General features: G+C 72.0%; 46 protein-coding genes, 3 tRNA genes, 1 pseudogene and 1 riboswitch (1 of these 51 running past the window's edge). Of the genes and pseudogenes, 31 read left to right on the top strand and 19 right to left on the bottom strand.

From position 1 onward, the window contains the following. Window positions 1-6, top strand: partial view of a glycoside hydrolase family 18 protein gene (locus D455_RS0117905; RefSeq protein WP_017572083.1) — the 3' portion only. The gene continues 1,314 nt to the left of window position 1, outside the view; only the last 6 of its 1,320 coding nucleotides appear in the window; its start codon lies beyond the left edge, outside the window; it ends in the stop codon at window positions 4-6. Window positions 7-120: 114 nt separating this feature from the next. Next, window positions 121-3,069 (top strand): FAD-binding and (Fe-S)-binding domain-containing protein, encoded by a 2,949-nt coding sequence (locus D455_RS0117900; protein ID WP_017572082.1) that lies wholly within the window; start codon window positions 121-123, stop codon window positions 3,067-3,069. 125 nt (window positions 3,070-3,194) lie between these two features. On the opposite strand, the gene D455_RS0117895 is transcribed toward D455_RS0117900, so the two are convergent. Next, a complete protein-coding gene (locus tag D455_RS0117895; protein WP_017572081.1) occupies window positions 3,195-3,716 on the bottom strand; it encodes a hypothetical protein in 522 nt (173 codons plus the stop codon). Further along, a complete protein-coding gene (locus D455_RS0117890) occupies window positions 3,716-4,057 on the bottom strand; it encodes a hypothetical protein (RefSeq protein ID WP_017572080.1) in 342 nt (113 codons plus the stop codon). The genes D455_RS0117895 and D455_RS0117890 overlap by 1 nt, the downstream gene beginning before the upstream one ends. Window positions 4,058-4,213: 156 nt before the next feature. Here D455_RS0117890 and D455_RS0117885 point away from each other — a divergent pair. Further along, window positions 4,214-4,286: transfer RNA gene (locus tag D455_RS0117885), tRNA-Asn, on the top strand. 161 nt (window positions 4,287-4,447) lie between these two features. Further along, window positions 4,448-4,520, top strand: a tRNA-Asn gene (locus D455_RS0117880). 326 nt (window positions 4,521-4,846) lie between these two features. Here the strand turns inward: D455_RS0117880 and D455_RS0117875 are convergent. Next, window positions 4,847-5,734 carry an SAM-dependent methyltransferase gene (locus D455_RS0117875; RefSeq protein WP_017572079.1) on the bottom strand — a complete coding sequence of 296 codons (888 nt, stop codon included), beginning with the start codon at window positions 5,732-5,734 and terminating at the stop codon, window positions 4,847-4,849. A gap of 506 nt (window positions 5,735-6,240) precedes the next feature. On the opposite strand from D455_RS0117875, the gene D455_RS0117870 reads away from it, so the two are divergent. Continuing rightward, window positions 6,241-6,945, top strand: coding sequence for a RibD family protein (locus D455_RS0117870; protein ID WP_017572078.1), 705 nt, complete (start codon window positions 6,241-6,243; stop codon window positions 6,943-6,945). Then, on the top strand, window positions 6,942-7,412 hold the full coding sequence (locus tag D455_RS0117865; protein ID WP_017572077.1) for a deaminase: 471 nt from the start codon (window positions 6,942-6,944) through the stop codon (window positions 7,410-7,412). Before D455_RS0117870 ends, D455_RS0117865 begins: the two co-directional genes overlap by 4 nt. A 220-nt stretch (window positions 7,413-7,632) precedes the next feature. On the opposite strand, the gene D455_RS0117860 is transcribed toward D455_RS0117865, so the two are convergent. Then, on the bottom strand, window positions 7,633-10,125 hold the full coding sequence (locus D455_RS0117860; RefSeq protein ID WP_017572076.1) for a DEAD/DEAH box helicase: 2,493 nt from the start codon (window positions 10,123-10,125) through the stop codon (window positions 7,633-7,635). A gap of 144 nt (window positions 10,126-10,269) precedes the next feature. Beyond that, the gene (locus D455_RS0117855; RefSeq protein ID WP_017572075.1) at window positions 10,270-11,259 is read right to left on the bottom strand and encodes a malate dehydrogenase; all 990 of its coding nucleotides are present in this window, start codon (window positions 11,257-11,259) and stop codon (window positions 10,270-10,272) included. Window positions 11,260-11,525: 266 nt separating this feature from the next. Here D455_RS0117855 and D455_RS0117850 point away from each other — a divergent pair. Together D455_RS0117850 and D455_RS0117845 are read left to right on the top strand one after the other, a co-directional pair. Then, a tRNA-Ile gene (locus tag D455_RS0117850) sits at window positions 11,526-11,599 on the top strand. Window positions 11,600-12,210: 611 nt separating this feature from the next. Beyond that, window positions 12,211-14,160, top strand: a complete 1,950-nt coding sequence (locus D455_RS0117845) for a GDSL-type esterase/lipase family protein (RefSeq protein WP_152487092.1) — start codon at window positions 12,211-12,213, stop codon at window positions 14,158-14,160. 298 nt (window positions 14,161-14,458) lie between these two features. On the opposite strand, the gene D455_RS0117840 is transcribed toward D455_RS0117845, so the two are convergent. Together D455_RS0117840 and D455_RS0117835 are read right to left on the bottom strand one after the other, a co-directional pair. Continuing rightward, entirely contained in the window at window positions 14,459-15,079 is a 621-nt protein-coding gene (locus D455_RS0117840) for a TetR/AcrR family transcriptional regulator (protein ID WP_017572073.1), read from the bottom strand. Between the two features lie 244 nt (window positions 15,080-15,323). Continuing rightward, on the bottom strand, window positions 15,324-16,043 hold the full coding sequence (locus D455_RS0117835; protein ID WP_017572072.1) for a glycerophosphodiester phosphodiesterase: 720 nt from the start codon (window positions 16,041-16,043) through the stop codon (window positions 15,324-15,326). Between the two features lie 235 nt (window positions 16,044-16,278). Between D455_RS0117835 and D455_RS0117830 the strand changes: the two genes are divergently transcribed. After that, entirely contained in the window at window positions 16,279-17,049 is a 771-nt protein-coding gene (locus D455_RS0117830) for a DeoR/GlpR family DNA-binding transcription regulator (RefSeq protein ID WP_017572071.1), read from the top strand. Between the two features lie 177 nt (window positions 17,050-17,226). On the opposite strand, the gene D455_RS0117825 is transcribed toward D455_RS0117830, so the two are convergent. Continuing rightward, the gene (locus D455_RS0117825) at window positions 17,227-17,694 is read right to left on the bottom strand and encodes a VOC family protein (protein WP_017572070.1); all 468 of its coding nucleotides are present in this window, start codon (window positions 17,692-17,694) and stop codon (window positions 17,227-17,229) included. Window positions 17,695-17,763: 69 nt separating this feature from the next. After that, entirely contained in the window at window positions 17,764-19,044 is a 1,281-nt protein-coding gene (locus tag D455_RS0117820; protein ID WP_026122733.1) for an MFS transporter, read from the bottom strand. Between the two features lie 251 nt (window positions 19,045-19,295). Between D455_RS0117820 and D455_RS0117815 the strand changes: the two genes are divergently transcribed. The 3 genes from D455_RS0117815 to D455_RS0117805 are packed head-to-tail and all read left to right on the top strand — an operon-like array spanning window position 19,296 to window position 22,356. Further along, on the top strand, window positions 19,296-20,909 hold the full coding sequence (locus D455_RS0117815; RefSeq protein WP_017572068.1) for a sensor histidine kinase: 1,614 nt from the start codon (window positions 19,296-19,298) through the stop codon (window positions 20,907-20,909). A 41-nt stretch (window positions 20,910-20,950) separates the two neighbouring features. Further along, on the top strand, window positions 20,951-21,613 hold the full coding sequence (locus D455_RS0117810) for a response regulator (RefSeq protein WP_017572067.1): 663 nt from the start codon (window positions 20,951-20,953) through the stop codon (window positions 21,611-21,613). A 44-nt stretch (window positions 21,614-21,657) separates the two neighbouring features. Next, entirely contained in the window at window positions 21,658-22,356 is a 699-nt protein-coding gene (locus D455_RS0117805) for an HD domain-containing protein (protein WP_017572066.1), read from the top strand. A 24-nt stretch (window positions 22,357-22,380) separates the two neighbouring features. Here D455_RS0117805 and D455_RS0117800 read toward each other — a convergent pair whose 3' ends face one another. Further along, the gene (locus D455_RS0117800; protein ID WP_017572065.1) at window positions 22,381-22,662 is read right to left on the bottom strand and encodes a DUF4031 domain-containing protein; all 282 of its coding nucleotides are present in this window, start codon (window positions 22,660-22,662) and stop codon (window positions 22,381-22,383) included. A gap of 167 nt (window positions 22,663-22,829) precedes the next feature. Further along, window positions 22,830-23,612 carry an SDR family NAD(P)-dependent oxidoreductase gene (locus D455_RS0117795; protein ID WP_017572064.1) on the bottom strand — a complete coding sequence of 261 codons (783 nt, stop codon included), beginning with the start codon at window positions 23,610-23,612 and terminating at the stop codon, window positions 22,830-22,832. Between the two features lie 86 nt (window positions 23,613-23,698). Here D455_RS0117795 and D455_RS0117790 point away from each other — a divergent pair, with 86 nt between their 5' ends. Next, a complete protein-coding gene (locus tag D455_RS0117790; RefSeq protein WP_026122732.1) occupies window positions 23,699-24,550 on the top strand; it encodes a helix-turn-helix transcriptional regulator in 852 nt (283 codons plus the stop codon). Window positions 24,551-24,712: 162 nt separating this feature from the next. Here the strand turns inward: D455_RS0117790 and D455_RS0117785 are convergent, their stop codons facing one another. Next, the gene (locus tag D455_RS0117785; RefSeq protein ID WP_026122731.1) at window positions 24,713-25,186 is read right to left on the bottom strand and encodes an Lrp/AsnC family transcriptional regulator; all 474 of its coding nucleotides are present in this window, start codon (window positions 25,184-25,186) and stop codon (window positions 24,713-24,715) included. Between the two features lie 205 nt (window positions 25,187-25,391). On the opposite strand from D455_RS0117785, the gene D455_RS0117780 reads away from it, so the two are divergent. From D455_RS0117780 to D455_RS0117770, 3 genes are all read left to right on the top strand, one after another. Continuing rightward, entirely contained in the window at window positions 25,392-26,279 is an 888-nt protein-coding gene (locus D455_RS0117780; RefSeq protein WP_017572061.1) for a tryptophan 2,3-dioxygenase, read from the top strand. Window positions 26,280-26,311: 32 nt separating this feature from the next. Continuing rightward, window positions 26,312-27,550 (top strand): kynureninase, encoded by a 1,239-nt coding sequence (gene kynU / locus D455_RS0117775; RefSeq protein WP_026122729.1) that lies wholly within the window; start codon window positions 26,312-26,314, stop codon window positions 27,548-27,550. 550 nt (window positions 27,551-28,100) lie between these two features. Next, window positions 28,101-29,009: a hypothetical protein gene (locus tag D455_RS0117770; protein WP_017572059.1), complete on the top strand. Its 909-nt coding sequence runs from the start codon at window positions 28,101-28,103 to the stop codon at window positions 29,007-29,009. 61 nt (window positions 29,010-29,070) lie between these two features. Here D455_RS0117770 and D455_RS0117765 read toward each other — a convergent pair whose 3' ends face one another. Then, the gene (locus D455_RS0117765; RefSeq protein WP_017572058.1) at window positions 29,071-29,340 is read right to left on the bottom strand and encodes a hypothetical protein; all 270 of its coding nucleotides are present in this window, start codon (window positions 29,338-29,340) and stop codon (window positions 29,071-29,073) included. Between the two features lie 806 nt (window positions 29,341-30,146). Here D455_RS0117765 and D455_RS0117755 point away from each other — a divergent pair. After that, window positions 30,147-30,584 (top strand): Lrp/AsnC family transcriptional regulator, encoded by a 438-nt coding sequence (locus D455_RS0117755; protein WP_017572056.1) that lies wholly within the window; start codon window positions 30,147-30,149, stop codon window positions 30,582-30,584. A gap of 65 nt (window positions 30,585-30,649) precedes the next feature. Continuing rightward, the gene (locus D455_RS0117750) at window positions 30,650-31,438 is read left to right on the top strand and encodes a PhzF family phenazine biosynthesis protein (RefSeq protein WP_026122728.1); all 789 of its coding nucleotides are present in this window, start codon (window positions 30,650-30,652) and stop codon (window positions 31,436-31,438) included. A gap of 162 nt (window positions 31,439-31,600) precedes the next feature. Here the strand turns inward: D455_RS0117750 and D455_RS0117745 are convergent, their stop codons facing one another. Further along, window positions 31,601-32,200 (bottom strand): TetR/AcrR family transcriptional regulator, encoded by a 600-nt coding sequence (locus D455_RS0117745; protein ID WP_017572054.1) that lies wholly within the window; start codon window positions 32,198-32,200, stop codon window positions 31,601-31,603. A 178-nt stretch (window positions 32,201-32,378) separates the two neighbouring features. Between D455_RS0117745 and D455_RS0117740 the strand changes: the two genes are divergently transcribed. From D455_RS0117740 to D455_RS0117720, 5 genes are all read left to right on the top strand, one after another. Continuing rightward, entirely contained in the window at window positions 32,379-33,362 is a 984-nt protein-coding gene (locus tag D455_RS0117740; protein WP_017572053.1) for an alpha/beta hydrolase family protein, read from the top strand. 72 nt (window positions 33,363-33,434) lie between these two features. After that, complete coding sequence (locus tag D455_RS34575; protein WP_169552646.1) at window positions 33,435-33,596, top strand: hypothetical protein; 162 nt, start codon at window positions 33,435-33,437, stop codon at window positions 33,594-33,596. Between the two features lie 505 nt (window positions 33,597-34,101). Then, window positions 34,102-35,877, top strand: coding sequence for an ABC-ATPase domain-containing protein (locus D455_RS0117730; RefSeq protein WP_017572051.1), 1,776 nt, complete (start codon window positions 34,102-34,104; stop codon window positions 35,875-35,877). Between the two features lie 323 nt (window positions 35,878-36,200). Further along, on the top strand, window positions 36,201-37,127 hold the full coding sequence (locus tag D455_RS0117725) for a proteasome assembly chaperone family protein (RefSeq protein ID WP_017572050.1): 927 nt from the start codon (window positions 36,201-36,203) through the stop codon (window positions 37,125-37,127). Continuing rightward, the gene (locus D455_RS0117720) at window positions 37,124-38,275 is read left to right on the top strand and encodes a quinone-dependent dihydroorotate dehydrogenase (RefSeq protein WP_017572049.1); all 1,152 of its coding nucleotides are present in this window, start codon (window positions 37,124-37,126) and stop codon (window positions 38,273-38,275) included. Before D455_RS0117725 ends, D455_RS0117720 begins: the two co-directional genes overlap by 4 nt. A gap of 94 nt (window positions 38,276-38,369) precedes the next feature. Here D455_RS0117720 and D455_RS0117715 read toward each other — a convergent pair whose 3' ends face one another. Both D455_RS0117715 and D455_RS0117710 read right to left on the bottom strand, forming a co-directional pair. Further along, on the bottom strand, window positions 38,370-39,938 hold the full coding sequence (locus D455_RS0117715; RefSeq protein ID WP_026122727.1) for a polysaccharide deacetylase family protein: 1,569 nt from the start codon (window positions 39,936-39,938) through the stop codon (window positions 38,370-38,372). A gap of 197 nt (window positions 39,939-40,135) precedes the next feature. Beyond that, a complete protein-coding gene (locus D455_RS0117710; RefSeq protein WP_040684956.1) occupies window positions 40,136-41,722 on the bottom strand; it encodes a polysaccharide deacetylase family protein in 1,587 nt (528 codons plus the stop codon). A 273-nt stretch (window positions 41,723-41,995) separates the two neighbouring features. Beyond that, a riboswitch (cobalamin riboswitch) is annotated at window positions 41,996-42,156 on the top strand. A gap of 160 nt (window positions 42,157-42,316) precedes the next feature. Here D455_RS0117710 and metE point away from each other — a divergent pair. Further along, window positions 42,317-44,623, top strand: a complete 2,307-nt coding sequence (gene metE / locus D455_RS0117705) for a 5-methyltetrahydropteroyltriglutamate--homocysteine S-methyltransferase (RefSeq protein WP_017572046.1) — start codon at window positions 42,317-42,319, stop codon at window positions 44,621-44,623. A 50-nt stretch (window positions 44,624-44,673) separates the two neighbouring features. Here the strand turns inward: metE and D455_RS0117700 are convergent, their stop codons facing one another. Beyond that, window positions 44,674-45,705 carry a hypothetical protein gene (locus D455_RS0117700; protein WP_026122726.1) on the bottom strand — a complete coding sequence of 344 codons (1,032 nt, stop codon included), beginning with the start codon at window positions 45,703-45,705 and terminating at the stop codon, window positions 44,674-44,676. A gap of 654 nt (window positions 45,706-46,359) precedes the next feature. Further along, on the bottom strand, window positions 46,360-47,433 hold the full coding sequence (locus tag D455_RS0117695; protein WP_017572044.1) for a coiled-coil domain-containing protein: 1,074 nt from the start codon (window positions 47,431-47,433) through the stop codon (window positions 46,360-46,362). Between the two features lie 416 nt (window positions 47,434-47,849). Here D455_RS0117695 and D455_RS0117690 point away from each other — a divergent pair, with 416 nt between their 5' ends. From D455_RS0117690 to D455_RS0117665, 6 genes are all read left to right on the top strand, one after another. Then, window positions 47,850-48,806 carry a methionine ABC transporter ATP-binding protein gene (locus tag D455_RS0117690; RefSeq protein WP_017572043.1) on the top strand — a complete coding sequence of 319 codons (957 nt, stop codon included), beginning with the start codon at window positions 47,850-47,852 and terminating at the stop codon, window positions 48,804-48,806. After that, window positions 48,803-49,525: a methionine ABC transporter permease gene (locus tag D455_RS0117685; RefSeq protein WP_017572042.1), complete on the top strand. Its 723-nt coding sequence runs from the start codon at window positions 48,803-48,805 to the stop codon at window positions 49,523-49,525. Before D455_RS0117690 ends, D455_RS0117685 begins: the two co-directional genes overlap by 4 nt. Window positions 49,526-49,731: 206 nt before the next feature. Then, the gene (locus D455_RS0117680; protein ID WP_017572041.1) at window positions 49,732-51,129 is read left to right on the top strand and encodes a GH1 family beta-glucosidase; all 1,398 of its coding nucleotides are present in this window, start codon (window positions 49,732-49,734) and stop codon (window positions 51,127-51,129) included. Window positions 51,130-51,306: 177 nt separating this feature from the next. Beyond that, the gene (locus D455_RS0117675; protein WP_017572040.1) at window positions 51,307-52,341 is read left to right on the top strand and encodes a LacI family DNA-binding transcriptional regulator; all 1,035 of its coding nucleotides are present in this window, start codon (window positions 51,307-51,309) and stop codon (window positions 52,339-52,341) included. An 84-nt stretch (window positions 52,342-52,425) separates the two neighbouring features. Further along, a complete protein-coding gene (locus D455_RS0117670; protein WP_017572039.1) occupies window positions 52,426-52,644 on the top strand; it encodes a hypothetical protein in 219 nt (72 codons plus the stop codon). 57 nt (window positions 52,645-52,701) lie between these two features. Then, a complete protein-coding gene (locus D455_RS0117665; protein ID WP_026122725.1) occupies window positions 52,702-53,322 on the top strand; it encodes a hypothetical protein in 621 nt (206 codons plus the stop codon). Between the two features lie 250 nt (window positions 53,323-53,572). On the opposite strand, the pseudogene D455_RS30855 reads toward D455_RS0117665, so the two are convergent. After that, window positions 53,573-54,627: pseudogene (locus D455_RS30855) on the bottom strand (M15 family metallopeptidase). 783 nt (window positions 54,628-55,410) lie between these two features. On the opposite strand from D455_RS30855, the gene D455_RS0117655 reads away from it, so the two are divergent. Continuing rightward, window positions 55,411-57,671: sensor histidine kinase (locus tag D455_RS0117655; RefSeq protein ID WP_017572036.1), on the top strand; the 2,261-nt coding region annotated here is incomplete at its 3' end.

Below are 57,671 nucleotides of genomic sequence, written 5' to 3'. Positions count from 1 at the left end.
GGCTGACCGCGCGCGTGCGGGGCGGCGGAACCCGGCTACCGCGCGGGTGGGCGAGGTCCGCCGAAACCGGCCGCGCGGCACGCTTGCGGCGCCACGGCCGCAGCCGCCACGCTGTGCAGCATGGCCGACCCGCACAGCAGCACCGCAGACCGAACCGACGTAGCCGCCCTGCGCCGCGACCTGGAGAGCCGTGTCCGGGGCACGGTCGCCTTCGACGCGGGGACACTCGCCCTCTACACCTCCGACGCCTCCAACTACCGCCGTGTGCCGCTCGCCGTGGTCGTCCCCGAGACCGTCGAGGACTGCGTGGCGGCGGTCCGCGCCTGCGCCGAGCACGGCGTGGCGATCGTCCCCCGGGGCGGCGGCACCTCCATCGCGGGCAACTCCATCGGCACCGGCGTGGTCATCGACACCTCACGCCACCTGCGCGCCATCGAGAGCATCGACCCCGCGGCGCGCACCGCCACCGTGCAACCCGGCGTCATCCTCGACGACCTGCGCGCGGCGGCCGCCGAACACGGGCTCACCTTCGCCCCCGACCCCTCCACCCACAGCCGCTGCACCGTGGGCGGCATGGTCGGTAACAACGCCTGCGGGTCCCACTCGGTCGCCTGGGGCACCACCGCCGACAACATCGTCTCCCTCGACCTGCTGCTCAGCGACGGCACCCGGCTCACCGTCGGCTCCCACGACAGCGACGAGGAGGTTCGCGCACTGGCCCGGCGCCCCGGACGCGAGGGCGAGATCCACGCGGCCCTCGCCCGCCTCGTGGACGCCCACCGCGCCGAGCTGCGCACCGCCATGCCCGACTTCCGCCGCCGCGTGTCCGGGTACTCCCTCGACCGGCTGCTTCCGGAGAAGGGACGCAACGTCGCCGCCGCCCTCGTGGGCACCGAGGGCACCTGCGCGTTCGTCCTCGGCGCCACCGTGCGCCTGGTCGAGTCGCCGCCCGCACGCGCCCTGGCCGTCCTCGGCTACCCCGACGCCCCCGCGGCCGCCGACTCCGTCCCCGACCTCCTCGGCCACCAGCCGCTCACCGTGGAGGGCATCAACCACCGCATGGTCGCCGCCCTGGACCAGTTCGGCTCCGGGGCCCGCGTGCCGCTGCCCGAGGGCGGCGCCTGGCTCCTGGTGGAGATCGCCGGGCAGGACCCCGCCGACGCCGCCGACGCGGCCGAGCGCATGCTCGCGGAGCTCACCGGTTCCTCCCGCCCCCGGGACGCGCTCGTCGTCTCCGACCCGGCCCACCAGAAGGCGCTCTGGCGCATCCGGGAGGAGGGCGCCGGGCTCACCCAGCGCACGCCCACCGGAGCCGAGGCCTGGTCGGGCTGGGAGGACGCCGCCGTGCCGCCCGAGAACCTGGGCGGTTACCTGCGCGACTTCGAGCGGCTCATGGACCGCCACGGCCGCTTCGGCGTGGTCTACGGCCACTTCGGGGACGGCTGCCTGCACGTGCGCATCGACTTCGAGCTCACCTCCGAGCGGGGCCGCCGCGAGTACCGGGAGTTCATGGAGGAGGCCGCCGCCCTCGTGGTCGAACACGGCGGTTCCCTGTCGGGCGAGCACGGCGACGGCCAGGCGCGCTCCGAACTCCTGGCCCGCATGTACCCGGAGGGCCTCATCCGCGCCTTCGGTGAGTTCAAGCGGATCTGGGACCCCGAGAACCTCATGAACCCCGGCATCATCGTCGACCCGCTCCCGCTCGACGCCGACGTCCGCGTGGCCGCCCTCCCGTCCGTGGCCCCCGACGGCCCGCCCGCCGCCCCCCACGGAGCCCGGGCGCTGCCGCTGCTGTCGGAGGCCACGCTGGCCTACCGGGAGGACGACGGCGACCTCGCCAAGGCGCTGCGCCGCTGTTCGGGGGTCGGCAAGTGCCGGCGCCAGGACGGACCCGGCGTCATGTGCCCCAGCTACCAGGTCACCCAGGAGGAGAAGCACTCCACCCGCGGACGCGCCCACCTGCTGTTCGAGATGGCCAACGGGGAGGTCATCACCGACGGCTGGCGCTCGGAGGAGGTGCGCGAGAGCCTGGACCTGTGCCTGTCCTGCAAGGGCTGTCTGAGCGACTGCCCGGTCAACGTGGACATGGCCAGCTACAAGTCCGAGTTCCTGCACCAGCACTACCGGGGCAGGGTGCGCCCGGCCGCCCACTACTCGATGGGCTGGCTGCCGCTCTGGGCGCGCCTGGCCTCGCTCGCCCCGGCCGAGGCCAACCGCGCGACCCGGATTCCGGGGGTGTCGCGCCTGGCCAAGAAGGTCGCGGGGGTGGCCGCCCAGCGCGACCTGCCGTCGTTCGCCCGAACCACCTTCACCCGGGCGTTCCGGCGGCGTGCCGCGCGCGGCGGGGCCCGCGTCGACGGGCCGAGGGTGGTGCTGTGGCCGGACACCTTCGGCAACCACCTCAACCCGAACGTGCCCGCGGCGGCCGTGCGGGTGCTGGAGGACGCCGGGTTCACCGTGGTGCTGCCCCGGGGACAGGTGTGCTGTGGCCTGACGTGGGTGTCCACCGGGCAGCTGGACGTGGCCCGTACGGTGATGCGCCGCGCGGTGCGCGCCCTGGCGCCGCTGGTCGAGGAGGGGCTGCCCGTGGTGGGCCTGGAGCCCAGCTGCACCGCGGCTCTGCGCCACGACCTGGTGGAGGTGCTGCCGGGGCCCGGGAGCGAGCGGGTGGCCGGGGCCGTGCACACCCTGGCGGGTTTCCTCAACGAGTACGCGCCCGACTGGCGTCCGCCTCGGATCGACGCCTCGGCCCTGGCCCAGGTGCACTGCCACCAGCACGCGGTGATCGGCTTCGACGCCGACCGCGAGCTGATCTCCCGGGCGGGGATCGACGGCGAGGTGCTGGACTCGGGCTGCTGCGGGCTGGCGGGCGACTTCGGGTTCACCGAGGGCCACTACGAGGTGTCCGAGGCCATCGGCGAACGCGAGCTGCTGCCCCGTGTGCGGGGAGCCTCCCAGGACACGCTGGTGCTCGCCGACGGCTACAGCTGCCGCACCCAGATCGAACAGGGGGCGGGCCGTAGGGCGCTGCACCTGGCCGAGGTCCTCGCGCGGGGGTTGAAGCCGTAGGGGAGCGGGGGTGTTCGGGCGTTCGTCCTCCGGACGCCCGACACGGGAAGTGCCGCAGCCGTCAGGGTTCACCGGTCCGGGGCCGGAGCACTTCGGCCACACCGGCGACGCGTCCGGTCAGCTCATCAGACGCCCATCTGGTCGTGGAGGGCGTCCAGGGCCCGGGAGACGGCGTCGGACAGGCGCGGGTCGCGCGGGTCCACCCCCTCGCCCAGGTGGATGCGCCAGGCCACGTCGGTGCCTCCCGGAGGGCGGCGCGCCACCAGCCGGAACCCCGTGGAGGAGTCCGCCTCGGGGAAGGCCACGAAGCGGTTGACCAGGATGGACGCGGTGACGCGCTCGGAGACGGCCTCGGCCAGACGGCGGTAGTCCACGCCGTCGGTGTCGGGGTCCGAACGCAGCCGGACGGTGTGCTCGCCCGCGCCCTCCTCCAGGAACGTGAAGGCGTCGGGGCTCCAGCTGGCCTGGTCGATGTCCTGCCAGGGCACGGCGCGGCCGTCGGGCAGGTGCAGGGCGCGTGTGGTGGCGGCCAGGACGGGCCGGTCCTCCCCTGGCAGGGAGGCGACGGGCGCGTGCGCGAGCACGCGCTCGCCGCGCTCCAGCCGTGTGCGCAGCGCGGCGGGCACGCCCTTGGAGAACAGGGACACTAGCGGTCCTCGCCGGTGCCCGGAGAGCCGTTCTCCCCCGGCGGCTGGGTGCCGTTGGACCGGTGGGTCTCCCACTCGACGAGTTCGATCTCCTCGTCCGTGGGCCGTGCGAGGAAGTCGCGCAGGGACGTGACCGGCACCTTGTGCACGGCCTTGTCGTAGACGGTGCGGCCCGCGCTGCTGACCTGGGCGCCGACGAGTCCGGCGACCTCCTGGACGACGGGGCTGTCCGCCACCTTGCGGGCGGTGCGGGCGAGCTGTTCGTAGCGGGCCCTGCCCGCCCGTGTGCCCAGGACGTAACCGATGGCGAGTCCGGCGGCGAACGTGATCCGGTAACGCATGGTGTACCTCTTCACCCTTGGAGACGATCGGCGTGATCCGTGCTCGACGTTACCCCGTCGGGACCCCGGCACACATGCCGACACCGGTCACGAGCACTCCCGGAGGGCGCTACTCTAGATGTGTCGCCGCGGCCCAGGGTCAGCGGAGGCAGACCATCCCGCGTAGCTCAATCGGCAGAGCAGCCGGCTGTTAACCGGCAGGTTACTGGTTCGAGTCCAGTCGCGGGAGCGCCTGAGGGCCCGCTGACGGTGTTCGGCGGGCCCCGCGTGTCCCCATCCTCCTGGCGCGTGCGGAACCCGGCGGGTGACGGGAAAACACGTCGCGAGCACCCTCCGGAAGGCGCTAGGCTGGGGGCGTCGCCGCGGCCCGGAGCCAGCGGAGGCAGACCATCCCGCGTAGCTCAATCGGCAGAGCAGCCGGCTGTTAACCGGCAGGTTACTGGTTCGAGTCCAGTCGCGGGAGCACGGTGGACAGGGCTTCTCCCCGCAGGGGAGGGGCCCTGTCGTCGTTGTGTCCCGGGTCCTTCCGGGCCTGGGAACCGGACGACCGGGCGGATCGTCCGGGAGGTCGCACCGGGCGACGACGGAGGCGGCGTGGTGGGGAACGTGCGGCCGGGCGCGGAGGCCTGGCCGTCCAGTGTCGAAGGGATCCCCTGGTCGAACGTCCACCACCCGTGGTGGCGGTCCCGGACCCGCTGGAAGGCTCCGGCGGACCCATCCGGGTGGGCGGCCCTCGCCCGCTGCCGGTCCGGAACGGCTCCGACGCGGGGGAGAGGGAACGGGGGAGGGTCAGAGCCCGCCGATACCGCCGAGGAGCAGCCGTCGGTTGCGCTGCGGCATCTGGTAGCAGCCGGGCACGGGCGGGGCCACGGGCAGCGTGCGCCAGCGCTGGACCTCGATCACACCGGGCTCGGACACCCGCCAGCCCTCGAAGAAGGTCTCGATGGTCTTCCGGGAACGCCAGCGGCCGGATCCCAGCTGCTCGTCGAACACCTGCTCCAGCTGCTCGGCCCGCGCCGCGTCCTTGGGGAATGCGGCCGGGTCGGGGCGGCAGTAGTGGCTGAGGACCATGTGGCTGCCGGGGGCGAGGGCGTCGCGCAGGGCCGCGATGTGCCCGCCCGGGTCCTCATCGTCGCCGGTGTGCGCGACCACGCCGGTGAGCAGCAGTCCCACGGGCTGCCCCAGATCGATGAATCCCCGGACCTCGGGGTCGTCCAGGAGCTTGTTCGGCTCCGTGAGCGAGGCCCGCACCGACGTGGTGGTGCGCCGGTCGCGGATCAGGGCGAGGTGGTGGGTCAGGACCACCGGGTCGTCGGTGGCGTAGACCACGCGCGCCTCGGGATCGCTCTCGTGTGCGATCTCGTGCGGGTCTCCCGGAGCGGGCAGACCCGCGCCGAGCTGGACGAACTGCCGGATGCCGAGTTCGGTGCCCAGGTGGCGGACGGCGCGTTGGAGGAAGGCGCGCTCGCCCAGGACGAGGTCCTGGAACCCCGGTGCGGCCCGTTCCGCCCGGGTGGCCAGGTCCCGGTCCACCTCGAAGTGGTCCTTGCCCTTGAGGTGGAAGGAGTGGAGCCGCGCCAGGCTGGGCCTGGTGAGGTCGACGGCGGGCGGGGGATGGGCCCGGAGGTGTTTGCCCCCCGCCTGCCTCAGGAAATCGGGGGAGGTGAATCGAGACATCGCCGTCCTCTGTCTGAGGTGGGGAAGTGTGACCGATCACTGGATTGTATTCCTCATGAGCGGTGTTGTTAACCGAGTCACAGATACAGGTCAAAAATTCCTCCTCAGGGTGTGTCCGGGAAGTACTGTGCGGTGTGCGAGAGGGCGCCCCTGGGTTGGCTAGGACTTATATGCCGAATGTCCATTATGCGAGGAATTGGGACTGCGGTGCCGAGGTCACAGGCCCACGGGGGCGGGCTTCGTGCGTTCCGGGTGTGCTCCCGTGTGACTGTGGTGGCCCCTGGGGGTAGCCGTCACGGGCAGCTCGGGGCGGGGGGCGTTCTCGTGCGTGGCCAGGTGAAAAAGGCCCCTCGACGCATATCGAGCGACAATTCCCTCCCGTCACGGAATGCGACACGGCGGCCGAAGAAATCCCGCTCCGTTCGGCGCCGTGGCTCCCGGCCCCGCGCCCGGTACCCGATTGGCCGTTCCCGCCCGGAGCCGCGCGTCCTCGGTACAATCGGCGCGTGGACCGCCCCTACACCATCCTCAGCTGCGCCATGTCGGTCGACGGACGCATCGACGACGCCGGACCGGAGCGTCTGCGCCTGTCCAACGACGCCGACTTCGCCGAGATCGACGAACTCCGCGCGGAGTGCGACGCGATCCTCGTCGGCGCGGGCACCCTGCGCGCCGACAACCCCCGCCTGCTGGTGCGCTCCCCGCTCCTGCGCGAGCGCCGACGCGAGCAGGGACGCACCGAGAACCTGCTCAAGGTCCTGGTCACCCGCAGCGGGAGGTTCGACCCCGGCGCGCGCTTCTTCTCCACCGGGGACGCGGGCGCCGTCGTCTACACCGGGGGTGCGGGCACGGACACGGCCCGGCGCGCGCTGGCCGGGCGGCCCGCCGACGACCCGCCCGCCGAGGTCGTGGACGCCGGGGACCCTCCCACGGCCGAGGCCGTCCTGGCCGACCTGGCCGGCCGGGGCGTCTCCCGCCTGCTGGTCGAGGGCGGCGGACACGTCCACACCCTCTTCCTCGCCTCGGGGCTGGTCGACGAGCTCCGGCTGGCGATCGCCCCGTTCCTCGTGGGGGAGGAGGACGCGCCGCGCTTCGTCGTGCCCGCCGCCTTCCCCCAGACCCCCGAAGCGCCGATGCGGCTGGTCGAGACCAGGGCGCTCGGCGACGTGGCCGTCCTGCGCTACCGCCCGGGCCCTGTGGGGGACGCGTGAGCGCCGGTCCGCCGCCGTCCGGCGGGGAGGCCGACGCCCACTGGCTGCGCCGCACCGTGGAGCTGTCCCGTTCCTGCCCGCCCTCGAACACCGCGTTCTCGGTGGGCTGCGTCGTGGTCGCAGCCGACGGCACCGTCCTCGGCGAGGGCTACTCCCGCCGGGAGGACCCCCACGACCACGCGGAGGAGGTGGCCCTGCGCGAGGTGGACGCCGACGATCCCCGACTGAACGGGGCCACCCTGTACTCGTCGCTGGAACCGTGCAGCTCACGGTCCTCCCGACCGCTGCCCTGCGCCGCCCTGATCCTGGACACGCCGATCCCGCGCGTGGTGTTCGCCTGGCGTGAGCCCGCCCTGTTCGTGGACTGCGACGGGGCCGAACGCCTGCGCACGGCGGGCCGGACGGTCGTGGAGCGGCCCGGACTGGCCGGGGGCGTGCGCGAGGTCAACGCCCACCTGCTGGGCTGAGCGGTCCACCGGGCTGAGCGGGTTCTCCACAGGTCGCGTCCGGCTGTGGCGCCGCCCGGTGTCCGCGGTGTTTCCTTGATATGGGGGCCATCCCCCGGGTCGGCTTCCGCGTGCCCGAGAACCGGCCACGCCACGGCCACCGCCGCCGCCGTACTCCCCGGCAGGGCCCTGGCCCGCCCCGCGACCACAGCCGGAGGCGGGTCCCCGGGCCTGAGGCGCCTCACAGCCGGTTGACGTCCACCACGTGCACCACCGCGCGCCCCTCGGCGTCGGACGCGGCCAGGTCCACCTCGGCGCTGATCCCCCAGTCGTGGTCGCCCGCCGGGTCGGCGAAGATCTGCCGTACCCGCCACAGCTCCGGCTCCTGCTCGATGAGCAGCATCGCCGGGCCGCGCGCGTCCGGGCCGGTCCCGATCTCGTCGTGTTCCTCGAAGTACTCCTCCAGGGCCTCCTCCCAGGCCTCGGAGTCCCACTCCCCGCCCTCGTCCAGCTTCCCCAGTTCGTCGTAGCGGCCGCGGGCGGCCAGTTCCACGCGGCGGAACATCTCGTTGCGCACCAGGACCCGGAAGGCCCGCGCGTTGGTGGTGACGGGCCGCACCCTCTCCTCGGCGGTGCCCTCCTCCTCCGGGGCCTCCGCCTCCGGGTTGGTCAGCTGCTCCCACTCGTCCAGCAGACTGGAGTCCACCTGGCGGACCAGCTCGCCCAGCCACTCGATGAGGTCGCGCAGCTCCTCGGTCTTGGCGTCGTCGGGCACCGTCTGGTTGAGCGCCTTGTAGGCACTGGCCAGGTAGCGCAGTACCAGCCCCTCCGAGCGGGCCAGCTCGTAGAAACCCACGTACTCGGTGAAGGTCATCGCCCGCTCGTACATGTCGCGGGCCACCGTCTTGGGCTGGAGCGGGTGGTCGCCCACCCACGGGTGGCCGCGCCGGTACACCTCGTAGGCGTGGCCGAGCAGCTCCTCCAGCGGCTTGGGGTAGTCGACCTCCTCCAGCCGCTCCATGCGCTCCTCGTACTCGATGCCGTCCATCTTCATCTGCTGGACGGCCTCGCCCCGGGCCTTGTTGAGCTGGGCGCCGAGGATCTGCCGGGGATCGTCCAGGGTGGACTCCACCACGCTGAGCACGTCCAGCGCGTACGTGGGCGACTCCTTGTCCAGCAGTTCCAGCGCGGCCAGCGCGAACGTGGACAGCGGCTGGTTGAGCGCGAAGTCGGCCTGGAGGTCCACGGTCAGCCGTGCGGTGCGCCCCTGCTCGTCGGGCTCGGGAAGCGCCTCCACGATCCCGCCGTCCAGCAGCGACCGGTAGATGGCGATCGCCTCGTGGATGTGGCGGCGCTGCGTCGGGCGGTCGTCGTGGTTCTCGGTGAGCAGGTGCCGCATCGCCGAGAAGCAGTCCCCGGGACGGGCGATCACGCTCAGCAGCATGGCGTTGCTCACCCTGAACCGGGAGGTCAGGGGTTCGGGCTCGGCCTCGATGAGCTTGTTGAAGGTCGCCTCGTCCCAGGCGACGAACCCCTCGGGTGCCTTCTTGCGCACCACCTTGCGTCGCTTCTTGGTGTCGTCACCGGCCTTGGCCAGCGCCTTCTCGTTCTCGATGACGTGCTCGGGCGCCTGGGCCACCACGTTGCCGACGGTGTCGAACCCGGCGCGTCCGGCCCGTCCGGCGATCTGGTGGAACTCACGGGCGCGCAGGCGGCGCACCCGCGTCCCGTCGTACTTGCTCAGGGCGGTGAACAGCACCGTGCGGATGGGCACGTTCACGCCCACGCCCAGGGTGTCGGTCCCGCAGATGACCTTGAGGAGTCCGGCCTGCGCCAGCCGTTCGACCAGGCGCCGGTACTTGGGCAGCATGCCCGCGTGGTGCACGCCGATGCCGTGCCGCACGTACCGGGACAGGTTGCGCCCGAACCTGGTGGTGAAGCGGAAGTTGCCGATCTCCGCGGCGATCGCCGCCTTCTCCTCCTTCGTGCACATGTTGATGCTGGTCAGCGACTGCGCGCGCTCGACGGCCTGCGCCTGGGTGAAGTGCACGATGTACACGGGCGCGTTCCCGCTGCCGAGCAGTTCCTCCAGCGTCTCGTGCAGCGCGGTGACCCGGTAGTCGTAGTAGAGGGGGACGGGGCGCTCGGCGGAGGCGACCACGGCGGTGGAACGTCCTGTGCGCTTCTCCAGGTCCTCCTCGAAGCGGCTGACGTCGCCCAGGGTGGCCGACATCAGCACGAACTGCGCCTGCGGCATCTCCAGGAGCGGCACCTGCCACGCCCATCCGCGGTCGGGCTCGGCGTAGAAGTGGAACTCGTCCATGATGACGGTGTTGATGTCGGCGTCCGCGCCCTCGGCCAGCGCGATCTGGGCCAGGACCTCCGCCGTGCAGCACACGATGGGCGCGTCGGCGTTGACGCTGGCGTCGCCGGTCATCATGCCGACGTTCTCGGTGCCGAAGATCCTGCACAGGTCGAAGAACTTCTCCGACACCAGGGCCTTGATGGGAGCGGTGTAGAACGCGCACTCGTCGCGGGCCAGGGCGGCGAAGAGCGCGCCCGTGGCCACCATGCTCTTACCCGAACCGGTGGGGGTGTTGAGGATGACGTTGGACCCGGAGACGACCTCGATGAGGGCCTCCTCCTGGTGCGGGTAGAGGGTGAGGCCCCGTTCCTCGGCCCACAAAGCGAACGCCTCGAAGAGGGAGTCGGGTTCTGGTTCGGCCGGAAGCACATCGATGAGACTCACGGTCTCTATACTGCCTGCTTCGCGAACCCTCTCGGGACGGCCGCACACCTCGCCCGCTCCGCACCCGGAGACGACGACGGGCGCGTCCCGTGCGGAACGCGCCCGTGTGCCGTCGGCGGTCGGTGCCCGTCAGACCAGGCCGAGCTGCCTGACGGTGTCGCGCTCCTCGACCAGCTCCTTGACGGAGGCGTCGATGCGGGCGCGGGAGAAGTCGTCGATCTCCAGGCCCTGGACGATCTCCCACCTGCCGTCGCGGGAGACGACCGGGAAGGAGGAGATGATGCCCTCGGGCACGCCGTAGGAGCCGTCGGAGGGGATGGCCGCGGAGGTCCAGTCGCCCTCGGGGGTGCCGTTGACCCAGTCGTGGACGTGGTCGATGGCGGCGTTGGCGGCGGAGGCGGCCGAGGAGGCGCCCCGGGCCTCGATGATCGCGGCACCGCGCTTGGCCACGGTCGGGATGAAGTCGTTCTCCAGCCAGGACTGGTCGCCGACGGCCTTGGCCGCGTTGGAGCCGTTGACCTCGGCGTGGAACACGTCGGGGTACTGGGTGGCGGAGTGGTTGCCCCAGATCGTGAGCTTCCTGATGTCGTTGATCGACACGTCGAGCTTCTTGGCGAGCTGGGTGAGCGCGCGGTTGTGGTCCAGGCGGGTCATCGCGGTGAAGCGCTCGGCCGGGACGTCGGGGGCGTGGCTCTGGGCGATGAGGGCGTTGGTGTTGGCGGGGTTGCCGACCACCAGGACGCGGACGTCGTCGGCGGCACCGGCGTTGATGGCCTCGCCCTGGGGCTTGAAGATGCCGCCGTTGGCCTCCAGCAGGTCACCGCGCTCCATGCCCTTGCCGCGCGGGCGGGCACCGACCAGCAGGGCGACGTTGGTCCCCTGGAAGGCCTGGGTGGCGTCGTCGAAGATGTCGATGCCCTGGAGCAGCGGGAAGGCGCAGTCGTCCAGCTCCATCGCCGTGCCCTCGGCGGCCTTGACGGCCTGCGGGATCTCCAGCAGGCGCAGCTTCACCGGGGTGTCGGTGCCGAGCAGCTGGCCCGAGGCGATCCGGAACAGCAGCGCGTAGCCGATCTGGCCCGCGGCGCCGGTGACGGTGACGTTGACGGGTGCTTTGGACATGACGTGAACTCTCCTGACGACGTTGTGCGACCCGCGATGCTAGCAACGGGTCCGACGCGGCGTCGGTACCGGGCGCTGGGGGCCGTCCAGGCGCGCGCCGCACCTCACCACCCTAGACCGCGCGCTCTCGCGGACCGTGACGCAGGTACGGAGTACGTGTCCCCGTGGGCTCCGCCCCGGGTGGGCGCGAGGCCCTGTCCGTTAACGGATTCTGGGCGGGGAAACGTCGGACCCACCCTGTTAGGATGGCGTTTGCCGATAACGGCGGGCCGGTAGCTCAGTTGGTTAGAGCAGGGGACTCATAATCCCTGGGTCGCGGGTTCGAGTCCTGCCCGGCCTACCCCTCTCACGCACGAAAAGGCGCCCCCTGGTCCCGGGCGCGTGTCGGCGGTGCTTTCCTCACCCCGCGGACGTGTGCGGAGCGTGCCGGAACGACGGCCGCGACGGTGTTCTCCGGTCACGGCACGTCGGAGAACCGACGCGGGTGGTCGGCCGGAGCCGGGCGCACGCCCGCACGTCCCCGTGCGGGTGCTTCGCGGACCCACCGCGTTCCACGGGGCCGGGGCGACGGCGGTGGAGCGGGCCGCGGAGGTGCGGTGTCTGGTGTGGATTCGTTGGGTTATCAGTTATCTGGTGCTTTCTTCCCCTGTGCAGTGGTTCGCCCCGTTCTATCCGATTAATGGGTGCCCGTTTTTCCGTCCTGACATCGGATGAAATGGGTGGCGCTCGTCACTGAATCCGAAGGTGCCTTGCCTTTTCCGTTCTGTGCAGGTCGCGACCCATACGACCCGCGGTCCGGAACCTCCCGGAACCTCCCGGGCCGGCGCGGTCTCCTCGTTTACACTGGCGGCCGGTCAGGGGGGCGTGTGGTGTGCCACGTCTCAACAACCACCGTGCGCCCCGGGGCGTCCGACAGTCGGTGGACAGGCGTATTCCGGGAAGAGGCGAGCGTTGGGAGCGTACGGGACACGGCGGTGCGGCACGCACCGCCAACGCGCGGGTCTTGTGGCCCACCTGCTGCGCGGCGTGGCCGCCGTGGTCGTGGCGGTGGTCCTCGTGGTCGTCGTCAACACCACCATCTCCCGTGACGTCGACGCCCGGCCCTCGGAACCGGCGGATCGGCCGACCGCAGAGGTGACCGGCACGCCCTTCCGCGAGCTCGTCGACGAGATCGGCATCTCCCGGGACACCTCCGTCGCCAACGTCGACCTCGACGGCTCGGGCCACAGCCTGTCCGCGCAGGCGCTGGCCGCCGCCGGATGGACCCCCGGCCGCGAGATCGTCCTCCTGGGCACGCCCCTGACACTGCCCGACTACGCCCCCGGCCGCCCTGACCACCTGGTCTCGGACGGCCAGGAACTCCGGCTTCGGGAGGAGCGTTACCGGTCGCTCACCTTCCTGGCCACCGCGACCCGTGCCGACACCACCGGAACCGGCACCGCCAGGACCGACGACGGCGGAACCGACGTCCACGGCACCGGCCGCGTGGTCTACGCCGACGGGGGGAGGCGGGAGTTCGTCCTGTCCGTCCCGCACTGGGTCGCCGGGCCCGCGAGCGAGGCCGCTCTCACCCTGCCCTACGCCAACTCCGCCCAGCACTCCGGCCCCAGCCCCACCCTCGGCGCGGTGCGCCTGTACGCCCTCAGCGTGCCCGTGGACCCCACACGCGAGATCTCCCACGTGGTGCTGCCCCGGGTCGGCGAGGGGCGGGGCAGCATCCACCTGTTCTCCGTGGGCGGGCGCTCAGCCGGGTCGGAGTGGACCGGCACCTGGGCCCGGGCCACCTCCGGCTACATGCAGGTCGGCCCCTGGGAGGACCAGACCCTGCGGTTGTCGGTGCGTACGACCACCGGCGGCCACACGGCCCGGATCCGCCTGGACAACACCTTCGCTCCCACGCCCGTCACCATCGGAGCGGCCTCCCTGGCGTTGCGGGGAACCGGCGCCGCCACCCGCGGCGCCGCGGTCCCGCTCACCTTCGACGGACGTCCCGGCACCGTGATCCCGGCCGGGGGCGAGGTGTTCAGCGACCCCGTCGGGATCCTCCTGCCGCCGCAGACCGACGTGCTCGTCAGCATCCACCTCCCCGAGCAGGTGACCGCCGCACCGGTGCACTACGCGTCGGTGGACACCAACTACGCCAGCGCGCCGGGCAGCGGCGACCTGACCACGGACACCACCGGGGAGCCGTTCACCGGCGGCGTCGAGCGGTGGCCGTTCCTCACCGGGGTGGAGGTCCTCGGCGGCCCCGGAGCGGTCGTGGCCCTCGGTGACTCCATCACCGACGGGATACGCTCCACCCCCGACGCCCACGCGCGCTGGCCCGACGTGCTCAGCGCCCGCCTGGCCGGGCATCCCGACCTGCCCAACCCGGGCGTGCTCAACCTCGGTGTGTCCGGGAACCACGTGGTCAGGGACGGTTACCCGGGCGTGGGAGTCTCGAACAACCTCACCGGTGTGGCGCTGACCCGCCGGGTCGACCGGGACGTGCTGGCCCAGAGCGGGGTGGACACCCTCGTCGTCTTCGCCGGGATCAACGACCTGCGCTGGAGTACCCCGCCCGAGGCGGTGATCAACGGGATCGAGCGGACCGCGCTGCTGGCCCGCGAGTACGACCTGCGCGTGTTCGTGGCCACGCTCACCCCGTGCGGGGGAGAACTCCGCTGCACCGCGGAGGTCGAACAGGCCCGTCAGCAGGTCAACGCCCACCTGCGCTCGCAGGTGAACGACCCCCGGTCGCCCTTCGACGGCGTGTGGGACTTCGACGCGGTCCTGCGCGATCCCGAGGACCCGACCCGCATGCTGCCCGTCTACGACTCCGGGGACCACCTCCACCCGGGGGACGCCGGACTGCGGGCGCTGGCCGAGTCCGTGGACCTGGATCAGCTCGTCGGCGGCTAGGACGGTGTTTTTCGGGGCCTCCGCTTCGCTTCGGCCCTCCCGTCGCCCGCCGGGGCGCTCCGCGCCTTGGCGGGCTACCACCCTCAGACGACAGCCTTCGGCCGCGGTGCTCTCCTTGTTTGGGCGCCCGAGGAGCCAGGGATTCTTCCTCCTCGGCTGTGCCTGCCGCTCGTTCCTCGCTCGCGGCTTGCCTCGTCGCGCAGAACCCTGGCGGCGCCCGAAACACACCTCCGGGGGGAATGTTCCAAAGAACAGACTCTTTGACGCCCAGATTTCCCGGAACCCGTGGCGGGGGCGCTCAGCGCGGGCACTCCAGGTGGTGGTGGATGACGAGGTCGACGTAGACGGCGCCGAGGTCGTCCAGGCTCAGGCCGCCCTCGGGGTCGTACCAGTACAGCAGGGAGTCGAAGGTCTCCAGGACCTCGTCGGCGGCCCGGCCCGGCTCGCGCACGCCGAAGACCCCGGCGGCCACTCCGTCCAGGATGATCGCGCGGACGTGTTCGCGGTACGCCCGTGTCAGGGAACTGATCTCACGGTGGCGGGACGGGTGGACGGCGCGCAGCACCGGCAGTAGCTCCCGCTCCAGGGCGGTCGCCGAGCGGTGCTTCCACCCGAGTTCCACGTGCCGCCTGACCAGGGACGACATGCGTTCGGTCGCCGGCCGGTCCGGTTGGTCCGCGGCCAGTTGCCCGTTGACCCGCTCGCGGACGGAGCGCAGCACGACGGCGTAGGCCAGGTCGAACCGGGTGGGGAAGGCCCGTCTGAGCGAGGCGGTGTCGGTCCCGGTCTCGGCCGCGACGCGCTGGGTCAGCGCGGACATGGCCAGGCCGCGTGTGCCGTGCTCGGCGAACAGCCGCGCGGCACAGTCCAGGACGGGGGCCGTGGTGCGGAGCGCGTGAGGGGAGGTGTCGGCCGTCATGTGTGGATTCTCGTCGCTCGGGGAGCGCCCTCGGGGTTGTGGGCGCGGGATCTGCACGGGGTTGCCACCATTGAGGATATCCGTGTCACGTCGACAGAAAGCGGAGAATGACGGAACCCGGAACGCCTTGTTCGCGAACCGCCTCCGGCGGTGGTGGCACCCCCGACGGGGCGGGTCGGCCGCTGGCATCCGGATGGACCGGAACCCGTCCGTGCGCCCGCCCACGTGGGGATATCCTCCGTGGTCAGACCGAACCGGCGGTCGACGCCTCCTGCTCCCGTCCGCTGGTCAGGGACACCAGGTCCTCGATCCGTTCCGTGGCCAGAGCGTCCACCCCCATTCCGATCACCCGCGCCATCTCCGGAAAGTCATTCACCGTCCACGCCGTTACGAAATAACCGGAACGGTGCATTTCTATGACCAGTTCTCGGGTCAGCAACGTGTAGTGCGTGCCGAGGACGGCGGGCCGCAGGGTCCGTACCACGTCCTCCGGGGGGAGGCCCGGCTTGTCCCAGGCCAGCATCAGCCGTGCGTCGGAACTGCGGGCGCGCAGGGCGTCGAGGGTCTCGGTGGAACCGGTGAAGAGCACCTGGTCGCCGAATCCGCGTCCGCGCAGCAGGGTGTCCGCGGCGAGCGCGGCCTCCGGCTCGCTGGCGTCCACGAGCAGGGGAGGGGGACCGGAGTCGGTGAAGTCGGCCAGCACCTCCATCAGGGTGGGTACGCGCCGCTCCACGTCGTCGCGGATGGCGGCCAGTTCGGCCAGGGTGAACTCACCCACGGGCCGCGGTGGGGAACCCGGGGCGGTCACGAGGCGTTCGTCGGCCAGGACCGGGTATCCGTCGGAAGTGAGGTGGAGGTCGATCTTGACCAGGTCCGCCCCGGCACGCGAGGCTGAACGCAGGGCCGGGAGGGTGTTTCCCGGGAAGCGTGCGGTGTCTCCGCGCAGTGCGATGGACAACGTCATGCTGCCAAGGGTGGCAAAGACTCGCGTCGTACGTGGGGCAAACAGGAAAAACGCCTACCGGGCGAGCGGTGCCGGCCTCCTCGCGGGACGGTGGTGTGCGGTACGTGGCGTCGCGATTGCGAGCGGACTCACGTCGTGAGGACGCCGACGGGGCGCCGCGAGCTGGGAAACTTTGTTACACGGCGTCGTGACCGCACGGCGTTCCCACGACCGTCCCTGGAGTGTGAGGCCAACGATGATTCCGGACCAGAGACGAGAGCACATTCTCAAGCTCCTCCAGGAGCGCCACGTGCTGAGCATCAACGAGCTCACGTCGATGCTGTCCGTGTCCCACATGACGGTCCGGCGTGACATCCAGGCGCTGGAGAACGACGGCAAGGTGCTGTCGGTCACCGGCGGGGTGCGGCTCGCGGCGCGGCTCAAGAGCGAGCCCTCCTACCTGGCCAAGGCCCAGCTGGAGGTACCCGCCAAGCGGGCCATAGCGCGGGCGGCCGCCGACCTGGTTCGCGAGAACTTCACCATCTACCTGGACGCGGGCACGACCACGCTCCAGATGGTCCCCCTGCTCACCGACAAGGTCGGCCTGACCGTCATCACCAGCGACTTCAACGTCGTGGGCCACCTCATGGAGTACCCGGGGATCGAACTGATCCACACCGGCGGGGTGGTCTCGCACTCCGACCACTCCTCGGTCGGGCGCTTCACCGCCGACTTCCTGCGCCAGGTGAACGTCGACCTGGCCTTCATCGCCAGCAGCTCCTGGGACGCCGAGCGGGGCTCGACCACGCCCTCCGAGGCCAAGGTGGTCGCCAAGCAGGCGCTGCTGCGGATCGCCTCCAAGAGCGTGCTCACGGTCGACAGCACCAAGTACGGCAAGTTCGGCACCTTCAGGGTGGCGAGCCTGGAGGAGTTCGACCTGATCATCACCGACGACCGGCTCCCGCGTTCGGCCGTGGACGACCTGGCCGAGCGCGACGTGCGCCTGAACCTGGTGGGGGTCGAGTAGGCCCGTACCCCGAACAGGGTCCCGGCCCCGGCGGAGCGGTCCGGGCGCCCACTCCCCGGGTGCCCGAAGGGGAGAGGGGGCCGCGGCCGGAGGCCGTCGTCGGGGATGCCCCTCCTCGGAGCGGCGGTCCGGGGAGACACCACGCGGCGCGCGGTGCGCGCGCTCGTGACGGGTTTCTCAGTCCTCGCCGGCGTCGAGCTCGGCGCGGGCGAACAGGGCCAGTTCGGTACCGTCCGGGTCGTAGAAGAGCAGCGTGGAGCCCTCCTCACCGTGCATCACGGGGGAGTGCTCCACGTCCATCTCCGCGAAGCGCTCCTCCCAGGCCTCCAGCTCACCCAGGTTGTCGACGCCCAGGGTGAGGCGGTCCAGGCCGCAGTGCCTGCGGTCGAACCTGCCCTTGAAGTTGTCGCGGTGCTGGATGAGCGCCAGCAGCAGCCCGGTGGCCGGATGCTGGCACTCGGTGCGCCGTGTGCCCTCGTGGTCACGCTTACTGAGGACCCGGAAACCCAGGACCGTTCGGTAGAAGCGCACACTCTCGTCACGGTCGCGGACCGACAGGGTGACGCGGGCGAGCCCGTTGAGCTGGGGCACGGGCACCTCTTTGCGGCGGGGGCCGATGGTGGCCAGTAGATCGAGCACGATCATCGAGCCTAGGTCGGAGTCAGAATGTTGGGTGCCTCTTTAACGCGGGTTTAACGCCCGATGTTCCCCGAATCACCCAGGATGTGCTCCCTGACCTCCTCCGTTACCCGGAGCGGGCCGTGCCGCGGTCGGGGACTCCCCCTCCTCCTGACGCGTGTACCAGCGTGCGCGCATGACCAGGACGGTGACCGCGAGGGAGACCAGCCCGCCCAGGGTGGCCAGCGCGAACGCCCCCTGGTGGCCGTGGGCGTCGGCCAGCGCTCCCGAGACCATCGATCCCAGCGACTGCCCCAGGATCAGGCAGCTCAGGATGAGGGCCATCGACTGGGACAGGCGGCTGGCCGGGGCCGCCCGCTCGATCAGCCCGAACAGGCTCACGATGTGCGGGCCGATCGCCGCGCCCAGCACGAAGATGGCCACCGCCAGACCGACCACGCCGTGGTCCAGGTACAGCGGCAGGGTGAGCAGGAACAGCGCCCCCGCCGCGGCCCGGGTCCGCGCCGTGAGCGGGAACCCCACGGGCACGGAGGCCATCAGCAGGCCCGCGGCGGCGCTGCTGGTGCCCATCACCGCGTACATCAGGCCGGACAGGTCGCCGTGCCCCGAGGCGGCGGCGAAGGCGGTCACACCGGTGGACATGCCGCCGAAGAACAGGCCCTGGCAGAACATGGGAACGGCCAGCACCAGCAGCGCGGGCGTGGCGATGCGGCCCTCGGCGCCGCGTACCGGCGGCGCTCCGGGCGGGGCGGTGGGGTGCAGGGCGAACACGGACCCGAACACGCCGATGAGCACGGCGGCGCCCAGCACGCTCGCCGCCGGTGAGATCGTCACCGTGAGCACGCCCACCAGGGCGGGGCCCAGGACGAAGGCGGCCTCGTCCAGCACGCCCTCGACCGACATGGCCGCCGACACCGAGCGTTCCCGCTCCACGCCCCGGTCCGCTCCGCGCCGGATGAGCACCACCCAGCGGGTGCGCGCCATCGGGCCGATCTGGGGCATGCACATGCCCGCCACGGCGGCCAGCGCCGCCAGGACGGGGGTCGGGGCCCCGGCCAGGACCGCGGACACGAGCGCGGTGACGAGCACGGCGTCCACGACGGCGGTGACCAGGACCGGCGTCCGCTGCCCGTGCCGGTCGGCGAACCGGGCGATGACGGGGCCGCCCACGGTCTCCCCGAGCGCGAAGGCGCCGGTCACCACACCGGCGGCGGCCACGCTCCCGGTCGTGGTGGTGACCAGGGTCAGCAACCCGATCAGGGACATGGAGATGGGCAGGCGTGCCAGGAAGGTACTCAGGAGCAGTGGCCATCCGGCGATGCGGTGCATGCGCCGCAGCGTTTCCAACGGTGACATCGGTCCCGTTTCCGTGGTGGTTCCTCGCCTCCGGGGACCGCGGCCCGGCCGTGGGGCACGAGCGATCGCAGAGACCCGGAAATCATCCCATGATGTGGTTGGCGGCCGTCCGCGGACCCCGCCACCCCGTCGTCCCCGCACCGTGTGGCGTCGCGCGACCGCGCGGGGAGTCCCGTCCCTGACGGAGGACGGGACACGACCCTGACTTTCGACGGTGCCGCCGCCCCGGACGAATGTGTAGGTTCACCGGCATGGACCTCACCGAACCGCGCATGATCGTCCGGCGGGCGCTGCGTCCGCTGGAGGGCTGGCCCAGCCGGGGCGCCGTCCTGCGCGACGTGCTGTTCGGCGCGGTGATCACCGCCCTGTGCCTGGTGGAGGTGCTCGGCCGCTGGTCCCTGGGGGAGATGTCCGCGGCCCAGGCGCTGACCACCGCGGGCGCCGCCGTCGTGCTGACCGCCCTGACCGTCGTGCTCAGCCGCCTCTACCCGCTGCTCTCCCTGGTCGTGGCGCTGCTCGGCTCGTTCTGGGTGTACGGCTTCGGTGTCCTGCTGTTCTGCGTGTCCTACCTGACCGGCCGCCGTATGCCCGACGTGCGCTCGGCGGGGACGCTCTTCACGTCCGGCACCGCGCTGTGGCTGCTGGTCGTGGCGCTGCTGTGGCCCACCGGGCCGACGGGGGTGTGGGTCACGACCATGGTCACCATGGTGTTCAACATCGTGCTGCCCTGGCTGGTCGGGGTCTACCGGCGCCAGCACGTCGCCCTGGCCACCGCGGGCTGGGAGCACGCCCGCCACCTCCAGAGGGAGCACAGGCTCACCGTCGACCAGGCCAGACTGCGCGAGCGGTCCCGCATCGCCCAGGACATGCACGACTCCCTCGGCCACGAGCTCAGTCTCATCGCCCTCCGGGCCGGAGCCCTGGAGGTCACCCCCGACCTGGACGAGGAGCACCGCCAGTCGGCGGCCGAGCTGCGGGCCACCGCCGTCACCGCCACCCAGCACCTGCGGGAGATCATCGGGGTGCTGCGCGCCGACGCCGAACCCGCGCCCATGTCCCCCGCCGGCGAGGGCGTCCCCGCCCTGGTCGACCGCGCCCGCGACTCCGGCATGCGGGTCGCGCTGGTACGGGAGGGGGAGACCGGTGACCTGCCGCCGATGGTCGACCGGGCGGTCCACCGCGTCGTCCAGGAGTCGCTGACCAACGCCGCCAGGTACGCCCCGGGCGCCGAGGTGACCGTGTGGATCACCGCGAGCGGGGAACGGGTGGAGGCACGGGTCACCAACTCCGCGTGTTCCGGCCCGTTCCCCGACACGGGGAGCGGCGGCGGGCGCGGGATCATCGGTCTGCGCGAGCGCGTCCGCCTGACCGGGGGCTCCTTCGCCGCCGGACCGGACGGCGACGGCGGCTGGGAGGTCTGCGCGACCATGCCGCTGGACGGCGTCGCGGAGGTGGGTCCCGACGAGGACGGTGAGGTGACCGAGATCGACCAGCTCCAGTCGGCCGCCCGTCGCCGGGTGCGCGGATGGTCTCTGGCCCTGGCCCTGTTGCCGGTCCTGGCGGTCGTGACGGTCGCGTTCGTGCTGGTCGGGTCCACCCTGAGGAACCTGGAACGGACCGAGTTGACCCCCGAGGAGTTCGCCTCCCTGGGGATCGGAGACCCCCAGTCCCGGGTGGAGGGGGTACTGCCGGAGGCCTCGGTGCCCGTGGAGGCCCGGATGCTGGAGGAGGACGCCGTCCCCCCGGGCGCCACGTGCGACTACTACCGCAGCGACTCCTCGTTCTTCGGTGGGGAGACGGTCCTCTACCAGTTGTGCTTCGCCGAGGGGCGCCTGCTGACCAAGGGGGAGGCGCCGCTACGTTGATCGCGGACCATCGAACCGGACACCAGAGGGGGAGAACGGACGTGATCAGGGTGCTGCTCGCCGACGACGAGGCGATGATCCGCGCCGGGGTACGGGCGATCGTGCGCAGCGACCCGGAGATCGAGGTGGTGGCCGAGGCCGCCGACGGCCGCGAGGCCGTGGACCTGGTGCTCTCCCACCGCCCCGACGTGGCGCTGCTGGACATCCGCATGCCCCGGATGGACGGCCTCGCGGCCACGACCGAGATCCGCCGGATCGCCCCCGCCACCGCCGTGGTCATCCTCACCACCTTCGGCGAGGACAGCTACATCTCCCAGGCGCTCAGCGGCGGTGCGAGCGGCTTCCTGCTCAAGGCGGGAGACCCGCGAGAGCTGATCACCGGGGTGCACGCGGTCGCCGACGGCGGCGCCTACCTGTCACCCCAGGTGGCGCGGCAGGTGATCGCCCAGTTCGGCGGGGCCCGGGCCACCCGGGAGGCGGCGGCCGCCGCACGGATCGAGGTGCTCACCCAGCGCGAGCGCGAGGTGCTGGCGCTGGTGGGCGCCGGACTGTCCAACGCCGACATCGCCGAACGGCTGTTCCTGGTGGAGGGCACCGTCAAGAGTTACGTCAGCGCCATCCTCAACCGTCTGGAGATGCGTAACAGGGTGCAGGCGGCCATCCTCGCCCACGAGGCCGGACTCGTGGACACCTCCGCCACCTGAGCCCGGTGCCGGGCGGGCGGGGGCCGATGGGAAGGACTGGTGGTATGAGCTCCGACGACCCCGGAGGCGGGCCGCGCCCGCCGGAGGACGACACGGTGCGGTTGGCCGCGGCCTGGCGCGCGCTCGCCGGGGAGGGCCCCGAGGCGGTGGCGGTCGGCGCCGAACTCCTGGAGCGCTGGAGCGAGCCGCACCGCCGCTACCACACGCCCGCCCACCTGGGTGCCACGCTGCGCGCGGTCGAGACGCTGCTCCAGGAGGAGGAACCGCGCGACGCCGACCTCGTCCGCCACGCGGTCTGGTTCCACGACGCCGTCCACGAGGGCGTCCCGGGGCGGGACGAGGAGGAGAGCGCCCGGCTGGCCGAGCGGCTGCTGCCCCTGCTGGGGATGGCGGCGGCCCGGGTCCGCGAGGTCGCGCGCCTGGTCGGCGTGACCGCGACGCACCGGCCGGGGAGGTGGGACACCGGAGGCGCGGTGCTCTGCGACGCCGACCTGTCCGTGCTGGCCTCGCCGGTCGACGAGTACCTGGCGTACACGACGGCCGTACGGGCCGAGTACCGGTACGTCACGGACGAGGACTTCCGTGCGGGCCGGGCCGGGGTGCTCCGCTCCCTGCTGGAGGCACCGCACCTGTTCCACACCCGGTTCGGCCGGGCGCACTGGGAGGCGCGGGCCCGGGTGAACGTGCTCGCCGAACTCCACCGGTTGACCGCGCCGCCCCCGGTGGAGCCGCCCCCGCCCTGAGGCGGCCGTTCCGGGGGCGGGAACTCAGGCCGGGTCGGGTGAACGCCGGGCCCGGGGACGCCGCAGCCCCGCCGCGCGCAGGCGGGTGACCAGCTCGCGGCCGCTGACGTGTTCGGCGCCCAGTTCCAGGGCCCGGGCGTGCAGGTGCTCGGGGATGTCGTAGTGGTCGCGGTCGAACGCGCGCGGGGACGCCCCGAGCGCACGGGCGAAGGCGTGCAGTTCGTCGTGGGAGTGGTCGCTGACCAGATGGGCGAACAGCCAGCCGCGCGGCCCCGGCCAGACCGGTGTGTCGATGAGAACGCTCATCCCAGAACCTTAGGGCCCCTGTCGTTCGGGTCCTCGGTCGTGCGGGGGAGCGGCACGTGGGGCGGCCCGTTGCGGTCCGCGCGGGGAAGCGGTCCTCGCCACCGCAGCCGGCGAGGACCGCTTCGTGCCGCGTCACCGCGTCACCGCGTCACCGCGTCGGCTCTGTCTCAGGCGCCGGCACCGCCGTCCACCGGCACGATCGCGCCCGTCACCATCGAGGCCCGGTCGCTGATGAGCCACGCGGCCACCTCGGCCACCTCTCGGGGCTCGGCCATACGGCCGAGCGGGGTCGCCGCGTTGTTGCGCTCGATGATGCCTGGGGACACCGCTTCCCACGCGTCCATCATCTCCGTCGCGGTACCGCCGGGGGCGATGCCGTTCACGCGGACCCCCTGCCGCCCCCAGGTCACGGCCGCGGACTCGGTGATGCTGTTGAGCGCGCGCTTCATCGCGCCGTACGCGGGGAGCGCGGGGTTCGCGCGGCGGCCGCCGATGCTCGAGGTGTTGACGATCGCCCCGCCACCACCCCGGCGCATGAGCTCGGCCTCGACCGCCATCGCGGTCCAGTGCGCCCGGAAGTTCACCGTGAACTGCGCCTCGACGTCCTCGTCGCTCGTCGTGTCCAGCGGGCCGGGCCGCTGGACCGTGGCACCGTTGTTGAACGCGCCGTCGAGCCGGCCGTACAGCTCCTCGACGCGCTCGACCGCCGCGCGGATGCTCGCCTGGTCGGTGAGGTCCATGGTCACCGCCTCCGCGTCGCCGCCGTCGGCGCGAACCTCGGCGACGATCCGCTGGAGGGTGTCCGTGCTGCGGGCGGCGAGCACGACGGCCGCGCCCTCCCGTGCGAAGAGCCGGGCCGCCGCCGCCCCGATCCCTCGGCTGGCACCGGTGATGAACACGACCTTGCCGGTGAGCAGGCCGATGGGTGAGATGTCGATGTTGTCCGTCATGTTGGCAGTGTCAGCCCAGCTGCCGGACCGGATACAGGTACAGGCAGTACCAGGATCCGCTGCCGCACGGCGTGCAGAATCGGGGTATGGACAGACAGGAACTCGGAGCGTTCCTCCGTAGCCGCCGCGAACGACTCCGACCGCTGGACATCGGCCTCCCCTCGGGCCCGCGCCGCCGGACACCGGGTCTTCGCCGCGAGGAGGTGGCGGTCCTCGCGCACATCTCCACGGAGTACTACGTTCGGCTCGAACAGGCCAGGGCGCCACGACCGTCGGGCGAGGTCCTCGCCGGGATCGCGGGCGCACTGAGGCTCACGGACGCCGAGTCCGCCCACCTCCACGTTCTCGCGGGCACCGCGCCGATCCGTGATCGGCTGCATCGGCGCGATGTCCGCCCCAGCGTCCTCGCGCTCCTCGAACGACTGCCGTCGACGGCCGGTTTCGTGATGTCCGCCATGTTCGAGGTGCTCGTGTGGAACGACCTCGCGGCCGCGCTCATGGGGGGCTTCGCCGGGCTCACCCCGATGGACCGCAACCTCGCGCGCCGGGCGTTCCTCGGACCGACGCGACCGGACATGGCGCTGTACGGGCTCGCCGACGCCGCCGACTTCCGGCACCAGGTGGTCATGGAGCTTCGTGCCACCCTCGCTCGCTACCCGAGCGACCCCGCGGTGACCGGCCTCGTCGACGAGCTTCGCGATGCCAGCCCCGACTTCGTCCGGCTCTGGGAGCGACACGACGTGCAGGCCGCGCCGATGCTCACGAAGACCTTCCGACACCCGGTGGTCGGGGAGATCACCGTCGACTGCGATGCGCTCGCGATCACGGACCGCGACCAGCACCTCGTGCTCTACAGCGCGCCGCCGGGATCCCCTGGCGCCGAGGCCCTGGCCCTTCTGAACGTCCTTGGAGCCGAGGCCGGCGTTTGTCCGCGTTAGCCGCGGCTGGCCAGGAGGCCATCCCATGGTCGACGCAGCCATCGGCGGCCTCGCCCGGCACCAGCGGTCCCACCACCGACACGCGGCCAGGCCGTCGAGAACCCACATGCGACGAGTCCTGGGGCGTGCTCGGCGGACACGTGTCCGGCCCGGGCCGTCCGGTCAGCGGGGGCGCGTCACTGGTGCGGCCACCGGGCGCCAGGGCACCGGGCTGGACATGACCATGGTGCTGGAGGGGCGTCCGTGTTCGGCGAGCTTGTCGATGACCTCCTCGAAGTGCTCCATGGAGCGCACCGCGATGAGCAGGACACAGCAGTCGTCACCGGTCACCCGGTGCACCTGGAGGATCTCCGGCAGTTCCAGCGACGCCCGGTCGCGCAGCAGGCAGTGCGCGCCGAAGCACTCCATACGCACCAGCGCGGTCACGGGCAGTCCTGCGGCGGCCGGGTCCACGTGTGCGTGGTAGCCGGTGATCACCCCGCGGTCGGTGAGGCGGCGCACGCGGTCGGCGACGGCGGGCGCCGACAGGTTCACCCGGCGGGACAGTTCGTTGAAGGACAGACGCCCGTCCTGCTGGAGTTCGGCGAGGATGCGCTGGTCAACGCCGTCCAACGGGGTAGCCAGTCGTGAGGCCATGCCTTGCGTTCCCAAAGTCGAGAGTCACTACCTCTTACGGATGTTAGGTCAATGTCCCCTTCGCGTGTCCGGCGACCCTTCCTGTCGGCGGCGCGCGTGTCCGATGATGTGACCTCACGCTCGTGGTGCCGTCCGCGGAGGTGATCCCTCCCCGCGGCGGCCCGTGGGCGCGCAGACGTACACGCGAGTCCGACAAGGGGTTCCCATGCTCTCCACCACCGCCCAGCAGTGTCCGTACGCCGGGGACGCCGGCGGGGCCGAGGCGGCCCGGACGGGCGAGGACGGGAGTCCGACCCTGTCCTTCGAGCGCAACACCCCCTACGTCGACTACGTCGGCATCGACACCCTCCTGAGCCTTCAGAGGCCGCGCACCGACGAGCCCGCCGAGTCGTCGTTCATCATCGCCACCCAGGTCATGGAGCTGTTGTTCGCCCTGGTCCAGGAACGCTGGGAGGCGGCCCGCGACGCGCTGGAGGCCGACGACGTGCCCGGAGCGCTGGCCTGGCTGCGCCGGGCGTGCAACGCTCAGGACGTGCTCAACGACTCCTGGGGCCTGCTCGCCGACATGACGCCCACCGAGTTCAACCGCTTCCGTGACTCCTTCGGTGAGGCCTCGGGCTTCCAGTCCCACGGTTACCGCAAGCTGGAGTTCCTGCTCGGGAACAAGTCCGCCGCGATGATCCGCCCGCACAAGGGCATGAGCGACGTCGCCAAGGAGCTCACCGACCTGTTGGAGCGTCCGGGCCTCTACGACGCCGCGCTGCGCCTGCTGCACCGCCGCGGGCTGCCGGTCCCGCAGGACCGGGTCGACCGCGACTGGACCCGGTCCTACGAGGCCAGCGCCGAGGTCGAGAAGGCGTGGCTGACCGTCTACGCCGACGACACCCCCGGCAACGAGCTGTTCCTGCTGGCCGAGGCGCTGCTCGACGTCGCCGAGCGGGTGACCCGGTGGCGCCACCGCCACCTCGTGGCCGTCAAGCGCACCCTGGGCGGCAGGCCCGGCAGCGGCGGCTCCAACGGCCTGAGGTGGCTGGCGCGCAACGCCGAGCAGGACGTCTTCCCCGAACTGTGGTCGCTCCGCAGCACCGTCTGATCCACCCACGTCCCATCAGGAAGCAGGAACCGATGATCCCCACCACCCGTGAGGACTGCCTCGCGCTCGACGCGGCCGACCCCCTCGCCGCGTTCCGGGAGGAGTTCGTCCTCCCCGAGGGTGTGGTCTACCTGGACGGCAACTCCCTGGGAGCCCTGCCGCGATCCACCCCAGGCCGTGTCGCCGACATGATCGAGCGCGAGTGGGGTCGCGACCTCATCCGCAGCTGGAACGACGCCGGATGGTGGGACAAGCCGCGCACCCTGGGGGCCAAGGTCGCGCCGCTGGTCGGCGCGGCCCCCGACGAGGTCGTCGTCGGTGACGGCACCTCGGCCAACCTGTTCAAGACCCTGGTCGCGGCACTGCGCATGTCCGACCGCTCGGTCGTGCTGGGCGAGGCGGGGAACTTCCCCACCGACCTCTACGTCACCGAGGGCGCGACCTCGCTGCTGGGCGCCACCCAGCGGCGGGTGGACCCCGACGGACCCGGGCTCGCCGAGGCCCTGGCCACGGGCGACGTCGCGGTTCTGCTGCTCAGCCACGTGGACTACCGCGGCGGCACCCTGCGCGACATGCCGGGGATCACCCGCCTGGCCCACGAGCACGGCGCCCTGGTGGTGTGGGACCTGTGCCACAGCGTGGGCGCGGTGCCCGTCGACCTGTCGGGCGGCGGCGCCGACTTCGCGGTGGGGTGCACCTACAAGTACCTCAACGCGGGACCGGGCGCACCGGCGTTCCTGTACGCCGCCCGCCGCCACCACGCGGTGGCCGACCAGCCGCTCAGCGGTTGGCACGGGCACGCCCGCCCCTTCGACTTCACCGCCGACTACGAGCCAGCGCCGGGGGTGTCGCGCTTCCTGAGCGGTTCGCAGCCGCTGGTGGCCGACGCCGCCCTGGAGGCGAGCCTGGACGTGTGGGCTCGGGCGGATCTGGACCAGGTGCGCGCCAAGAGCCTGGCGATGACCGACCTGTTCCTGGAGCGCGCGGCCAAGGTGGGGATCTCCTCGATCACCCCGGCGGAGCACGGGCGGCGCGGCAGCCAGGTGGCCCTGGTGCAGCCGGAGGAGGGGGCCGGGTACCCGATCGTGCAGGCGCTCATCGCGCGCGGCGTGATCGGCGACTTCCGTGCCCCCGACGTCATGCGGTTCGGTTTCACCCCGCTCTACCTGCGTTACGTGGACGTGTGGGACGCCGCGGAGGCCCTGACGGAGGTCGTGGAGAGCGGTGAGTGGCGTCAGGAGCGCTTCTCCCGGCGCGGCCAGGTGACCTGACCGGCACACGGTGTCCGGATGACGTGTTCTTGACCACGTGCGTCCGGGTTTGTCCCTCGCTGTCGGGTCACGGAGGGCCGGGGTTGTGGCGAGGGACACCCCACGGGCCTGCCTGTCGCCCCCGGGCAGGTCCGTAAACCCTTTTGCAGCAGGGCCTTTTCGCCTTTTCGGCCCCTCGAATGCCCTGCTTCGCACCGTATTGCGAGTGACACGCAACGTCATTTTACCCCACGGGCTTGCGCTCTTTGCCCAAACGTGGGTTAGGGTCCCTCGTGATCGGTTCGTTATTGCCTTTTGGCGGACCGATGCCGAGCCCTTGACCGGCCGCGGGCCGCAAGGGAGTCGAGACCTCTTCCGGGGAACAGGGCCGCGCGACCCACGCGCCCGAGCCAGCGGAGACACCTCCCGTTCCCGCCCGCCACTCGCCGCCAGCGACGCGGGAGAACCCTGCCATGACACGCCCTCGCGGGGCGCGCGCCACGTGTGCCCGCGTTGCGGTGAGCCATGCCCGTGGTCTTCTCGGCCCTGTCGTCAACCGGGCTTTCCTTTCATGAGCAACGAAACTCCCATTCAGCACGGCGAAGTCACCGCGACCTACTTCTGGGACGACGGTTCCGGCATCAACGGGGACACGGGGGCTCCCGCGAGCGGAGAACCCATGCAGAAGGGCCTCTTCTCCAGTCCCAGCTGGCCTCTCGGAACCGAGGGCTACATCGTCTACGAGGGCAGGAAAGCCGAGTTCTTCATCGGCGACCGGGGCCCGGGCGCCCCCTCCCAGGGCTGCGACGTGCTGCTCGACATCGACGGCAAGACCTTCGCCGAGATCACCGGCGAGACGTGGAACGACAGCAACTACACCGTCAGCGGCGGCAACGGCCACCTCGAGGTGGAGTACTACATCACCGAGTGGGGCGACGGTCACGGCACCGAGGGCGCGCCGCACCCCTTCCAGCAGCCCGGCGACAAGTGCGAGGACGCGGTCTCCCCGATCCCCGAGGAGGTCGCCTCCGGGGGTGACTCCGAGGAGGAACCGGAGGAGAAGCCCGAGGAGAAGCCGGAGGAGAGCGCCGGGAAGGACGAGGAGGACGGGGCCGAGGAGCCGGCTCCGACCAAGGCCGAGGGCGACTCCGGTGACGCCGAGGAGGGCAAGTCCGAGGAGGGCGCCTCCGGCGGCGGGGACGGGGGCGACGACGGCGGGGTGAGCGCCGAGACCGCCGCCAACGACCTCTCCGGCTTCCAGCTCATGGGCGCCGACGGCGTTGTCGGGGGCGCCGGGCTGCTGGCCCTGGTCCTCATCCCGGCCGTGCTGATCGCCATGCTCTTCGCCGGAACCCGCCGCCTGAACGGTGCGCACGCCGGTGCCAGGGGCGGGGGCGGAAGCCTGATCGCTCGGAGCACCGGCCGCCACAGCCTGGGCTCGCGCCTGGGTTCCGTGGTCGACGGGCTGCGCCGCAAGTAGGCGGCGAGCAGGCCGGACCCGGCGGGGCCCGCGGACGCGAGGCGGCCCCGCCGGGGCGCCCCTACGTGGCGGTGGACAGGGGGCGGCGCTGGTCACCGGCGGCCGTGTGACCGCGTACGAGGGACGCGACCCCCTCCGCTCCGGCGTCGGAGGAGGCCGGGACCCCGTCCGCCTCCTCCGGGGTTCCGAACGCGCCCTCCGCGCGCAGCAGGGCCTCCGTGCGCAGCAGGGGGTCGCGCGCGGTCCAGTACACGGCCTCGGATCCCTCCCCGTGGTGGCGCGGGGTGTCGGAACCGCCCGCCTCCACCCGGTGGGTGACCGTCTCGACCATGGCGGGGCCGTCCCCGGCCCGGGTGTGGGAGGCGTTCGTGGCCAGCGGGGTGCACCGGGGTGCGCACCGCTGACGGTGGGGGGCCGTACCCGGGGTGCCAGCCCCCACGGAACGGGGTCAGGGCCCGCGTCGGATCGACGCCCCCGGTGACGAGGGCGACGCTGTCCCGTTGACATCCTCCCCGCCGTGAACTGACGGGGATTCCGACCCGCCCTCGTGGGCGGGTGGTGCTCGCGCCTCACGACGCGCGCGGTTCCTGTTTCGCTGGCTGGTGCCCCACCCAGAAGGTGGTGGTCTTACCCTGCCTCCGCAGGCGTTCGACTTCTCCGCCAGCCCGGCGGCGACACATCGACGGGTGTGATTCCCACCTGCCGACAACACTCAAAGCACGGGAGCGCCAACACACTGTGCACACCAGGGCCGATTCACCTCTGGCCTGAAGGCAGGAGCACTCTCGGACAAGGCCGGTGGCTGGGGAACAGCCAGTCCCGTTCCGACCTGGTTGAAGCGGCGGCCGATGACCATGACGCGGTGGAGGTCGGCGAGCAGGGTGTGGTCGGGAGCGGTGAACAGCGGATGCTCCACACGCCGGCCGTGCCGGTCCACGAGACGCGCCGGCTCCGCCGAGGGGAGCGGAGGAGCCTGACGAGAACGCTCATCGGTGTGCTTCGTGTCTTGAATATGAGGTGAATTACCCCATATTGTCGATAACCTCGCGTTGATGCTGGACGAACTGCCCGGTATCGGTCCGTGAGGTTCCGGATGTTCTCATGTGATCATCGTGCGACCGGTATGAGGTAAGACACATGGCCGTGCAGTTGGACGACACCGACCGTCGCATCATCTCCCTGCTCTGCGGCGACGGACGCATGTCCATCCGTGCGGTCGCCGAGCAGGCGCACATCTCCCGTGCCAACGCCTACTCGCGCCTGGAGCGCCTCCGGGGTGAGGGCGTCATCCGCGGGTTCACCGCCGTCATCGACCCGGAGAAGTACGGCACGGCCCTGTCCGCCTACGTGTCCGTGCGCATCGAGCAGCACTCCTGGGAACGCTTCCGCGGTTACCTGCGCGACATCCCCGAGGTGGATCACGCCGCCCTGGTCTCCGGTGACGTCGACCTGCTCCTGCTGGTCCGCGTCACCGACGCCGCGGCCCTGCGCACCTTCGTGCTCGAACGCCTCCAGCGCCTGCCCGAGGTCAAGAGCACGCAGACCATGTTCATCCTCGACGAGCCGCCCCTCTAGGGAGGGTCCACCGTGCCCGCGAGTGGACCTTGGGCAGCCGCCGGGGCGCTTCTAGGCTGTGCGCCATGCCTGAGTACCGCGTGGTCGACGCCTTCACCGACCGGCCCCTGGCCGGAAACCCCGCCGCCGTCCTGGTCCTGGACGAGGCCTACCCCGATGACTGGGCGCAGGGGGTGGCAGCGGAGTTCAACCTGTCCGAGACCGCCTTCGCCCGTCCGGTGGACGGGGAGGGAGCCTCCTACGAGCTGCGTTGGTTCACGCCCACAGTGGAGATCGACCTGTGCGGACACGCCACGCTGGCCACCGCGCACGCGCTCACCGAACTCGGCGTCCCCGGGCCCTACCGCTTCACCACCCGCAGCGGGGTCCTCACCGTCGAGCAGCGGGACGGGCGCCTGTGGATGGATTTCCCCGCCAAGCGCCCGGCGCCCGTGGAGGCACCCGAGGGTCTGGCCGGGGCGCTCGGCGCCGAGCCCCGGTGGGTGGGCCTGGGCGGCGGTGACGACCTGCTGGTCGAACTCGCCGACGAGGCCGCCGTGCGGGAGCTGGCGCCCGACGTCGCCGCGCTCGCCCGCCTCCCGTACCACCTGGTGATCGTCACCGCCCGGGCCGACGAGGGGTACGACTTCGTCTCCCGCGTCTTCGGTCCCCGTGTCGGTGTGCCCGAGGACCCGGTGACCGGCAGGGCCCACACCGTGCTCACCCCGTTCTGGGCCGAGCGCCTGGACCGCGCCGGACTGACCGCCCACCAGGCCTCCGCGCGCGGAGGCGACCTGCTCGTCGAGGACCGGGGCGAGCGCGTCCTGATCGGCGGAGAGGCGGTCACCGTGGCCACCGGGGACCTTCGCCTCTAGGCGGTGCCTCCGGCCCTCGGCGGGGCGTCCGAGGAACGGGGCCCCGGACGCCCGAACCGCCGTGCCGAGGGCCGGGCCCGGGAACGGACTCCGGGCCGCGTCGGACGGTCCGACGACACGGCGCCGCCCGCACGCCCCGCCCCGCACGGGCGACCACCGGCATCAGGACGGCCGGGGCCGCCGTAGCCCCTGAAGGAGCAGTTCGACCAGTCGGCGGGGGTCGTAGCGGGGATCGCCGTCATGCCCGACGACGCAGAGGTTGCCGATGCCGCGCATCAGTTCGTAGGCGTGCGTGCCCGGCTCGGTCTCGCCAGCGTCCACCGCGGCGTCGAGCAACCGCTCGCAGACGGGCACCAGGCGGTCGAGGAAGTAGGCGTGCAGGGCTTCGAAGCCACCGCCGTCCGACCGCATCGCGTCGGCGAGCCCGTGTTTCGTCACCAGGAAGTCGACGAAGAGGTCGACCCACTGCCGGAGCGCCGAGAACGGGGAGTCGGCGCCGGCCAGCAGGGTCGGCCCGGCCTCGGCGCAGGCCTCGACCTGGTGGCGGTAGACGGCGACGACGAGGTCCGCCCGGGTGGGGAAGTGGCGGTAGATCGTTCCCATCCCCACGCCCGCCTCCGCCGCGATCTCACGGATCGGCGCGTCGACGCCGGAGGTGACGAACACCGCCGCCGCGGCGTCGAGCAGCTTCCGCTGGTTGCGCCGCGCGTCAGCCCGCTTGCTCCGGGTCGGCCCCTCTCCGGACCCGCCTGTGGTGGGCACCGCACTCCCCTTCCCTGGTCTTTGACAAAGCGGAACAGTGCTCCGTATATTAAGCGGAGCGCTGATCCGCTTTCAGCGTATCCGAAGCCGGACGCTCCCGTCCGCATGTCCGCATGCCTGTTCCGCCCGCCGTCAGCCGGGCGCGACCGGCGGCGGAGGCCATCGAAGGGAAAGCACCATGAGTGAACCCACCCGCACGGCCCACACCCCCGGCCCGCCCGCCCCCGTCCTCTCGGTCAGCCCGGTGGTGCTGCCCGCTCCCGGCCGCGCCGTGGACCTGGAGGTGCGGGTCTCCGCGCCCGTGACCGGGGACGACCTGCCGGTCATCCTCCTCTCGCACGGCCAGGGCTACTCCAACCACCTCTCCTCGCTGAACGGCTACGCGCCCCTCGCCAACTACTGGGCGGCGCACGGCTTCGCCGTGATCCAGCCCACCCACCTGAGTTCGCGGACGCTCGACCTGGACCCCAGCACTCCGGAAGCACCGCTGTACTGGCGGTCGCGGGCCGAGGACATGTCACGCGTCCTCGACCGGTTCGACGACATCGAGGCCGCCGTCCCCCAGCTCCGCGGGCGCCTGGACCGCGGCAGGGTCGCCGTGGCCGGGCACTCGATGGGCGGACACACCGCGAGCCTGCTGCTGGGCGCACGGCTCACCGACCCCGACGACGGAACGGAGGTGAACCTGGCCGATCCCCGCATCACGGCGGGTGTGCTGCTCGCCGCGCCCGGCAGGGGCGGCGACGCCCTCACCGAGTCCGTGGCCCGGGACTGGCCCTTCTTCCTGACCACGGACTTCTCCACGATGACGACGCCCGCGCTCGTGGTCGCGGGGGAGAAGGACGACTCCGCCCACCTGACGGTGCGGGGCCCGGACTGGCACGCCGACCCGTACTTCCTCTCCCCGGGCCCCAAGTCCCTGCTCACCCTGTTCGGCGCGGAGCACGGACTCGGCGGGGTCTCGGGATACGACGTCGCCGAGACCACGGACGAGAGCCCCGAACGGGTGTCCGTGGTGCAGCGGCTCACCTGGGCCTACCTCCGCACCGCGCTCCATCCGGGGGACCCCGCCTGGCGGACGGCCCGCGACGCGCTGGCGGCCGGGCCCGCCCCGCTGGGACGGGTCGAGTCCAGGGAGGCCGGAGAGGTGCCGTCTCCGTGACGGGCCAACGGCACGGGAGGGGTTCCCCGACACGGCGCTGGGTTGGTCACCACCGTCGAAAGGAGCACCGCCGTGGAACAGTGGGCCGCCAAGGAGGAGATCATCGCGGTCCGTGAGCGACTGGTGGTCGAACACCCGGGCTGGCGGCGGCTCGTCGCGGTGTTCGTCGGCGATCTGGCCGACGACCCCGTCGACGACCACGACCGCGCTCTGCGCGCCGCCCCGGAGCGGTGAGTCCGCGGGACCGGACCGGGACGGGCTGAGCCGGGCCTCCCCGGCCCTTCCGCGAACGCACTGGTGGCGGAATCCGGGTTTCCCCCTCAGCGCGCCCCCGGTTCCGGTAGAACAGAGATTGAGGCACCTCCCCACCCCTCCCGGGGAGGTGCCCGCCGCGGCCCCCCGGCGCGCCCCCTTGGTATCGGGGGCCGCGGCACCCTTCCCGTACCGGCCGTACCGGCCGTGGCGGGCGTCCCCCGGAAGCGCGGAGCCTGGCCGTTCCCCCCGCGGGCGGTCCCGTCGCGCCCCAGCGGGAGACCGCGCGCGGCTCGTCGATCCGGTGCGGGTTCTCCTGGCGGAGGCGGACCGACTCCGGGGCCTCCATGTCGTTGTGCCTGGAGGACGTACGCCCGGCGCCGGAGGGCGGCGCGCCCCGGACGCGTGTCCACAGGCCTCTGCGACGGGTCCGCGAAACACCTAACCTGGCCGGAGTAGCAGTAGAAGCCACACCCAGGGGGCAGCGATGACCGGACGGTACGGCGGCGGCCAGGGACGCCGGCACGGCGGGGGCGGCGGACACGGTGGCGGCCGCGGGGGCGGCCGCGGGGGCGGCGGTCGCAGGCCCGAGCCCGAGCCGATCCGCGGCGTCCGCGACGACGCCCGGCTCTCCGACGAACTCCTGCGCATGGACGGCGCGTCCTACGGGCGCTACAAGTCCCTCAAGGGCGACTGGGACTTCGGCGACTTCACCCTGACCGTGCAGCGCGTCCAGTCCGACCCCTTCGCCCCGCCCTCGCGCGTGCGCGTGCTCGTCCCTGACACCGGTATCCCCAAGAGCGCCTGGGGCGATCCGGTGCGCCGCCGCGCCACCGCCGACTACCTGGGGCGACGCGCCCGCAGACTCCTGCGGGGATCGCTGCTCAAGATCGACACCGGCGGCCAGGAGGTCATCGAGCGCTCCTCCTGCCAGCTCACCGACGGCGGTATCGACCTGCGCATCGGTATCGACCTGCCCGGTCACGGCCGCCGCATCGACGGGCGCACCGCCGAGCGCGAGCTGTGCCGGACCCTGCCCGACCTGGTCGACGACCTGGACTGGGAGGAGATCGACACCGAGGAGGCCACCGCCTTCGCCGACACCGTCGCGGACACGGTCGCCCTGCGCTCCCAACTGGAGGAGAGGCGGCTGGTCGCCTTCGTCGCCGACGGCGCCGTCCTGCCCCGGCGCAGTGGTGTCAGCGACGAGCCGATGGCCCGGGGCGCGGTGCCCTTCGAGGCGCCCGAGAGCCTGCGGGTCAGCGTGGACCTGCCGCACCGCGGCACGGTGAGCGGCATGGGCGTTCCCGAGGGCATCACCCTCATCGTCGGCGGTGGCTTCCACGGCAAGTCCACCCTGCTGCACGCCCTGGAGCGCGGTGTCTACGACCACGTGCCCGGCGACGGCCGCGAACTCGTGGTGACCAGGGACGACGCCGTCAAGATCCGTGCGGAGGAGGGGCGCGGGGTCGAGCGCGTGGACGTGAGCCCGTTCGTGCGCAACCTGCCCACCGGCGCCGACACGAGCGACTTCCGCACCGAGAACGCCTCCGGATCCACCTCGCAGGCGGCCAACATCTGCGAGGCCGTGGAGGCGGGATCGCACACGCTGCTGGTGGACGAGGACTCCACCGCCACCAACCTGATGATCCGGGACGAGCGCATGCAGGCCCTCGTGCACGGTGACCGGGAGCCCCTGGTCCCCTTCATCGACCTCGTCCGGCCCCTGTACCGCGACCACGGGGTTTCCACGGTCCTGGTCATGGGCGGCAGCGGCGACTACTTCGACGTCGCCGACCAGGTCATCATGCTCGACGCCTACCATCCGCACGACGTCACCGAGAAGGCACGCGCGCTGGCCCACGAGCGCGTCGACGCCGACTTCACCCTGCCGCGCGCCCGGGTGGTGGCACCCGCCTCCGTGGACGACACCGCGCGGGGCAGGGGCCGGATCAAGCGCCGCGACATGGACGTGCTGGTGTACGGCGAGAACGACGTCGACGTGCGCGCGATCGAGCAGTTCGCCGACCCCGGGCAGATCACCGGCGCCGGACTCGCCCTGCGCGAGCTCGTCGGTGGACGCCACCTGGACGGCACCCGCACCCTCGCCGAGGCGCTCGACTCCCTGGAGGAGGCCCTGGACAGAAGGGGCGTCACCCTGCTCGGCGCCGACTTCGGCGGTGACTACGTCCTGCCGCGCCGGTTCGAGATCGCCGCCGTCCTCAACCGGCTGCGCTCCCTGAGGGTGGACGACCTGCGCTGAGTCCCCGGTCACGGCCGCGGCGGCGCGACCGCCGCGGCCGGAGCCGCTCCCCGGGGCACCGGACGGGAGGAATTTCTGGCGGGGCGAGGATGCTGTGCTCCCATGGTCCGGTTTGCGGGCCGCCGGCCGCGAGGGGCTTCCGGCGGGGTGTGGGGGACGTTGCGCCCTCTCGGCTCAGCCCCAGGAGCTCCGGTCGGTATTGTGGATAAGCAGGACACAGCGTCCCAGGTGGTGCGGTTCCGGACCGTTCCGGCCGTACCCCGGCGGCTGGACAGCCGCGTGAACGCCCCTGCGCCCCGACCAGCTTTGGAGACGAGAACCCGGTGCGTGACCCCGCAGATCTGTACGAACTCCACCCAGGTTTCGAGGATGTCGCCGGGCTGGCGATGCTGGTCTGTCTGGACGGCTTCGTGGACGCCGGACACGCCGGACGCCAGATGGTCACCTCGCTGTTCGACCGGTTCCCCGCCGAGGAGGTCGCGACCTTCGACGCCGACCGCCTCGTGGACTACCGGTCGCGCCGCCCGACGATGACGTTCGTCGAGAACACCTGGACCGCTTACGACGCGCCCAGGATCGCCCTGTACCGGATGCACGACGAGGAGGGCGCCCCCTTCCTGGTCCTGCACGGGCAGGAGCCGGACCGCGAGTGGGAGGCCTTCGCGGCCGCGGTGGGCCGTCTCGTCGACCACTTCTCCGTCACGCTGTCCATCAGCACCCACGGCATCCCCATGGCCGTTCCGCACACCCGGCCGGTCACGGTCACCCCGCACTCCACACGGCCCGAACTGGTGGAGGGCCACACTCCGTGGATCGGCCGCGTCGAGGTGCCCGGCAGCGCCACCTCGCTGCTGGAGTACCGGCTGGGGGAGAGCGGCCACGACTTCGTGGGCTACGCCATCCACGTGCCCAGCTACCTGGCCCAGTCCCAGTACCCGCGCGCGGCCATCGCCGCCGTCGAGTACGTGGCCGGGGCCACCGGCCTGGCCCTGCCCACCCGGGAGCTGGAGGAGGTCGCCGCGACCACCGACGTCGACATCGCCGAGCAGGTCGCCTCCTCCGAGGAGGTCCAGCGTGTCGTGGCCAACCTGGAGCGCCAGTACGACGACATCATGTCCTCGCGGACCGATCCCCAGGAACGTCCCACGCTCCCGCTGGCCGACGACGACGCCCAACTGCCCACCGCCGACGAGCTCGGCGCGGAACTCGAACGCTTCCTCGCAGAGCGCGAGGGCGACGGAAACGGATGACCGTGTTCTACCAGATGCTCTTCCGCTCGGTCCTGCGCCACATGGACGCGGAGAAGGTCCACAGGCTCAGCTTCGCCGCCCTGCGCGGCGTGACCGCCCTTCCCCCCGTGGCCAACGCCATGGGCAGGGTGCTCGGGCCGCGCGAACCGGAGCTGACCGTGCACGCCCTCGGTCGGGAGTTCCCCGGACCGCTGGGACTCGCCGCGGGCTTCGACAAGAACGCGGAGGGCCCCGCCGGACTGGCCGCGCTCGGCTTCGGCTTCGTGGAGATCGGCACCGTCACCGCCCAGCCCCAGCCCGGCAACCCCCTGCCGCGCCTGTTCCGGCTGGTGGCGGACCGCGCGATCGTCAACCGGATGGGCTTCAACAACGAGGGTTCGGCGCTGGTCGCCGAGCGCCTCCACCACCGGAGCGGCACCCGCCGCCCCGTGCTCGGCGTCAACATCGGCAAGACCAAGGTGACGCCCGAGGAGGACGCCCCCGCCGACTACGCCCTCAGCGCCCGGCGCCTGGCCCGTTACGCCGACTACCTGGTGGTCAACGTCAGCTCGCCGAACACCCCCGGGCTGCGCGACCTCCAGGGCGTGGAGCGCCTGCGCCCGCTCCTGGCCGCCGTCCGCGAGGCCCTCACCGAGGCCGGTCGTCCGGAGCTGCCCCTGCTGGTGAAGATCGCCCCCGACCTCGCTGACGAGGACGTGGACGCCGTCGCCGACCTCGCGCTGGCCGAGGGCCTCGACGGCATCATCGCCACCAACACCACCATCTCCCGGGAGGGACTGGCCGCCTCCACCGCCCAGGTGGAGGCCGCCGGCGCGGGCGGTCTGTCGGGCGCCCCCCTCAAGCGGCGCTCCCTGGAGGTGCTGCGCCGCCTGCGCGCCCGCGTGGGCGACCGGGTCACCCTGATCGCCGTCGGCGGCATCGAGACCCCCCAGGACGCCTGGGCCCGTATCCGTGCCGGAGCCACCCTCGTGCAGGGCTACACCGGACTCATCTACGGCGGGCCCCTCTGGCCCCGGCGCATCCACCGCGGCCTCGCCCGGATGGTCCGCGCCGCCGGTTACCGCTCCATCGGGGAGGCCGTGGGCGCCGACGTCCCGGCCACGCCCGGGAGGGAACCGGGTTCCGCGGCGGTGGCCGCGAACGGCTGAGACCGGTTCGGCGCCGGGCGGGGACGCCCCCGCCGGGCGCCGACGCGTGTGCCGGGCCACCAGCGGCCCGCGGTCTTAGCCGGGCCCCGTGGCCTCAGGAGCCGACGGGTGAGGTCAGCCCCTCGGGCGGGTAGCTCTCGCCGGGCTCCGGGCCGTCGTAGACCTGGCTGACGGTCGCGAACGCGTACCCGTCCTCGCGCAACCGCTCGATGATCTCCGGAACCGCCTCCAGGGTCGGTGCCATGGTGTCGTGCAGCAGCACCACCGCGCCCGGCTCGGCCTGCTCCACCACGCTTTCCACGATCTCGTCGCGGCTCAGGCCGGTCCAGTCCTCGCTGTCCTGGCTCCACAGGATCTCGGCCATGCCCTGCCTGCCGATCTCCGCCAGCACCTCCGGGGAGCTGTCGCCGAACGGCGGCCGGAACAGTTCCACGGTGTGCCCCGTCTGGCGGCGCACCATCGCGCTCACCGCGGCCACCTGGTGGACCAGCTCCTTCTCGTCGAACTTCTTCGGCATGTGCTCGTGCAGGTGGTTGTGGCTGCCGATCTCGTGCCCCTCGGCGTAGGCGCGCCGCAGCACGCCGGGCCGGGTCAGGGTCGGATGGCCGTTGAGGAAGAAGGTGGCCGACACCTCCTCCTCGGCCAGCAGGTCCAGCAGCGCCGGTGTCGTCTCGTTCGGGCCGTCGTCGAAGGTCAGCGCGACGCACCTGTCCTCGGAACAGTCCAGTTCCGGGTCGCCGGCCTCGACCACCCCGGGCACCTCCGGTGCGGGTTCGGGCGTGGTCTCGGGTTCGGTGGCGGGTTCCTCCACCGCCAGTACGGGCTCCTCCGCCAGGGCCGCCTCCCGCGCCCGCTCGCCCAGGTCGGACAGCAGCGGGGCGGCCTCCTCGGCGGGGACCACCGCGACCTTGCGGCCCGGCTCGGACGAGGGAGGATGGCCCTCCACGGTCGGGGACAGGTGTCCGTCGTCGAACTCCACCACCAGGTCCCCGTCGGTGTTGAACCCCATCGAGTCGTACGTGCGCATCACCGGGTGCAGGCCCCGCACGTCCACCTGCTCGTCGTCGGCGAACTCCTCGCGGACGATCCCGTCGAGTTCCTCCAACGCCGCGTCGTCGGCCAGCAGCTCCGTGGAGTAGGCGGTGTGGCCGGTGGACACGTCGTACCAGTACGTCCCGTAGGCCTGGCGCAGTCCCTGGAAGTCCTCCTCGGTACGCACCAGGCGCACGCCCAGCACCCCGTTCCCCGCGGCGACCACCTGCCAGTCGATGCTCAGGTTCACCGGTTCGCGGCTGGCCCCCCGGTAGTCCCGCACCTCCTGGTCCACCTGGGCGGCGAGCTCCTCCGCGAAGGCGTCGGCCCCCTCGAACACCGGGTAGCCCGCGTCGATCCGCAGGCCCTCGGGCTGGTACGGATGGTCCTCGAAGTCGCCCGCGTCACCGCGCCACTCGGTGACCCCGTCGCCCGGCTGCTCCAGGACCACCGTCATGAGCGTCTGGTCCTCGCCCATCCCGACGATCCCCTCGTCGCCGCACGCGGTCAGGGACAGGACGAGCGCCACCAGTGCGGCTCCCGGCCACCACGGTCCGCCTCTCCACGGCCGACGTGTCCCACCGCCCGGGGCGGGGACGGTCCTGCTCGGGTGGATTCGAGTCGACGACAACACCGGGCTCCCTCATCCCTCAGTACAGCTGACGCGGCTGCTGCTGGGAGCAACATAGAGGACGCCGTTCCCCGTCCCGTGACGGTGACCACATGTGGTCACCGTCACGGGACGGGGAACGTGCCCGGGATCGGTTCCGACGCGCTCCCGGCGACATTCTCCTCCAGGCCGGTCGACACCGCCGGGACGCCGCGCCCTCAGGCCTCCTCGGAAGCCTCGTCGGAGGGCGTGCCGGAGGGTTCGTCGTCCTCGGACGGCTCCGTGCCCTCCTCGGGGGCGTCGTCGGGGACCCCGTCGACGTAGACCTCACCGGGTGTCGTGGTTCCGAGCAGCTGGGACACCGTGACCATGGTGTACCCGCGCGCGTCCAGTTCACGGATGATCGTGCGGGAGGCGTCGATGGTCGTCCCGTGGATGTCGTGCATGAGGATGATCGCCCCCTCCGAGGCGCCCGCCATCACCCGGTCGTGGACGACCGAGGCGTCACGGTCCTTCCAGTCCAGGGGGTCCACGCTCCACAGGATCTGCGCCAGGCCCATGTTCGCGGTCACCGACGCCACGCCCTCGTCGGTGGAGCCGTACGGCGGTCGCATCAGGTTCATGGTGTGCCCCGTCTCGCGGTACACCAGCGCCTGCACCACGTCCAGTTCGTGGCGCACGCCGCCCTCGCCCAGACCGGCCAGGTCGGAGTGGTCCAGGGTGTGGTTGGCGATCTCGTGCCCCTCGGCGTAGGCGCGCCGCACGGTGTGCGGGTGCTCCATGACGGGGCGGCCGGTGACGAAGAAGGTGGCCCGCGCGTCGTACTCGGCCAGGGCGTCCAACAGCTCGGGGGTGCGCGCGCCGGGGCCGTCGTCGTAGGTCAGGGCCACGCACCTGGTCTCGGGGGCGGAGCAGTCGACGTCCTCGTTCACCGCGGTCGGTCCACCCGGCACGGGGCCGCCCTCGTCCTGGCCGTCCTTGTCGGCCTCGGGCGGGGCGGCGATGGCGAAGTCCTCGACGCCCACGGTCGCGACGTCGCGCACGTGCCGTCCCAGGTCGGACAGCAGCCCCTCGGCCTCCTCGGCGTCGATCACCGCGTACATGCGGCCCTCGCCCGCCGGGGCGACCTGTCCGGCGTCGAACTCCACCACCAGGTCCCCGTCCGGGTTGAAGCCCACCGAGTCGTACAGGGAGCTGATCGGGTGGATGGTGTCGGGGTTCGCGGCGCTCCCGTCACCGTCCCCGTTTCCGACGCTCTCGCGCACCAGGCCGTTGAGCTCCTCCAGTTCCCGCTGCCCGGCGACCAGGGCGCTGGAGGGATGGTGCGCCGCGGTCGCGGTGTCGTACCAGTAGGTGGTGTACCCCTCCCTGGAACCCTCGGAGTCGGTCTCGGTCCGTGTCATGCGGACCCCGAGCAGGCCGTCGCCCGCCGCGGTCAGGTTCCACTCCGCCTCGAAGGAGGCCGCGCCGGGGTTGGCGGCCTCGAAGGCGTGCACCTCGTCGGTGAGCTCGCGCTCGAGGAAGTCGGTCAGCGGCGCGGCGTTGGGGATGACCGGGTAGGTCACCGAGACGTCGATTCCCCCGTCGTAGGCGAGTTCGGCCTCCTCGACGCCCACCACGTCCGCCGCGTCCACCACGGTCAGCCCGTGGGGCTCACCGGAGGCCGGGGGCGGCGACTCCTCCACGGGGGCCGGGGCACCACCCGACTGCGGGGCCTCGCCGGACGAGCGGGTCGCCAACAACACCAGACCCGCCACGACCACCAGCGCCACCACGGTGGTGATCAGGGGGTGGTCCGCTCGCATGGTGGGGTCAGGGCGCTTCTTCACCAGGGATTCTCCACGTTCATCGATCAGACGAACGTCCGCGGGGAGCCAGGGGGAGCTCACCCACGTAACGCTTCATTCGGGTGTGACGCCGGTCAGGGGACAGGAGTTCGCCTGTCGCGGCCAGGCGCATGGAGCCGCATGCCGGATGCAGGGGCGAAAGGGGGCTCTCCCTATACTCGCAGGCGTGGAAGGTACATGCTCCACCCCGTGGTCCGGGCCCCGCCCGGAGCGGCGGGAGCGTGTCGCAAGAGGGAACCCGGTGCGAATCCGGGACTGCCCCGCAGCGGTATGGGGGAACGAACGTCGCCATAGGCACTGGTCATCCGGTCGGAAGGGTCGGAAACCGGGAAGCGGCGGCCAGTAGGCAGGAACGGTGTCCGCACCGTCCGCGCCCCCGAGTCCGAAGACCTGCCTCCACCCGGCGGTGCACCGGTGCCGCCGGTGGTCCCGCGCCCCGAGGGAGGGCCGGGGGCGGTGGCAGGTGTGCGCGCCCACGGCGCGTCCGTCGGTGTGCCCGCTCTCACCCGCCTCGTGGCCGGTACCCGGCTTTCGACGAGGGAGAGAAGCTTCATGTCCACCCCCACGCCCGCCACGTCCCCAGGGGCGTCCCGGTCCTCCGTGCGCTCCACCGTGCACGGCTACCCGCGGATCGGTCCCGACCGCGAGCTCAAGCGCGCCAGCGAGTCCTACTGGAGGGGCGCGACCACCGCCCGGGAGCTGGACGCGGTCGCCGCGGACCTGCGCCGGGGCGTGTACGCCCAGCTGCGCGAGGCCGGGATCGACGACATCCCGTCCAACACGTTCTCCTACTACGACCACGTCCTGGACACCGCGGTCCTGTTCGACCTGGTCCCCTCCCGTTTCGCCCCGCCCGCCGCGGCGGGGGACCGTGACGAGGAGCTGCGCCGCTACTTCGCGCTCGCCCGCGGCGACCAGGGAGCCCCGCCGCTGGAGATGACCAAGTGGTTCGACACGAACTACCACTACCTGGTCCCCGAACTGTCGCCCAGCACCCGTCCCCGCCTGGTCGGGGACAAGCCCGTAGCCGAGTTCCGCGAGGCCGCCGCGGCCGGTTTCCCCACCCGACCGGTCCTGCTCGGACCGCTCACCTTCCTTCTGCTGTCCAAGGCCGCCGACGAGGCCCCCGGGGGATGGGAACCCCTCCAGCTGCTCGACCAGCTCCTGGACGCCTACGCCCAGCTCCTCGGCGACCTCCGGGCCGCGGGCGCCACCGAGGTCCAGTTGGACGAGCCGATCCTGGCCACCGACGAGGGGCGCGCCGCGGTCGGCCACCTGGAACGCGTCTACCAGCGCCTGGGCTCGCTCACCGAGCGCCCCTCCCTGCTGGTTTCCACCTACTTCGGCTCCGTCGGCGCCGCCGCCCTGCGCGTCCTCAAGGACTCCCCGGTCGAGGCCGTGGGCCTGGACCTGGTCACCGACGATGAGGGCGTGGACGACCTGGTGAAGGTCTCCGGGCTGGGCGGCACCCGCCTGGTGGCGGGTGTGGTGGACGGACGCAACGTCTGGCGCGCCGACGTCCCCGCCGCCGTGGCCGGGCTCGGCACCCTGCTCGCCCTCGCCGACGAGCTCACCGTGAGCACCTCCTGCTCCCTGCTGCACGTGCCCCTGGACCTGGACGCCGAGACCTCCCTGGCGCCCGAACTGCACGGGTCCCTGGCCTTCGCCAGGCAGAAGGCCGAGGAGGTGGCCCTGCTCGCCCGCGTGCTCTCCGAGGGGGTCGAGGCCGAGTACGCCGACCGGAACGGCGGTGCGCGAGGCCCCGCCTTCACCGACGCGCGGGTGCGAGCCCGCCTCGACGCCCTGGGACCGGGCGCCTACGAACGGCCCCAGGAGCGCGGCCTCCCCACGGACACCCCGCTCACCACGACCACCATCGGTTCCTTCCCGCAGACGAGCGAACTGCGCCGCGCCCGTGCCGCGTACCGCAGGGGAGAGCTGGCCGAGGACGCCTACGAGGGGATGCTCCGCGAGGAGATCGACCGGGTCGTCGCGCTCCAGGAGGAGATCGGCCTGGACGTGCTCGTGCACGGCGAGCCCGAGCGCAACGACATGGTCCAGTACTTCGCCGAGCGGCTGGAGGGCTACGCCACCACCGAGAACGGGTGGGTGCAGTCCTACGGTTCGCGGTGCGTGCGTCCGCCGATCCTGTTCGGTGACGTCTCGCGTCCCGGGCCGATGACGGTCGAGTGGACCGCCTACGCCCAGTCGCGTACCGACAGGCCGGTCAAGGGCATGCTGACCGGGCCGGTCACCATGCTCGCCTGGTCGTTCGTGCGTACCGACCAGCCGTTGGGCGAGACCGCCCGCCAGGTGGGCCTCGCGCTGCGCGACGAGGTCGCCGACCTGGAGCGCGCCGGTATCCGCCACGTCCAGGTGGACGAGGCGGCCCTGCGCGAGCTGCTGCCGCTGCGCGAGGAACGGCGCGGGGAGTACCTGGACTGGGCGGTGAGCGCCTTCCGCCTGGCCACCTCCGGGGTGTCGCCGTCCACGGTCATCCACACGCACATGTGCTACTCGGAGTTCGGGCTGATCGTCGGCGGGATCGATGCCCTGGACGCCGACGTCACCAGTGTGGAGGCCGCACGCTCCCGGATGGAGCTGGTGCGCGACCTGGGCGGCCGTGGCCGCGGACGCGGCATCGGCCCCGGCGTGTACGACATCCACTCCCCGAGGGTGCCCCCGGTGGAGGAGATCGAGGGGGCGCTGCGCCTGATGGTCGCGCACGTCGACGCCGGGAACCTGTGGGTGAACCCCGACTGCGGTCTCAAGACGCGCGGTTACGCCGAGGTCGAGCAGGCCCTGCGCAACATGGTGGAGGCGGCCCGGAGGGTGCGCGCCGACCTGCCGGGCGCGTAGCGGCCGGGGCCCGGTNGCGAACGCCCGCGGCCCCCTCGTGTACGGATCGGTCAGCTGCCGACCGCGGCCAGAGCCTCGGCGCCGGCGTTGGCCATGATCTCCCCGATGTTCTCGGGCATGACCAGGTCCTCGGAGTCGTCCTCCTCGCCGAAGGGCGGGTGCACCTGGTACTGGACCTTGATGTTGAGGTTGGCGGTACGGATCAGCACCGTGGCCTCGGGGATGTCGTTGCCCAGGAAGTCGTACTTGGTGAGGACGTACTGGGCCTCGTCCCCGAGGTCGAGCTCCTCGTTCGCCTCGACGTTGTCGGCCTCGTAGGAGGTGTTGTACTCACCCTCGCCGTTGAGCTGCTGGACGGAGCTCTGGAAGTCGGCCGTGGCGGCCTCGACGGAGTCGGCGGCGGAGTAGGGGACACCGTAGCTGATCTTCAGGCTTCCCCACGTGCCCTCCGGGTTGCCCTCGGGGGCGGCGCCGTTCAGGCTCTCGCAGGAGGAGCTCTCCTCCTGGACGTACTTGTCGCCCTGGTCCTCCAGCAGGAAGTCGGAGACCACCTGGTCGGTGAAGGAGGTGCAGGGCTCGGTGGGCACGGCGTAGGGGGGCTCGCCCGCGGGGGCCGCGTCGGTCTCGGTGTCGGTCTCCTCGCCGCCACCCTCGCCGCCGCCACCGCCGCCGTCGGTGGTCTCCTCACCGCCCTGGGTGGGGCCGGGCTCGGGAGCGACGGTCTGCTGGCCGCCGTTGCCGTTGGTGACGAGCATGACCACGACCGCGATCACCAGGACGATGATCACGGCGCCGCCGCCGATCACGACCCACAGGCCGGCCTTACCGCCGCCCTGGGGCTGCTGCGGCGGGGGAGGGGGGTAACCGGGGCCGCCGCCGTAGGGCGGCTGGCCGCCCGCGTACATCTGCTGTTCCTGGGGACCGGGGAAACCCGCGGGGCCACCGTATCCGGGCTGGCCGCCGGTGCCCTGGTCACCGTAGGGAACGCCCTGGGGAGGGCCGTAAGGCGGCTGGCCCCCACTGTTGTCCCCTCCGCCGTAGGGGTTGTGCGGCGGTTGGTTGTAAGGTCCGTTTTCGCTCATGGCTCCCCTCGCCCGTGTGTGATGACCGTCTTGTCTGGGACGCGTGTGTGCGCCGGTGGGTTCTCACGACTTCCCGTCCGACCCGTCCAAGGGAGGGGCACGGGAACCGTGTGGGGGAGGCGCACCTGCCGCTACCGCCGTTCCGCGGGCGAGGGCGGGGGCGTGGGGCGGGTGTTCCCCGTGTCCGTCAGGGGGTTCCGGCGGATCGGGCGGGCCGACCACGGAGGGTCGGAGGAGGCCGGGGGCTTCCTGCGGGCCGATCCGGGACGTGTTGCATCCTAGCTGTGGGGAGCGCCCCGAGGGCAGGTCAGACCATGGGTAGGGGAGCGAATCGTCACTGTTTTGTGTCGGTTGTGCGCGAGCTCATCGCGTACGTGACGCAATCGTGATGGCGATTCCTGGGCGATTGGAGAGGATCCGGGGTAATGGGCGCCGCCTCGGCGGCGCCCTCCCGGAGCCGTGGGCCCGCTCCCGGGGAGCCTCTCGTCACCGTCCGCTCGGGGCCGGGCGTGTGGGGTGAGCGAAGGCCCTCCGTGTGGCCGGAACCGGTCACCCGGGCGCCCGGTGCTCCCGGCCGGCGCCCTCCCGGAGGGGAACGCCGCGGTACGGGCCCGCCGGTGACGGGCCCTCCTGCGGGCGGGGGCCGATCCCCCCTCAGAACATCGAGATGTGCACGTGGTCGAAGTGGTTCTGGGTGATGTCGCCGCGGTCGGCCATGGCGCGCCAGCCCTCGTCGCCCCGGCGGATGTCCCAGATCTTCTGCCGGTAGATGATGTACATGATCCCCAGCCGGTCGGCGTTGGCCTGGGCCCACTCCGCGATCGCGTAGCCGCGGTCGATCTGCTCCTGCGAGGGCATCGTCCCGTTGGGGTCCAGCATGAAGTCGCAGGCGCGGCCCTTGGGGTGCTCACCGACCACCCAGCCGCCGACCGCCCGGTAACAACCCACGCCGCCCACGTCGGCGCCCTCGCCGAACTCGTCGATGACCAACTCGCGCATCTGCTCGGTGCGCGGGGTGATGTTGAGCGGGCCGCCCATCGGCTGCACGGGGTGGTCGGCGATCATCCGCTGCACCTCCTCGCGGCGCCCCTCCAGCTCCTCCAGGTCCTCCTCGGCCTCGAGCAGCTGCTCCTCGGCGTTCTCCCGCGCGGTCTCGTCGCGCTCCAACGCCGCCTGGAGCCGCTCGATCTTGTCCTGGTTGCTGGTGGACAGGTAGTCGATCACCACCGCCCGGTCGACGACCTCGTCGGGTTCGGCCTCGACGAACAGCGACATCGCCAGACCGAGCCCGCTGCTGGTGTAGGTGGCGACCGCCAGGGCCCGCACCTGGTCGCGCGCCTCCTCCACGTCCTCGCGGGTGCCGTCGGCGCGCTCCTGGGCCTGTTCGGCCTCCGCGATGACGCCCTCCATGTCGCGCAACTCGCCGTTGTACTCCTCGCTCAGGGCGTCCGCGCGTGCCTGGAGGTCGCTCATGCTCTCCGGCTCCCTGGGCGGAGGCACGGCGGCGGCCGTGCCCTGGGGCAGGAACAGGAGGGTGCCGAGCATGGCCGTCGCGAGGGCGGCGACGCGCGCCCGACCGGGGCGGACGGAGGCGGAGAGGGCTCCGGGCAGGACCCCGGCAAGGACCCCGGCCAGCGCCCGGGCGTGCTCCGCCCAGGTGCGGTCGGGGGGATCGGGAGCCCAGAAGTCGGCGAAATCGTCCACTCGGCTCAGGTCGTCGGACTGCACGGTGTGGTCGCTCCTTGGACCCGCGCGGCTTCGGTCACGGAAGCGGAACGGGCACTGTTTCTCATCGTTTCCCGGGCGGTGCGCACTCGTCCGAGCGGCCGTGCCCCCCGGTCTCTCGTACGCGCCTGGGTCAGGGGGTGAGAGTAACGGGACGGTCATGAGTGTAGGCACTCGCGCGGGGGTTCCGTCGGGAGGGGACGAACCCGTCTTGCGACGAGGACCCTGATGTGGTGCATATAACCCGGTCACAAGGGATGATCCATGCTTTTCAACCCGTTTCCCCGTGGTTGAGTGGGGAAAGCGAAGGCCCCTGCGCGCGACCGAGCCACCACCGTGTCCCCGACGGGCACCACCGTGCGGTGGCGGTCGCTGTCCGCGGCCGACGAGACGTCGATGGGAAGACCGTGATTGAGGCAGTGGGTCTCCACAAGGCCTACAGGTTGAAGAAGCACCGGGTGACCGCCCTGAGGGGGGTCGATCTGCGGGTCGAACCCGGCGAGATCTTCGGTGTCGTGGGCCAGAGCGGCGCGGGCAAGAGCACCCTGCTGCGCTCGGTCAACCTCCTGGAGCGCCCGGACGCCGGAACGGTCCGGGTCGCGGGCGAGGAGCTCACCGCGCTGCGCGGTGCGCGGCTGCGGGCCGCCCGGCGCGGCATGGGCATGGTGCACCAGCACTTCGCCCTGCTGTCCTCACGCACCGTCGCGGGCAACGTGGCCTTCCCCCTGGAGGTCTCCGGCGTGGGGCGTGCCCGCCGTCGCGCGCGCGTGGGCGAGCTCCTCGACCTCGTGGGGCTCGGCGACAAGGCGCGCGCCTACCCCTCCCAGCTCTCCGGCGGCCAGAAGCAGCGGGTCGGTATCGCCCGCGCGCTGGCCTCGGACCCCAAGGTCCTGCTCAGCGACGAGGCCACCTCCGCGCTCGACCCGGACACCACCGAGTCCATCCTGGCCCTGCTGCGCCGCCTGCGGGACGAACTGGGCCTGACCATCCTGCTGATCACCCACGAGATGGACGTGATCAAGCGGATCTGCGACTCCGCGGCGATCATGGAGGACGGCGGGTTCCGGGAGTCGGGCCGGGTGCTCGACCTCATCGCCACCCCCGGTTCGCTGCTGGCGCGCTCGCTCTTCCCGCTGCCCGCGCACAGCGGATCGGACACGGTCTACGTCACCTATCCGCGATCCTTCGACGAACCGCTCATGTCCGAGCTCACCCGCCGCTTCGACGTGGACGTCAACATCCTCGGCGGCGGTGTGGAGGAGGTCGCCGGGCAGTCCGTCGGCCGTCTGAGCGTGGACCTGCGCGGTGACCGCCGGGAGCAGGCCCTCGCCTACCTGTCCGAGAACGGTCTGTTGGTCGAGGAGGCCGGAAAGTGACCCTCACCCTCGCCGCCGCGGCCGAGAACGCGAGCGCCTGGGACTCCGTCGCGGCGTTCGTCCGGGCCTGGCCCGCCATGTGGCCCGACCTGTGGCTGAGCACCCTGGACACCCTCTACATGGTGTTGTGGTCGGCCCTCGTCAGCGTGCTCGTCGGCCTGCCGCTGGGTGTGCTGCTGGTGGTCACCGACAGGGGCGGCCTCATCCCCGCCCCCGCCGTGCGCACCGCACTCAGCGCCGTCGTCAACATCGGCCGCTCGCTGCCGTTCATCGTCCTGATGGTGGCGGTGCTCGCCCTGACCCGCCTCCTGGTGGGCACCACCCTGGGTCCCACCGCCGCGATCGTGCCCCTCAGCATCGGCGCGATCCCCTTCTTCGCCCGCCTGGTGGAGACCTCCCTGCGTGAGGTGGACCGCGGGGTCGTCGAGGCCGCGTACGCCATGGGGACCCGGCGCCTGACCATCGTGGGCAAGGTGATGCTGCCCGAGGCCCTCCCCGGCCTCATCGCCGGTCTGGTGATGACCGTGGTCACCCTGATCTCCTACTCGGCGATGGCCGGCGCCATCGGTGGCGGCGGTCTGGGCGACCTGGCCATCCGCGAGGGCTACCAGCGCTTCAACGACCACTACCTGTGGGCCACCGTCATCCTGCTCATCGTCATCGTGCAGGCCGCGCAGAGTCTCGGTGACCTGATGGTGCGCAGGCTGTCCCGGCGCTGACGGACGCCGGAGGGCCGTCCGGATCCCGTTCCGGGACCCCGGCGGCCCTCCGGGACCCCGGTGCCACCACTGCCTCCCGTAACGGTTGGGTTGCGGTGCCAGGCACTTCGATCGAGATTGATTGACATCAAAGTACTTCTCTGTTTCCTTTATGGGAGCGCTCCCAAAACGATGTCCCCTCGTCACGGAAGGTGCGTACACAAGCAGTGAGCAACCGCAACGATTTCCCTGAGGGCTTCCTCTGGGGGGCGGCAACCGCCTCGTTCCAGATCGAAGGCGCCACGACCGCGGACGGCCGGGGCCGGAGCATCTGGGACACCTTCGCCGACACCCCCGGCAAGATCCTGGGCGGAGACACCGGCGACCCCGCCGACGACCACTACAACCGCTACGCCGACGACGTCGCGCTCATGAGCCAGCTCAACCTGGGCGCGTACCGCTTCTCCATCGCCTGGCCGCGGATCATCCCCGAGGGCACCGGCGCGGTGAACCAGGCCGGAATCGACTTCTACGACCGCCTGGTGGACGCGCTCCTGGCGGCCGGGATCCAGCCCTGGGCCACCCTCTACCACTGGGACCTGCCCCAGCCGTTGGAGGACGCCGGCGGCTGGCCCCACCGCGACACCGCCTACCGCTTCCGCGACTACGCCCAGGTCGTCGCGGACGCCCTCGGCGACCGCGTCAGCAACTGGATGACCATCAACGAGCCCTGGTGCTCGGCCTTCCTCGGCTACGAGAACGGCCACCACGCGCCCGGCCACAGGGACCCGGCCGCGGCCCTGGCCGCCGCCCACCACCTGCTGCTCGGCCACGGCCTGGCGGTCGAGGCGATCCGCTCCACCGGGAACCCCGCCCGGGTCGGCCTCGCCCACAACCAGGCGGTCATCCGGCCGCACGGACCCAGCGCCGCCGACGCGCGCGCGGCCCGACGCGCGGACGGCGTGCGCAACCGCATCTTCACCGACCCCCTGCTCAAGGGCCGCTACCCGGAGGACGTGAAGGAGGACCTCGCCGGCATCAGCGACTTCTCCTTCCTGGCCGACGGTGACCTGGCCATCACCTCCGCCCCGCTGGACTTCCTGGGCGTCAACTACTACTCGCCCGAGTTCGTCGCGGCCTCCGCCAAGGGCCTGGACCCCGCGCTGGTCAGCGGCGAGGGCGGTGCCTGGCTCGGCGCCGAACCCGAGGAGGTGCACGTCTCGCAGGGCCTGCCGGTCACCCACATGGGCTGGGAGATCGACGCCACCGGCCTGTACGACGTGCTCACGCGCCTGGCGGGGGAGAGCGGCGGCATCGACCTCTACGTCACCGAGAACGGTTGCGCCTTCGAGGACACCGTCACCGAGGACGGCGAGGTCAACGACACCGACCGCATCGACTACTACGAGGGCCACCTGAGGGCCGCCAAGGAGGCGGTGCTGGCCGGGGTGCCCCTGCGCGGGTACTTCGCCTGGTCGCTTCTGGATAACTTCGAGTGGGCGTGGGGATACTCCCGCCGGTTCGGCATCGTGCACGTCAACTACGAGACCCAGCAGCGGATCATCAAGGACAGCGGGCACTGGTACGCCGAACTGGCCAAGACGGGACGGTTCCCCGAGCGCTAGATTGTGCCGCCGGACCGCGGCGTCGGTCCGGCGAACCGCGGACGAGGGTGGGGTGTCTCACGGGGCACCCCACCCAGCCGTTCGGTGCGGGTACGACCGAGGATGCCCGCCGAACACGCCGCCGTTCCGGGAAGGAGTGCCCGGGACGGCGGCACACGATTCCAGAGGAGCCTCGAAGTGGCCAAGAGCGGTGGTGGTCGGAAACGTCCGACCCTGGAGATGGTGGCGCAGCGCGCCGGGGTCGGACGCGGCACCGTCTCACGTGTGATCAACGGGTCAGCCCAGGTGAGCCCGCGTACCCGGGAGGCCGTGCACACGGCGATCGCCGAACTCGGCTACAGCCCGAACCAGGCCGCGCGCACCCTGGTCACCAGGCGCACCGACACGATCGCCCTGGTCGTGTCCGAACCCCGGGACCGGTTGTTCGACGACCCGTTCTTCCCCGACATCATCCGCGGGGTGAGCACGGTCCTGCACGAGCGCGACCTCCAACTGATGCTCACCACGGCTCGAACGGAGGCCGAGCACAAGCGGGTGGGGGACTACCTCAGCGGCTTCCACGTGGACGGGGCGCTGCTGGTGTCCCTGCACGGCGACAACCCGCTCTCGGCGCGCCTGTTCGAGGCCGGTCTGCCCGTCGTGCACGGCGGCCGTCCCCACTCGCCCGACCAGCCCGCGCCCTACTGCGTCGACATCGACAACATCGGCGGGGCCAGGGCGGCCACCCGGCGCCTGCTGGACCAGGGCCGTCGGCGCGTGGCCACCATCACCGGCCCCCAGGACATGAACGCGGGCGTGGAGCGGCTGCGCGGCTACCGCGAGGTCATGGCCTCGGCGGGGATCGGGGTCGACGAGCGGCTCGTCGTCCAGGGCGACTTCAGCGTGGACGGCGGAGCCGAGGCGATGGAGCGGTTGCTGGACACCGGACTGGAGCCCGACGCGGTGTTCGTGGCCTCCGACATGATGGCCCTCGGCGGCCTGCGCGTGCTGCGCTCACGCGGCCTGAGCGTGCCCGGGGACGTCGCCCTGGTCGGCTACGACGACAGCGTCATGGCCCGGCACAGCGACCCGCCGCTGACCACCGTCCACCAGCCCTCGGTGAAGATGGGCAAGGAGATGGCCCGCCTGCTGGTGGACGTGGCGATTCCGCGCGCGGTGGACACCGAGACGGTGATGCTCGACACCCGTCTGGTCGTACGCGAGTCCGGCTGAGCCCGTGACCCGCCCCCACGGGTGGACGCGCACGTGACCACTGTGCAAGGCTGGTCGCGATTTCGCGTGAGACGGTGGGAGCGCATGGACCGGGAACCGACACACAGCCGGTGTGCGATCTCCTCGTGCGGATGGTGCGAGCAGGACGGGGTCGACTGCCGGTTCTGCTCCGGCACGGGGTGGTGGCGGCCGGAGCGGCCCCACCGCGACGGCAGCGGGGTGATCGTCTGGCTGCGGGTCGACGAGCCCTGCCGCGGGTGCGCCGGGACGGGCAAGGAACACAGCCCGACCGCCGCGCTCTGAGGAGCCCCTCCGCGCTGGACGAACCCCTCCGCGGTGGACGTGGACAAGGAGAAGCACATGCGCTGGGTGACCTACCTGTCGCCGAGCGGCGGGAGCGAGCGCGTCGGAGCCCTGGACGACGGTGACGTGCTGGGCGTTCCCGAACCCGCTCCCCTCATGGACCTGTTGGAGGCGGGCGCCGACACCCTGGCCGCGGCCCACGCGCGCGCCGTCGCCGAGCCGATCGAGATCATCGTCGAGCTGGAGGCGCGCATGCGTGCCCCGGTGGTGCCCGCGGACCCGGTGTCGGTGCGGGCGGGCGACGACGTGTGGGAGATCGGCCCCGAACTGGTCCGCGGCACGGACGACGCGGTGCCGCCCGACGCGCGCTCGGCACGCGTGGGCGTGGCCGCGGTCGCCGGGGCGCGCGCCTTCACACCCGCGTGCCTCTGGTTGGACGGAGAGGGAGGGCCGGTGCAGCTGAGCCTGGGGCCGGTGCTGACCACCGCCGACGAGGTACCGGGGGAGCCGTTGCCGGTCAGCGCCTCGGTCGACGACGGGGAGCTGGGGCGCGGCCTGGNCGGACGGGTGCGGGCGCTGCTGCCGGTGGCGACCCCGCCGCTCGAGGCCGACGACGAACTGTTCGTGGACGCCGACGTCCTGGGCTCCTTCGAGGTCCGGGTCGGCTCCCAGGTCTGAGGGGATCCCCGGCCTGGCGGGGGTTCCCGGGGCCGAACGGGGTGCGACGGTTGGTCCGGGCGCCCTCCCCGCCCCGTCGGGTGCGCTGCCCTCGTACGCCGTGCGCTGGGGGCATGCGGAAGTCGGCGGGACCGGGTGACCCCCCGTTCTCCAGTGAACCGCGAACACGCACGACCGCGCCAGGGCGGGCTCCGGCCTGTGGACGACGCTCCGTCCCGGCGTTCCGGACCGCCCGCGCCCGGTCCGCCCGTCAGGCGCTGAACTCCCAGTGCCAGGGTTCGAAACCGCCCCGGGCCCAGTGCGGGTTGTGCCAACCGTGGTCGGGGGCGTTGGCCAGCATCCACTCGTGCTCGACCGTGCCGAGTCGGTTCACGCCCCCGCACAGGTCCACGGCCAGGCCCAGTCCGTGCTGGCTGGTCCCGGGCCTGGCGGCCATACCGGGCAGCATCTCCCGGAACAGGCGCACCTGCACGTGGTAGGGCCGGTAGGAGTCGGCCACGCACATCGGCCGCCCGAACTCCTCCCGGTAGGCGCCGTCGAGTTCGATGAAGGCCTCGGCCGCGTCGGCCCGCAGCCGCTCGCCGGGCTGGGGCAGGGGACACAGCACCGACGCCGGTATCCGCCCGTTGGCGTAGGAGAACGCGTTCCTCCCCGTGCACCCGTGATCCGTGATCTCCACGACGGGTTCCTCGCCCGCGCCCTCCTTCTCTTCCTCGTTGTGCCGATGTTCGTTGTCCTCGTTGGTGGAGTTCACGGCGCGCGCGTCCCGCAGCGCCGCCTCGCGCCGCTCCTCCTCCGCCCGGGCGTCACGCACCTCCGCGAGCCGTGCCTCCAGCCGTGTCTGCTTCTCCAGCAGCTCTTCCAGCGCCGCCTCCTGGTCGGTGACGGCCCGAACCGCCTCCTCCCGNCCGCCGCGGCCTGCTCCCGCTCGGCGGCCTCGGCGATCCCCACGAGGGTGTCCGTGGCCACCCCCGCGGCCTGGGCGCGTTCCACGTCGGCCTCCCGGTGCGCGCCCAACAGGGTCAGGTAGGCGCCGCGTTCGAGCATCCCGGCGGGGCCCTCCGGTCCGGTCCAGGCGCGCACCATGCCCAGGTCGCCGCCCATGTAGGCGAGGGCGGCCTGTCGGGCGGCGGCCAGGCGGGCCTCCTCGCCGCGCTCGTCGGCCTCTCCGGCGCGCTCGTCGGCCGCCTCGCTGCGTTCGGTCAGCTCGGCGAGGCGCTCGCGCTCGGCCTCGTAGCGTTCGATCTTCGTCAGCGCCTCCTGCCGCAGGGTCTCCATGCCCGCGCGCAGCTCGGCCAGTTCCACCCGTACGTCGCCCAGCGCCGAGCCACCGCTGACGTCGGCACCGCCGGGCGCGGCGGCGGAGAGGGAGAGGAGTACCGCGAGTCCCACGGGGAGTGCGGCGCTGACCGAAAAGGTGCGCGCGAAGGACCTGCGGAAACCCTGAGCTTCTGACTTGTCACGAGGCGTGTCTGATTCAGGACATGACGAGGCACGCATTCTTGCTTCCTCCCCGGACCTGCGTGTACGTCTTGTCACGATGTCATGTCAGGGCGGTGTTGGTGGGGAAGCTGGCGGTGTGTCCAAAAAGTTACCTCGGTCCCTGATGGGGTTTCGGTCCCCATCCTGACCTGGCAAATTGGCCATAATGCCGACATTGTGGGCATTATGGCTCCGGGCAGCCGAAGATGATCTTGCCGATCGCCGTCAAACCGCCGAAGCGAGCCCTTCGCGCCCATTGGTACGCTATCCACCGCACGCGCACCTACGAAGATCTTCGGGTGCGCGGCTCCTCTCCTCCAGGCGAGTCCGGCGGACAGTCTTCACATCTCCCCACATTCCCCACCGCTCCCGGTTTCGGTGGACCCAGTGGTCTATACCGGTTTTCCGAAGGTGCTTCGGTCGGAGCGGTCGGCCCCTGGGGTTCCAACCAGCCGCTCGAAGCGGTGACACGAAAGGTTGCGAGGGTCCGTGTCGACACGAGCGACGAAAAACGGGGCCAGCGCGCAGAGCGAGGCAGCGCAGGCCGAACATGCCGATGCCACGCCCAAGCGCAGAGCCGACTGGTGGCGGCCACGTAACTGGCGGGTGCGCTCCCGACTGGTGGCCCTCATCGTCATCCCCACGGCGGTGGCGCTCGCCCTCGGCGGCCTGCGGGTCTACGAGGCGGCGTTCTCCACCGTCACCCACGCGCACATCCAGGAGCGCGCCGAGGTCGGTGTCCTCATCGTGGAGCTGGCCAACCAGCTGGGCCGCGAGCGCAGCGCCAGCTCGATCTACATCTCCGACAACGCCGACCCCGAGCGGCGGTCGGACGAGCTGCGTCAGCGCCTGGAGGAGGAGCGCGACGCCTCCCGCGAGCTCCAGCAGACCCTCACCGCCAGGCTGGACGACATGGGCGAGATGGACACCGAGACCGCCAGGTCCCGCCTGTCCAACCTGCGCACCCAGGTCTCCACGCTGGAGGCCCTGCGTTCCGAGGTCGACGAGACCCGCATCACCGTCCTGCCGGTCGTCACCAAGTACCGCACGGTCACCCGCACGCTGACCGACTTCAACCAGACGATGGCGGACGAGACCAGCGACACCAACCTCCGTGAGAGCGTCCGGACGCTGACCGCGCTGTCCAACGCCCGCGACCAGCTCTCGTACGAGACCTCGCTGATGAGTCACGCCCTGTCGCGCAACACGATGACCGGCGGCATCGCCGAGGCCATCGACTCCAGCCGCGCCCGCTACGAGAGCGAGATCGCCAACTTCGTCCAGGCGGCGAGCGAGGAACAGCGCGAGATCTTCGACACCAACTTCACGGGTCTGGAGGTCAGCCAGGTCTCCACGATGCGCATGCGCGTCATGTACCGCGCCGAACGCAACGACAACCTCACCGGTGTGACCGCCAACGACGGCCCCGAGGACTACAGGGAGGTCGCCGACACCGCCCTGGACCGCCTCCAGAAGGTGGAGGAGGGCATCGCCGAGGGCATCGCCGCCGACGCCGACGCACTGCGCGACGACGCCATGGCCCGCGCCCTGCTGGACCTCTTCATCGTCGTGGTCGTGCTCCTGGCGGTCTTCGTCCTGACCTCCCTCGTGGTCCGCTCCCTGGTGCGCCCGCTGCGCACCCTGGAGGACGGTGCCCGCCGGGTCGCCGAGCGCGACCTGCCCGACGCGATCAACCGGATGCAGGAGGCCGGGACGGTCCCCGAGAACGTCAGGGTCACCCCCATCGAGGTCGAGACCCGCGACGAGATCGGCGAGGTGGCCCGCGCCTTCGACGACGTCCACCGCGTCGCCCTCACCCTGGCCTCCGACGAGGCCGCCCTGCGCAGCAACGTCAACGCGATGTTCGTCAACCTGTCCCGCCGAAGCCAGACCCTGGTGGAACGGCAGCTGCGCCTCATCGACGGTCTGGAGCAGTCCGAGCAGGACTCCGACCGCCTCTCCGACCTGTTCCAGCTGGACCACCTCGCCACGCGCATGCGCCGCAACAACGAGAACCTGCTGGTCCTGTCCGGCCAGGACAACACCCGCAAGTGGGCCCAGCCCGTCCCGCTGGTCGACGTCCTGCGCGGCGCCATCTCCGAGGTCGAGCAGTACGAGCGCGTCAACGTGCGCGCCCCCTCCCACATCTCGGTCCTCGGCCGTCCGGTCAACGACGTCATCCACCTGGTCGCCGAGCTGGTGGAGAACGCCACCTCATTCTCCCCGCACGACACCGAGGTCCTGGTCAGCGCCAAGACCCTCGACGACGGCGGCGTCCAGGTCGACGTCACCGACAGCGGTATCGGCATGGCCCCCGAGGACCTGGCGGCGATCAACGCCCGCCTGGCCGCCCCGCCGGTCATCGACGTCGCGGTCTCGCGCCGCATGGGTCTGTTCGTGGTCTCGCGCCTGGCCCACCGCCACGGCATCAGGCTCCGCCTGGAGGAGGCGCACGGCGGCGGGACCACCGCGCGCGTCACCTTCCCGCCGGACCTGTTGATCACCCCCGTCGAGGGCCAGCACGCCCTGGGCGGTGCGGACGGCCGCCCCGAGCTCCCCTCGGGCGCGCCCAACACCTACGCCGACGCCGAGGCGGCCTTCGCCTCCACCCCGGCGGCCGCGGAGCCCACCGACCCCTGGCAGACCCAGGAGACCGGTACCAGCCCCGGCGAGATGGGCGGCCTGCCCAAGCGCCAGCCCGCCGTCACCCGCTCGGACGAGCACCCGCCCAGCGGCCAGGACCTGTGGAGCGACACGGGTTCGGCGTGGGACACCACCCGGGGCGCCGGGACCACCGGGAACGGTGCCACCAACGGCGCCAACGGCCGTACCGTCGTCGACCCCTACGAGGTCCCCGAGGACGACGA

The sequence above is a fragment of the Nocardiopsis halotolerans DSM 44410 genome (assembly GCF_000341065.1).
Classification (GTDB): Bacteria; Actinomycetota; Actinomycetes; order Streptosporangiales; family Streptosporangiaceae; genus Nocardiopsis; species Nocardiopsis halotolerans.
The sequence above is the reverse complement of the archived record's forward strand: the minus strand, read 5'-3'. Positions and strand labels throughout refer to the sequence as shown.

Excerpts from the sequence above, each read along its gene's own strand:
- D455_RS0117765 (WP_017572058.1), bottom strand. The coding sequence starts at position 29,340 with ATGGTCGAGACGGTCACCCACCGGGTGGAGGCGGGCGGTTCCGACACC.
- D455_RS0117855 (WP_017572075.1), bottom strand. The coding sequence starts at position 11,259 with ATGTCCAAAGCACCCGTCAACGTCACCGTCACCGGCGCCGCGGGCCAG.
- D455_RS0117805 (WP_017572066.1), top strand. The coding sequence starts at position 21,658 with ATGAGCTCCGACGACCCCGGAGGCGGGCCGCGCCCGCCGGAGGACGAC.
- D455_RS0117670 (WP_017572039.1), top strand. The coding sequence starts at position 52,426 with ATGGACCGGGAACCGACACACAGCCGGTGTGCGATCTCCTCGTGCGGA.
- D455_RS0117875 (WP_017572079.1), bottom strand. The coding sequence starts at position 5,734 with ATGTCTCGATTCACCTCCCCCGATTTCCTGAGGCAGGCGGGGGGCAAA.
- D455_RS0117795 (WP_017572064.1), bottom strand. The coding sequence starts at position 23,612 with ATGACGGACAACATCGACATCTCACCCATCGGCCTGCTCACCGGCAAG.
- D455_RS0117700 (WP_026122726.1), bottom strand. The coding sequence starts at position 45,705 with ATGAGCGAAAACGGACCTTACAACCAACCGCCGCACAACCCCTACGGC.
- D455_RS0117785 (WP_026122731.1), bottom strand. The coding sequence starts at position 25,186 with ATGGCCTCACGACTGGCTACCCCGTTGGACGGCGTTGACCAGCGCATC.
- D455_RS0117720 (WP_017572049.1), top strand. The coding sequence starts at position 37,124 with ATGACCGTGTTCTACCAGATGCTCTTCCGCTCGGTCCTGCGCCACATG.
- D455_RS0117840 (WP_017572073.1), bottom strand. The coding sequence starts at position 15,079 with ATGACGGCCGACACCTCCCCTCACGCGCTCCGCACCACGGCCCCCGTC.
- D455_RS0117790 (WP_026122732.1), top strand. The coding sequence starts at position 23,699 with ATGGACAGACAGGAACTCGGAGCGTTCCTCCGTAGCCGCCGCGAACGA.
- kynU (WP_026122729.1), top strand. The coding sequence starts at position 26,312 with ATGATCCCCACCACCCGTGAGGACTGCCTCGCGCTCGACGCGGCCGAC.
- D455_RS0117730 (WP_017572051.1), top strand. The coding sequence starts at position 34,102 with ATGACCGGACGGTACGGCGGCGGCCAGGGACGCCGGCACGGCGGGGGC.
- D455_RS0117750 (WP_026122728.1), top strand. The coding sequence starts at position 30,650 with ATGCCTGAGTACCGCGTGGTCGACGCCTTCACCGACCGGCCCCTGGCC.
- D455_RS0117710 (WP_040684956.1), bottom strand. The coding sequence starts at position 41,722 with ATGCGAGCGGACCACCCCCTGATCACCACCGTGGTGGCGCTGGTGGTC.
- D455_RS0117900 (WP_017572082.1), top strand. The coding sequence starts at position 121 with ATGGCCGACCCGCACAGCAGCACCGCAGACCGAACCGACGTAGCCGCC.
- D455_RS0117800 (WP_017572065.1), bottom strand. The coding sequence starts at position 22,662 with ATGAGCGTTCTCATCGACACACCGGTCTGGCCGGGGCCGCGCGGCTGG.
- D455_RS0117815 (WP_017572068.1), top strand. The coding sequence starts at position 19,296 with ATGGACCTCACCGAACCGCGCATGATCGTCCGGCGGGCGCTGCGTCCG.
- D455_RS0117890 (WP_017572080.1), bottom strand. The coding sequence starts at position 4,057 with ATGCGTTACCGGATCACGTTCGCCGCCGGACTCGCCATCGGTTACGTC.
- D455_RS0117820 (WP_026122733.1), bottom strand. The coding sequence starts at position 19,044 with ATGTCACCGTTGGAAACGCTGCGGCGCATGCACCGCATCGCCGGATGG.
- D455_RS0117755 (WP_017572056.1), top strand. The coding sequence starts at position 30,147 with ATGGCCGTGCAGTTGGACGACACCGACCGTCGCATCATCTCCCTGCTC.
- D455_RS0117830 (WP_017572071.1), top strand. The coding sequence starts at position 16,279 with ATGATTCCGGACCAGAGACGAGAGCACATTCTCAAGCTCCTCCAGGAG.
- D455_RS0117825 (WP_017572070.1), bottom strand. The coding sequence starts at position 17,694 with ATGATCGTGCTCGATCTACTGGCCACCATCGGCCCCCGCCGCAAAGAG.
- metE (WP_017572046.1), top strand. The coding sequence starts at position 42,317 with ATGTCCACCCCCACGCCCGCCACGTCCCCAGGGGCGTCCCGGTCCTCC.
- D455_RS0117740 (WP_017572053.1), top strand. The coding sequence starts at position 32,379 with ATGAGTGAACCCACCCGCACGGCCCACACCCCCGGCCCGCCCGCCCCC.
- D455_RS0117780 (WP_017572061.1), top strand. The coding sequence starts at position 25,392 with ATGCTCTCCACCACCGCCCAGCAGTGTCCGTACGCCGGGGACGCCGGC.
- D455_RS0117770 (WP_017572059.1), top strand. The coding sequence starts at position 28,101 with ATGAGCAACGAAACTCCCATTCAGCACGGCGAAGTCACCGCGACCTAC.
- D455_RS0117835 (WP_017572072.1), bottom strand. The coding sequence starts at position 16,043 with ATGACGTTGTCCATCGCACTGCGCGGAGACACCGCACGCTTCCCGGGA.